Annotated in this window: 40 protein-coding genes and 1 pseudogene; 19 read left to right on the top strand and 22 right to left on the bottom strand. The window is 70.8% G+C overall.

The window, feature by feature from the left end; all coding sequences use genetic code 11:
• Positions 1-19: 19 nt before the first annotated feature.
• A complete protein-coding gene (locus ABZ622_RS29855; protein WP_360548390.1) occupies positions 20-616 on the top strand; it encodes a TetR family transcriptional regulator C-terminal domain-containing protein in 597 nt (198 codons plus the stop codon).
• Between the two features lie 46 nt (positions 617-662).
• On the opposite strand, the gene ABZ622_RS29850 is transcribed toward ABZ622_RS29855, so the two are convergent.
• A complete protein-coding gene (locus ABZ622_RS29850) occupies positions 663-980 on the bottom strand; it encodes a hypothetical protein (protein ID WP_360548388.1) in 318 nt (105 codons plus the stop codon).
• Positions 981-1,339: 359 nt separating this feature from the next.
• Between ABZ622_RS29850 and ABZ622_RS29845 the strand changes: the two genes are divergently transcribed.
• The 4 genes from ABZ622_RS29845 to ABZ622_RS29830 all read left to right on the top strand — a co-directional run bounded on the left by ABZ622_RS29845 (position 1,340) and on the right by ABZ622_RS29830 (position 5,879).
• A complete protein-coding gene (locus ABZ622_RS29845) occupies positions 1,340-2,737 on the top strand; it encodes an APC family permease (RefSeq protein WP_360548386.1) in 1,398 nt (465 codons plus the stop codon).
• A 190-nt stretch (positions 2,738-2,927) separates the two neighbouring features.
• A complete protein-coding gene (locus ABZ622_RS29840) occupies positions 2,928-4,046 on the top strand; it encodes an NAD(+)/NADH kinase (RefSeq protein WP_360548384.1) in 1,119 nt (372 codons plus the stop codon).
• Positions 4,047-4,102: 56 nt separating this feature from the next.
• Positions 4,103-4,756 (top strand): HD domain-containing protein, encoded by a 654-nt coding sequence (locus ABZ622_RS29835; protein WP_360548382.1) that lies wholly within the window; start codon positions 4,103-4,105, stop codon positions 4,754-4,756.
• Between the two features lie 250 nt (positions 4,757-5,006).
• Positions 5,007-5,879 (top strand): DMT family transporter, encoded by an 873-nt coding sequence (locus ABZ622_RS29830; RefSeq protein ID WP_360548380.1) that lies wholly within the window; start codon positions 5,007-5,009, stop codon positions 5,877-5,879.
• Positions 5,880-5,907: 28 nt separating this feature from the next.
• On the opposite strand, the gene ABZ622_RS29825 is transcribed toward ABZ622_RS29830, so the two are convergent.
• A complete protein-coding gene (locus ABZ622_RS29825; RefSeq protein ID WP_360548378.1) occupies positions 5,908-6,924 on the bottom strand; it encodes a LacI family DNA-binding transcriptional regulator in 1,017 nt (338 codons plus the stop codon).
• A 224-nt stretch (positions 6,925-7,148) separates the two neighbouring features.
• Here ABZ622_RS29825 and ABZ622_RS29820 point away from each other — a divergent pair, with 224 nt between their 5' ends.
• Both ABZ622_RS29820 and ABZ622_RS29815 read left to right on the top strand, forming a co-directional pair.
• The gene (locus ABZ622_RS29820; RefSeq protein WP_360548376.1) at positions 7,149-10,502 is read left to right on the top strand and encodes a glycosyl hydrolase; all 3,354 of its coding nucleotides are present in this window, start codon (positions 7,149-7,151) and stop codon (positions 10,500-10,502) included.
• Positions 10,503-10,618: 116 nt separating this feature from the next.
• The gene (locus ABZ622_RS29815; RefSeq protein WP_360548374.1) at positions 10,619-12,307 is read left to right on the top strand and encodes a hypothetical protein; all 1,689 of its coding nucleotides are present in this window, start codon (positions 10,619-10,621) and stop codon (positions 12,305-12,307) included.
• A gap of 107 nt (positions 12,308-12,414) precedes the next feature.
• On the opposite strand, the gene ABZ622_RS29810 is transcribed toward ABZ622_RS29815, so the two are convergent.
• Complete coding sequence (locus tag ABZ622_RS29810) at positions 12,415-13,005, bottom strand: lytic polysaccharide monooxygenase auxiliary activity family 9 protein (RefSeq protein ID WP_360548372.1); 591 nt, start codon at positions 13,003-13,005, stop codon at positions 12,415-12,417.
• A 256-nt stretch (positions 13,006-13,261) separates the two neighbouring features.
• On the opposite strand from ABZ622_RS29810, the gene ABZ622_RS29805 reads away from it, so the two are divergent.
• The gene (locus ABZ622_RS29805) at positions 13,262-14,770 is read left to right on the top strand and encodes a glutamate synthase subunit beta (RefSeq protein WP_360548370.1); all 1,509 of its coding nucleotides are present in this window, start codon (positions 13,262-13,264) and stop codon (positions 14,768-14,770) included.
• A 103-nt stretch (positions 14,771-14,873) separates the two neighbouring features.
• Here the strand turns inward: ABZ622_RS29805 and aroQ are convergent, their stop codons facing one another.
• Entirely contained in the window at positions 14,874-15,500 is a 627-nt protein-coding gene (gene aroQ / locus ABZ622_RS29800; protein WP_360548368.1) for a gamma subclass chorismate mutase AroQ, read from the bottom strand.
• A 423-nt stretch (positions 15,501-15,923) separates the two neighbouring features.
• Between aroQ and ABZ622_RS29795 the strand changes: the two genes are divergently transcribed.
• The 6 genes from ABZ622_RS29795 to ABZ622_RS29770 all read left to right on the top strand — a co-directional run bounded on the left by ABZ622_RS29795 (position 15,924) and on the right by ABZ622_RS29770 (position 32,090).
• Positions 15,924-16,790, top strand: a complete 867-nt coding sequence (locus tag ABZ622_RS29795; RefSeq protein WP_360548471.1) for a sterol desaturase family protein — start codon at positions 15,924-15,926, stop codon at positions 16,788-16,790.
• Between the two features lie 50 nt (positions 16,791-16,840).
• Positions 16,841-26,341, top strand: coding sequence for an amino acid adenylation domain-containing protein (locus ABZ622_RS29790; RefSeq protein ID WP_360548366.1), 9,501 nt, complete (start codon positions 16,841-16,843; stop codon positions 26,339-26,341).
• Positions 26,331-28,013, top strand: coding sequence for an NAD(P)/FAD-dependent oxidoreductase (locus ABZ622_RS29785; RefSeq protein WP_360548364.1), 1,683 nt, complete (start codon positions 26,331-26,333; stop codon positions 28,011-28,013). The genes ABZ622_RS29790 and ABZ622_RS29785 overlap by 11 nt, the downstream gene beginning before the upstream one ends.
• A 20-nt stretch (positions 28,014-28,033) precedes the next feature.
• Positions 28,034-29,758 (top strand): NAD(P)/FAD-dependent oxidoreductase, encoded by a 1,725-nt coding sequence (locus tag ABZ622_RS29780; protein ID WP_360548362.1) that lies wholly within the window; start codon positions 28,034-28,036, stop codon positions 29,756-29,758.
• Entirely contained in the window at positions 29,755-30,810 is a 1,056-nt protein-coding gene (locus tag ABZ622_RS29775; protein ID WP_360548360.1) for an NADP-dependent oxidoreductase, read from the top strand. Before ABZ622_RS29780 ends, ABZ622_RS29775 begins: the two co-directional genes overlap by 4 nt.
• A 77-nt stretch (positions 30,811-30,887) precedes the next feature.
• On the top strand, positions 30,888-32,090 hold the full coding sequence (locus tag ABZ622_RS29770) for a cytochrome P450 (protein WP_360548359.1): 1,203 nt from the start codon (positions 30,888-30,890) through the stop codon (positions 32,088-32,090).
• A 24-nt stretch (positions 32,091-32,114) separates the two neighbouring features.
• Here the strand turns inward: ABZ622_RS29770 and ABZ622_RS29765 are convergent, their stop codons facing one another.
• The 6 genes from ABZ622_RS29765 to ABZ622_RS29740 all read right to left on the bottom strand — a co-directional run bounded on the left by ABZ622_RS29765 (position 32,115) and on the right by ABZ622_RS29740 (position 39,189).
• A complete protein-coding gene (locus ABZ622_RS29765; protein ID WP_360548357.1) occupies positions 32,115-32,969 on the bottom strand; it encodes an NmrA/HSCARG family protein in 855 nt (284 codons plus the stop codon).
• Between the two features lie 124 nt (positions 32,970-33,093).
• Complete coding sequence (locus ABZ622_RS29760) at positions 33,094-34,968, bottom strand: serine/threonine-protein kinase (RefSeq protein WP_360548355.1); 1,875 nt, start codon at positions 34,966-34,968, stop codon at positions 33,094-33,096.
• Positions 34,969-35,053: 85 nt separating this feature from the next.
• The gene (locus tag ABZ622_RS29755; protein WP_360548353.1) at positions 35,054-36,304 is read right to left on the bottom strand and encodes an MFS transporter; all 1,251 of its coding nucleotides are present in this window, start codon (positions 36,302-36,304) and stop codon (positions 35,054-35,056) included.
• A gap of 48 nt (positions 36,305-36,352) precedes the next feature.
• Positions 36,353-36,814: a hypothetical protein gene (locus ABZ622_RS29750; protein WP_360548351.1), complete on the bottom strand. Its 462-nt coding sequence runs from the start codon at positions 36,812-36,814 to the stop codon at positions 36,353-36,355.
• 218 nt (positions 36,815-37,032) lie between these two features.
• Positions 37,033-38,484 carry an FAD-dependent oxidoreductase gene (locus ABZ622_RS29745; RefSeq protein WP_360548349.1) on the bottom strand — a complete coding sequence of 484 codons (1,452 nt, stop codon included), beginning with the start codon at positions 38,482-38,484 and terminating at the stop codon, positions 37,033-37,035.
• Between the two features lie 99 nt (positions 38,485-38,583).
• On the bottom strand, positions 38,584-39,189 hold the full coding sequence (locus ABZ622_RS29740) for a TetR/AcrR family transcriptional regulator (RefSeq protein ID WP_360548347.1): 606 nt from the start codon (positions 39,187-39,189) through the stop codon (positions 38,584-38,586).
• Between the two features lie 183 nt (positions 39,190-39,372).
• Here ABZ622_RS29740 and ABZ622_RS29735 point away from each other — a divergent pair, with 183 nt between their 5' ends.
• Both ABZ622_RS29735 and ABZ622_RS29730 read left to right on the top strand, forming a co-directional pair.
• Positions 39,373-40,788: a cytosine permease gene (locus ABZ622_RS29735; RefSeq protein WP_360548345.1), complete on the top strand. Its 1,416-nt coding sequence runs from the start codon at positions 39,373-39,375 to the stop codon at positions 40,786-40,788.
• 114 nt (positions 40,789-40,902) lie between these two features.
• Complete coding sequence (locus ABZ622_RS29730) at positions 40,903-42,555, top strand: amidohydrolase (RefSeq protein WP_360548343.1); 1,653 nt, start codon at positions 40,903-40,905, stop codon at positions 42,553-42,555.
• Positions 42,556-42,684: 129 nt separating this feature from the next.
• On the opposite strand, the gene ABZ622_RS29725 is transcribed toward ABZ622_RS29730, so the two are convergent.
• The 5 genes from ABZ622_RS29725 to ABZ622_RS29705 all read right to left on the bottom strand — a co-directional run bounded on the left by ABZ622_RS29725 (position 42,685) and on the right by ABZ622_RS29705 (position 49,209).
• Positions 42,685-44,757 carry a right-handed parallel beta-helix repeat-containing protein gene (locus ABZ622_RS29725; RefSeq protein WP_360548341.1) on the bottom strand — a complete coding sequence of 691 codons (2,073 nt, stop codon included), beginning with the start codon at positions 44,755-44,757 and terminating at the stop codon, positions 42,685-42,687.
• A gap of 42 nt (positions 44,758-44,799) precedes the next feature.
• Positions 44,800-45,666, bottom strand: a complete 867-nt coding sequence (locus tag ABZ622_RS29720) for a carbohydrate ABC transporter permease (RefSeq protein ID WP_124720240.1) — start codon at positions 45,664-45,666, stop codon at positions 44,800-44,802.
• Positions 45,663-46,622, bottom strand: a complete 960-nt coding sequence (locus tag ABZ622_RS29715) for a sugar ABC transporter permease (RefSeq protein WP_360548338.1) — start codon at positions 46,620-46,622, stop codon at positions 45,663-45,665. The genes ABZ622_RS29720 and ABZ622_RS29715 overlap by 4 nt, the downstream gene beginning before the upstream one ends.
• 4 nt (positions 46,623-46,626) lie before the next feature.
• Positions 46,627-47,889: an ABC transporter substrate-binding protein gene (locus ABZ622_RS29710; RefSeq protein WP_360548336.1), complete on the bottom strand. Its 1,263-nt coding sequence runs from the start codon at positions 47,887-47,889 to the stop codon at positions 46,627-46,629.
• 69 nt (positions 47,890-47,958) lie between these two features.
• Complete coding sequence (locus tag ABZ622_RS29705) at positions 47,959-49,209, bottom strand: Gfo/Idh/MocA family oxidoreductase (protein WP_360548334.1); 1,251 nt, start codon at positions 49,207-49,209, stop codon at positions 47,959-47,961.
• Between the two features lie 79 nt (positions 49,210-49,288).
• Here ABZ622_RS29705 and ABZ622_RS29700 point away from each other — a divergent pair, with 79 nt between their 5' ends.
• A complete protein-coding gene (locus tag ABZ622_RS29700) occupies positions 49,289-50,440 on the top strand; it encodes an ROK family transcriptional regulator (RefSeq protein ID WP_360548332.1) in 1,152 nt (383 codons plus the stop codon).
• A 150-nt stretch (positions 50,441-50,590) separates the two neighbouring features.
• Here the strand turns inward: ABZ622_RS29700 and ABZ622_RS29695 are convergent, their stop codons facing one another.
• The 4 genes from ABZ622_RS29695 to ABZ622_RS29680 form a co-directional block, all read right to left on the bottom strand.
• The gene (locus tag ABZ622_RS29695) at positions 50,591-52,072 is read right to left on the bottom strand and encodes an amidase family protein (protein ID WP_360548330.1); all 1,482 of its coding nucleotides are present in this window, start codon (positions 52,070-52,072) and stop codon (positions 50,591-50,593) included.
• A 95-nt stretch (positions 52,073-52,167) separates the two neighbouring features.
• The gene (locus tag ABZ622_RS29690; RefSeq protein WP_360548328.1) at positions 52,168-52,767 is read right to left on the bottom strand and encodes a GNAT family N-acetyltransferase; all 600 of its coding nucleotides are present in this window, start codon (positions 52,765-52,767) and stop codon (positions 52,168-52,170) included.
• Between the two features lie 131 nt (positions 52,768-52,898).
• Complete coding sequence (locus tag ABZ622_RS29685) at positions 52,899-53,555, bottom strand: class I SAM-dependent methyltransferase (protein WP_360548326.1); 657 nt, start codon at positions 53,553-53,555, stop codon at positions 52,899-52,901.
• Positions 53,556-53,700: 145 nt separating this feature from the next.
• Positions 53,701-54,639 (bottom strand): RNA polymerase sigma-70 factor, encoded by a 939-nt coding sequence (locus tag ABZ622_RS29680; RefSeq protein WP_360548324.1) that lies wholly within the window; start codon positions 54,637-54,639, stop codon positions 53,701-53,703.
• 174 nt (positions 54,640-54,813) lie between these two features.
• Here ABZ622_RS29680 and ABZ622_RS29675 point away from each other — a divergent pair, with 174 nt between their 5' ends.
• Entirely contained in the window at positions 54,814-55,299 is a 486-nt protein-coding gene (locus ABZ622_RS29675; protein ID WP_360548322.1) for a carboxymuconolactone decarboxylase family protein, read from the top strand.
• Between the two features lie 145 nt (positions 55,300-55,444).
• Here ABZ622_RS29675 and ABZ622_RS29670 read toward each other — a convergent pair whose 3' ends face one another.
• The 3 genes and pseudogenes from ABZ622_RS29670 to ABZ622_RS29660 all read right to left on the bottom strand — a co-directional run bounded on the left by ABZ622_RS29670 (position 55,445) and on the right by ABZ622_RS29660 (position 57,327).
• Entirely contained in the window at positions 55,445-56,890 is a 1,446-nt protein-coding gene (locus ABZ622_RS29670; protein ID WP_360548320.1) for a glyceraldehyde-3-phosphate dehydrogenase, read from the bottom strand.
• Between the two features lie 101 nt (positions 56,891-56,991).
• Positions 56,992-57,112: pseudogene (locus tag ABZ622_RS29665) on the bottom strand (MFS transporter); the annotation flags it as partial.
• On the bottom strand, positions 57,094-57,327 hold the full coding sequence (locus tag ABZ622_RS29660; RefSeq protein WP_360548480.1) for a hypothetical protein: 234 nt from the start codon (positions 57,325-57,327) through the stop codon (positions 57,094-57,096). The gene ABZ622_RS29660 and the pseudogene ABZ622_RS29665, both read right to left, overlap by 19 nt.
• On the opposite strand from ABZ622_RS29660, the gene ABZ622_RS29655 reads away from it, so the two are divergent.
• Positions 57,308-57,436, top strand: coding sequence for a hypothetical protein (locus tag ABZ622_RS29655; RefSeq protein WP_360548478.1), 129 nt, complete (start codon positions 57,308-57,310; stop codon positions 57,434-57,436). The two genes, ABZ622_RS29660 and ABZ622_RS29655, sit on opposite strands and share 20 nt — an antisense overlap.
• The last annotated feature ends 235 nt before the right edge of the window (positions 57,437-57,671 follow it).

The following is a 57,671-nucleotide window of genomic DNA, read 5'->3' as shown; positions in this document are numbered from 1 at the left end:
ACAGGTGTAGAAAGAGGTGGTGACCACAGACCGACGTACCGCCCTCGCCGATGCCGCCATCCATGTGCTGGCCGAAGAGGGGATGCGGGGCCTGACCCACCGGGCCGTGGACCGGGCGGCCGCCCTGCCGCCGGGCACCACCTCGGCGTACTTCCGCACCCGTCAGGCGCTGCTCACCGCGCTCGTCCGGCGGCTCGTGGCACTGGACCAGGCGGAATTGCAGGCGGCCGGCGAGCAGGCGCAGGTGCCGCGCGCCGCCGCCGAACTGACGGAAGGACTCGCCGGCTTCGTCGAACGGCGGCTGACCGGTGAGGGGCGGCAGCGGTCGCTCGCCCGCTACGCCTGCGCGGTCGAGAGCGTGCGCCACCCGGAACTGCGCGAGATTCTCGTACCGCGGCAGAACGCGGCCCGTGACGCGGTGCGGGCGTTCCTGCGCGCAGAGGGCGTCGCCGACGCCGACGGCCGCACGCTCACACTGCTGGCCTGCGTGGACGGACTCGTCTTCGACCGGCTGGTGGGCGGTGGGGGAGTGGTGCCCAGGGACGAGATCGCGGGGCTGGTCGCCGCGGCGCTCCGCGGCTCCGGCGGGAAAGCCGGTGCCATCGCCGCCGGGTGACCCCGCAGCGGGGATGCCGGTGCCGCCGCCGGGCGACTCCGCCGCTTCACTCCGGGGCGGGTTGTGCCGCCTGCCGCGGCTCGGAGCGGGGCAGTACGGGCACGGTCGCCGCCGCCCCGTCCCGGACCGACCGCACCACCGCGTCGTGCAGTCGACGGCTGTCCTCCTCCGAACAGCACGAGACCGGACTGCCCGACATGGTGAACCAGTCGATCGCACCGGTGTACTGCACAGTGACCTGGGCCGTGTCGTCCGCCCAAGTCGTGTGAACGGTCAGGTCCCCGGACAGCACACCGACCTCGTCCGTGAGCACGCCACCGCGCCCCGAGAACACACCGCAAGTCGTCCACGACGCCCAAGCCATGACTCCAGGCTGGCACCAACACCGCCGATCCGCGACCCGCAGGCCCGGCGCCCGGACTGCACCCCGCCCGCCCAGGACACCGCTCCCCCTTCCGGATGCTGGAAATGGGGGAAACTTTCCAACGGGCCGGGCTGCGGTTCCCGCACTCCCGATCTCCGGGCATTGACGCGCTGTTAGCGCCCAAATCGTCGGATCGGCCCCTCGGAACAACGAATTCCGAAGGTGAACACCTCTTGACCTGCGGAACACGTCAGGATTGCATGTCGCGCTGGGAGCGCCGAAACCACTCACCACGTCCTCGTCTGGAGGCGATACCGCTCCCGTGCTCGGACACCGCACCTGTTGATCGGAACCGCACGATGACCGAAACGCTCAGCGCTCCCCAGGCGCTCGCACCAGCGACCGGCCCCACTCCACAGAAGCTCAAGCGTTCCATCGGCGTCGTGGGCGGAACACTGCTCACGCTGTCCTGCGTGACGCCCGCCTCGACCCTCTTCGTGGTCGTCCCGGACCTGTTCTCCAGCCTCGGCACGTACACCGCCCTCACCATCGCCATCGGCTCGCTGCTCTGCATCGCGGTCGCCTTCTGCTACTCGGAGCTGGGCACGCTCATTCCCAGTGCCGGCGGTGAGTACGCCATGGTGTCGACGATGGCTGGGCGGCTCGCCGGGTGGCTCGTCTTCGTGCTCTCGCTGCTGGTCGTGATGATCGTGCCCCCGGTCATTGCCATGGGTACGGCCGACTACCTCGCCCCCATCGTGCACATCCCGGCCTCCGTCGCGGGCGCCGGCGTGATGGTGCTCGCCACCCTCGCCGGTCTGCTGGACCTGCGCGCCAACGCGTGGATCACCGGCATCTTCCTCGTCCTCGAAGTGATCGCGGCGGCCGTCGTCGCCGTGCTCGGCTTCGCCCACTCCGAGCGCGGCGCCTCGGCTCTGGTGCACGGCACGGTCGCCCCGTCGGGCGGCGGGAGCTCGACCGTCACCGCGATGATGGTGGTCTCCGGGCTCGCCATCGCCCTCTTCATCACCCGGGGTTTCTCCACCGCCGTCTATCTCTCGGAGGAGCTGGAGAACCCGCGGCGCAACGTGGCCCGCACCGTGCTCGCCACCCTCGCCATCTCCACCGCGGTCATCCTCGTCCCGGTCATCGCCATCACACTCGGCGCCCCCGACCTGGCGGCCCTGACCTCGGGCGACCTCAACACCATGGTCGCCACCTGGTCCAACTCGGCGGTCGGGACCTTCGTCAGCCTCTGCGTCGCCCTCGCGATCATCAACGCCGGCATCGTGATGGTCATCCAGAACTCGCGGGTGCTGTTCGCCTCCGCCCGTGACAAGGCCTGGCCCGGACCGGTCAACAACGCCCTGACCCGCCTCGGCCGGTTCGGCTCCCCGTGGGTCGCCACCCTGGTCGTCGGCGTCCCCGGCGCGGCGCTCTGCTTCGTCAACCTCGACACCCTGTACGGCGTCACCGGTGTCTCCGTCACCGCGATGTACCTGCTGGTCGCCGTCGCCGCGCTGCTCTGCCGCCGCGGCGCCCACCGCCGGGCGCCGGCCTGGCGCATGCCGCTGTGGCCCGCGATCCCGGTGCTGCTGATCGCGGTGCTGGCGTACATCCTCACCCAGCAGGAGACCGAGTACCTGCTGTGGACCGGGGGGATCACCGCGGTCGCCACGCTCTACTGGGCGTTCTACCTGCGGCCCCGCAAGGAGACCCGCTGGCTGGTCAGCATTCCGGAGGACGCGCAGTCCTGACCCGGACGCGTTCCGTGCCGTGTACGGCCCGTCGGCGGTGACCGTCCGCGGGCGGGCCGGACACATGTTCTTCCGCGCCCGGTCGCCCGACCGGCCGCCGCTTCGGCCCGACGACGGGCGGACCCGCCCCCGGCTCCCGCACAGTGGGGTGAGGGCAGTCCGCCGTCGGAACACGGGGAGTCGGAGCGCGATGAGTGTGGAACGGGTCGGAGTCGTCGTACACCAGGGCCGCCCCGAGGCTGTCGTCGCGGCGGGCGTCGTACGCGACTGGTGTGTCCGCGAAGGCGTCCCGTGCACCGACATCGACGTGTGGCGCGACGACGAACGCAGGCGCGGCGGGCGCGAGGAGGCCGATGTCGCGGGCAACCCCGATCTCATCGTGACGCTCGGCGGCGACGGGACGTTCCTGCGCGGCGCCCGGATCGCCGCCAAGAACGACGGCGCCGTCCTCGGGATCGACCTGGGCCGCGTCGGCTTCCTCACCGAGGTCCCGGCGAAGGACGTGGTCCGGGCGCTCGACGCCGTCCACCGGGGCCGTGCGGCGGTCGAGGAACGCATGACCCTGACCATGCGGGCCTCCCGCGTACTCGAAGTGCCCAAGGACATCGACGCCCTGATGGGCTACGGACGACGCCCGATGCTGCCGCCCCCGCACGTGGACCCCGACGCGGAGGCCGCGGCGGAGGACTGGGGCGTGGCACTGGACGTCACCGCGCTCAACGACGTCGTCGTGGAGAAGCTCGCCCGCGACCGGCAGGTGAGCCTCGGGGTGTACATCGGCGGCCGGCTCCTCGCCTCGTACTCGGCCGACGCGGTCATCATGGCCACCCCCACCGGCTCGACCGCCTACAGCTTCGCCGCGGGCGGACCGGTGGTCTCGCCACGCATGGACGCCGTCCTGTTCACACCCGTGGCGGCACACATGACCTTCGACCGCACCGTGGTCGCCGCGGCCGACGAACCGATCGCCGTCCGGGTCCTGCCGCACTCGGGGCAGGGCGCGGTGACCATCGACGGCCAGCTGCGCGGCGTGCTCGACGCCGGGGACTGGGTTGGGGTATACGCGGCACCGCGCCGCCTCCGGGTCATCAGGCTCGGCCCGCACGACTTCTACGGACGGCTGCGCACCCGCCTCCGCCTCACCGACGCCCCGGCCACGGCGGCCGACGGGGCGAGCGCGCCCCTCTTCCGCCCCGACGGACCGGTCCCGCACGACCTGGCCCACCTCCACCTCACCCCGGCGGACCGGGACGAGGCCGACGGCGCCCGACCGGGCGGGACCCGGGTGCCACCCGGATCCCGCCCGTGAACCCGGGCCGCAGGGCCGAAGCCCCACGCCGAAGCCCCCACGACGAAGGAGCTCCCATGCCCGGCAGCGCCGATCCTTCCGCCCGCACCGCAGTGGTGATTCCCGATACCGAACTGGCCTCCGCCGCAACCCAGCTGGTCCGGGACACCACCGACGACCTGATCTACCACCACTCCCGCCGCGTCTACTGCTTCGGCGTCCTCCAGGGACGCAACGGCGGGCTCGGCTTCGACCCGGAACTGCTCTACGTCGCGGCCATGTTCCACGATCTCGGCCTCAGCGAGGAGTACCGGGCCAGCGGCCGCCGGTTCGAGGTGGACGGCGCCGACGAGGCACGGCGGTTCCTGCGGAGCCACGGGGTGCCCGAGGACGGCGTCCGCCGGGTCTGGACGGCGATCGCGCTCCACACGACGCCGGGCATCCCCTCGTTCATGGAGCCCGAGGTCGCACTTCTGACGGCCGGTGTCGAGTACGACGTACTGGGCATCGGGTACCACGACATCAGCGACGCGGACCGGGCGGCGATCGTCGCCCTCCACCCCCGCCCCGACTTCAAGCGCCGCATCCTCAAGGCCTTCACCGAAGGCATCGAACCCAAGCCGGACACCACTTTCGGCAATGTGAAGGCCGACGTCCTGGAGCGATATGTGTCCGGGTTCGAGCGGGGCAACTTCGTGGACACCATCCTGGACTCCGCCTGGCCGGAGTGAGGTTCGGCGCTCGCCCGCCGTGACGGGGAGGAGCAGGCCCGCCCTCGCGGTACCCCGGCAGTAGCCCTGGTGGAGCAGGCGCCCGTCGTTATAGTTGGCGCCTACAGGAAAGTGACTGCGCGGAGGTGCCCGGTGCGCCACGGGCCGGTCCAGCGGCCCCGAAGGACACCTCGGTCACGCGGACGGTCCGGCGGCCGAACGGCTCCGCGCCCGCTGCCCGTTCCTCCACCGTCCACGGAAAGGGCGTGCGATGCCGGCCGTCCTCGTACTGCTGCTCGCCGGAACCTGGCTGCTCTCCGGCGCCCTGGTCACCGGGACCGATCCGCTGATCGTCGCAGTGGGCCGCACCGCAGTGTGCTGCCTGGTCCTCACCGCCGTCGCCGCCGCCACCGCGGAAGGCCGGGCCGACCTGCGCCGGGCCGCCGCCGGGCCGGGCACCGTATGGCTGCTGGGTCTGCTCGGCTTCGCCGGGTACGCGGCGGGAACCCTCCTCGCCATCCCGCGCATCGGGACCTCGCTCACCAATCTCGTCGTCGCGCTGATGCCCTGTGCCTCGGTCGCCGTGGGTGCGTTGTTCTTCGGCGAGCGCTCCGGCCCGCGCAAGGTCGCCGGGGCGGTGCTCGCCTGCGCCGCGGCCGTCGGATACGCGGCACTCGGTGCGGACGCGGGCGACGCCGACGGGGTGGGGCTGCTGCTCGTGGCGGCGGCGACCGTGGCCTTCGCCGGGTACGGATTCCTGTACCGGCAGCGGCTGTCGGGGCTGCCGCCGCTCGCCGTGCTGCCCGTACTGCTCGCGGCCGCCACCTGCCTGCTGCTCCCGATGGCGCTGCCCGCGCTGATCTCCCACCCCCCGACCCCCGCCGCGATCGGCGGCACGGTCGTGCTCGGCGCGGCCGTGTACGCACCCGCCTACCTCGTGCAGCACCGGCTCATCCTGTCGCGCGGGCCGGTCTTCACGGCCGCCGTGCAACTGGCCGTTCCCTTCACCGTGCGCCTGGGCGACTGGGCACTCGGCACCGCGTCCGCCCCGTCCATGGCGGAGCTGCTGCTCCTCGCCGCGTGCTGCGGGGGCATCGCCCTCGTCACCGTCCAGCCGGCCGCCCGGCTCGCCGCCGCCGACTGACCGCGGGGCCGGCGCCGGGCGGACCGGCTCAGTGCTGCGACTGTGGTCCGGCCGTCGTCGCGCCGACCACCAGCGTGCACGGATGGGCGTGCGTCCCGGGGGCTTCGCGCCCGTCGGCCACCTGAGCGGCGGCCGCGGCGCCCAACGCGGCCAACCCGGTGTCCACAGTGGTCAGATGGCGGGTGCTCTGACCGCTGATCACGTACTCCCAGTTGTCCACACCGACCAGCGCGACATCGTCCGGGACACGCCTTCCCGACTGCCGTAGCACGGACTCGGCGCCCAGCGCTATCTGGTCGTTGCCGCAGAACACGGCGTCGAACCGGGCGCCGGACCCGATCAGCCTGCGACAGGCGGTGACCCCCCAGGCCCGGCTCCAGTCGCCCCGGAGCGTGTCGGCCGCGGGCGGCAGCCCGGCATCGGCGAGCGTGGCCAGCAGCCCCTGCTCGCGCCCCGACGTGGCGGTGTCGGCCACCTCGCCGGTGATGTGCGCGATGCGCCGCCTGCCCAGCGACAGCAGGTGCTCGCCCGCCAGCCTCCCGGCCATCCGGCTGTCGGGGACGTAACAGGAGTCGCCCTCCCGGTCGGTGAGCCCGTAGGCGTAGGCGACCGGGACGGAGAACTCGGCCGTGACGGAGCGCAATTCGGTCCGGAGGCCGTCACCGAGCACCAGCAGCCCGTCCACGCGCCGGGCCAGCATTCTGCGGACGCTCTCGGCCATCGTGTCCGGGTCGAAGCCGGTGTCGTAGAGCAGACACGCCTGCTCCCGGCTGCCCAGGTGGGTGACCGCCCCGACCAGCACCGGCTCGGTGAACGCGCCCCGGGCATTCTGGGCGAGAATGCCGATCGTCCGGCTCCGCCCCAACGCGAAGGACTGGGCCAGGGCGTTGGGACGGAAGTCGAGTCTGCGCGCGGCCTCCGCGATGCGCGATCTGGTCGCCGTCGAGACCCGGCCGCCGCCGTTCAACGCCCTTGATGCCGTGGAGAGCGACACCCCGGCGACCGCCGCGACATCGCTCAGTGTGACCCTGCCCCGTTCCGTCATGGCCTCAGCCTAGCCGCGATGCGCAACTGCTTGTGCAATTCCGTTGGTTCCTGTGTGAACCCTTGACAGGCTTTGTTCGCGGGACCAGTCTGTGCCGCGCTTGAGCAAGCGGTTGCGCAACGGCCCGGAGCTGCCTCGGGGCCAGTGCGGCAAGGCACTCCGCAGTGACCGCGCGCAGTACTCCGCGCGGCACCCCGCGCCCGATGATCAGGGAGTTTCACGCCATGCGACATCGACCACGCAGACGCCTGCCCCGAGCGGCGGTGGCCTTCGCCACGCTGCTCGGCCTCCTGGCCTTCGGCCCGGCCGCCGCCTCCGCGGAGCGAGCCGGAGCCGTCGCGGACGGCGACAACTCGGCAACCGCCGTGCTCGGAAGCACGCTTGAGGCCCGGAACGTCACCGTCGATGCGTCCCCCGGCAGCGACGAGGCGAGCGCCAACGCCAACACGTACGGCGGCCGGGACTGCTGGGAGATCGGCCCCGGCCGCCCCAGTCAGTACCTGTACGTCACCCTGGACGCCCGCCTCAAACACGAGGGGGTGAACCACGCGGCCGTCGACATCGACTACTTCGACGCGCCGGGAACCAAGTTCGCGCTGGTCTACGACGCGGGCGCGAACCCGTGGCGCACCTCACGGATCGTGCGGACGACCGGCACCAACACCTGGAAGACCGCGCACTTCTACATCCCGGACGGGGCGTTCGCCGGCGGCCAGTACGGGCGGGACATGCGCATTGCCACCTGGGCGCAGGACATGGGGTCCAGCGAGAAGCCGGTCTGCTTCGCCCGTTACGCCTTCGAGCCGTCCCCGGTCGACACCGATGACGTGCAGGTCGATGTGACGACCCCCGGCAACCTCTTCGACCCGGGCGAGCGGGCCACCTTCGGGGTCCTGTCCGCCCGCGACCGCTCCGTGCCCTGGAGCGTCCGCGACTACCGGGGCCGCACCGTGCGGCAGGGGGCCGCCGCCATCGACCCCGCAACCCGCCAAGGCTCCGTGGACGCAGGTGAACTGCCCCTGGGCTACTACACGTTGACACTTCGCGGGACCGCCGCGGACGGGGCCCCGGTCGCCCGCACCGCCGGTTTCGCGGTGCAGCACCCCGGGCCCGACCCGAAGCGCACCACCGACTCCTTCTTCGGCGTCAACCACCACCACCGCTCCGCCCCCGGCGACGCCTGGGACGACAGCACCAGGCTCGCCGCCCGCGCCGGGGCCGACGCACTGCGCGTCGACTCCGTCTACTGGAGCAGCATCGAGCACCCCAAGGGCGAGTACCAGTGGCCCGAGGCCAGTGAACGCGTCACCGCGGACTTCGGCGCGCGCGGCCAGAACGGCCTGATGCTGCTGGGCTTCGGCAACTCCGACTACGGCAACATCCCGAGCACCGACGAGGCGTACCAGGCGTTCGGGAAGTACGCCGGGCAGGTCGCGGAGAAGGCCGGCGGCCGGATCGAATCGCTGGAGGTCTGGAACGAGTACTACGGCGGCTTCTCCAACGGGGTGTGCTCGCAGAGCGCGAAGTGCTACGCCAAGATGTTGGCTGCCGCGTACTCGGGGGTAAAGGCGGCCGACCCGAAGATCACCGTGGTCGGTGCCTCGTCGTTCAAGGTGCCACTGGACTGGTTCGAGGAGCTGTTCAAGCTCGGCGGGCTCAAGCACATGGACGCGATCTCCATCCACCCCTACCGCGCCCCGGGCGACCCCGAGGGCGTCGAGCTCGACATCGCGGGCCTCAAGAAGCTGATGCGTCAGTACAACGACGGCAGGGAACTGCCCATCTGGATCACCGAGCAGGGCTGGACCTCCGCCGACCGGGACGGCATCGGCGTCGACGAGCAGACCCAGGCACAGGCCACCGCGCGCGCCCTGCTCGCGGCCAAGGCCGCGGGTGTCGCCCGCTACTACTGGTACGACCTGATCAACGACGGCAACGGTCCGAGCAACGGGGAACACAACTTCGGACTGCTGCGCAAGACGGGCCCGGAGGCCAACGGCCTCAACCCGAAGCCCGCCTACCTCGCCTACTCCACCACTGCCCGCGAACTCACCGAGGCAAGGTTCACCGGCCGGCTGCACACCGGCGACCCGGGCCTGCACGCCTACACCTTCCGGTCCGCGGCCGGCTCACCCGGCGGCGGCGCCGTGACCACGGCCATGTGGAGCAGCGACCGCACCGGCAAGCCGGTCCGGGTGCGGACCGGGAAGCCCGTCACCGTGGTGGACATGCTCGGCGGTGAGCGGGTCCTGGAGCCGGTGGACGGCTGGGTGCACCTCACGGCCACCGGCGCCCCGGTCTATCTGCGGGCCGCGGCGGACAAGGTCGAGGAGTCGCCGCTGCTGTCGCTGTCCGCACCCCAGGACATCGCGGCCGGCACGGAGATTCCGGTGACCGCCACACTCGACAACCGGGCCACCGGGCACGGGGCGTCCGTCCGCAGGCGCACCGCGGTCTTCGAGGTCGAGGGCGAGCGGGTCACCGTCTCCGCGGCCCCCGGCCGACGGGCGAGTGCCGTGCTGAAGATTCCGGCCGGTGACACGCCGGGCAACCGCGGTGCGGCCGCAGCGGTCACGCTGGACGGGAAGCGGGCCGGTGCGGTCGCGACCGGCACGCGGGTGACGGCGGAACCGGTGACGGTCGACGTGTCCCCGGAGATGTCGGTGAAGGGCGCCACCCGCACCGACCGGCTCGCGGTGACCGTCACCAACCACTCGCCGGACACACCGGCCGGGGTGACCGGCATCGACTGGTCCTTCGGAGACCTCACCGGAACGATCGCGGGCCGGGGCCTCGGCGGCGGTACGGTCCCGCCGCTGGCCACCCGCACCTTCCGCACCGCCGTCGAAGGAGCAGCCGCCTACGTCGTCAAGCCCGTCGGCGTGACCGCCAGACTCGCGGACGGACGCACCGCACGGGACAGCGACTCCTTCGGCTTCAGCCCGATCGCCAGGGCCACCCCGCACCTGGTGAACGGCAGACTCACCGGCCTGGGCAACGTCCCGAAGGTGGACCTCTCCGAGGTCGGCTCGTACAGCGGCATCGAACCCGGCGTCGCCGACGGCGACATGTGGGCGACCTGGGACGACAAGAACCTCTACGTATCCGCGGTCGTCCGGGAGAAGGACCACCGGACGGCACAGAAGGTGGCCTGGCTGCCCGCCGGTGACAGCATCGGCATCGGGGTGCAGCCGGGCAGACCGGGGGAGGGGCTCGGGCGTTGGGGCGCCGACTGGTACATGCTCTACGCCGGTGACACCGTGACCGAGGGGCCGGGTGTCTTCGTCGAATCCCTGCCGAAGGACTACCCGGTGGGGCCGGTGGCGGGCACAGATGTCCGAGTGGCCCGCGACGAGGAGGCCGGCACCACGACCTACCTGGTCGCCGTGCCGTGGAAGCGGATCGCCCCGCTGTCGCCCGCGGATCCCGCGTTCTCGCTGACCCTGACGGTCAACAAGAACGACGGTGTGCAGCGGGACAACTACCGCTCGCTCGGTCTCGACGGATGGCAGACCTGGGGCGACGGGCTCAACAACTGGAAGCTGGTGCGCTATCAGCAGGTGCAGCTGACCCGCTGACCCCCGGGCCCACCGAACCGCCACCGGGCTGGTGGGCGCCGCGAGACCCGGCGCCCACCGGCCCGTCGTTCCTGACGAGCATCACACCGACCCTCAGCAGCGAGAGGCGAACCACCATGACCCAGACCGTCCCCGGCACCGGCGATCCCGCCGGCACCCGGCGCCCGCGTAGCATCCGGCCGGGCCCGAGACGTCGCTCGGCCTTCGCCCGTGTGCCGGCGCTCGCTCTCGCGCCGGCCCTGGCACTGACCCTGATCGTGGCGATCCCCCCGTCCGCCCCGGCCGCGGCGCACACCCTGTCCGTCACCTCCCCGAGCCTGATCTTCCAACAGGGGCGGGGCGCGGTGGAGTTCGGATCATCCGCGGCCTCGGTGTCCTGGGCGATCACCGACGAACAGGGCGTCCGGGTGCGCGGCGGCACCAGCTGGCTCTCCGGAGGGAAAGCCAGCATCCCCGTGGCCGACCTCGCCCCCGGCTACTTCGAACTCACCCTGCACGCGGGCGCCGCCCCCGACCCGACCGACCTGCGCACCTCGTTCGCCGTCATCGAACCCGTCCCGGACAGCGCGGTCGGCCCTTCCTCACCGTTCGGCGCCGCCGTGCACATCGGACGGGCGGGCTGGGGTCTGAACGTGCTGGACGAGGCACGGAAGACGGGCATCGCCCACATCCGCGAGGACGCCTGGTGGAACCGGTTCGAGACCACGAAGGGCAGCTACACCTTCCCGGCCGACTTCACCAACACGATGACCCACGCCCGCGAACTGGGCATCACCCCGATGATCATCGCGAACGGCGCCAACTCCCTGTACGACAACGGCCGGACGCCGAGCACCCCGGAGGGCATCGCCGCCTTCGGGAAATTCGCGGCCGCGGTGGTCGAGCACTACGGCCTGAGCAACGTCGAGGTGCTGAACGAGTACAACGCGGGCACCTTCAACAACAGCGCCTGCGGGCGGACCGCCGCCTGCTATCTGGAGGTGCTCAAAGGGGTCCACCAGGCCGTGAAGGCCGCGGACCCGGGCGCCGAGGTCGTCGGCCCGTCGACCATCGGCATCGCCAACTGCACCCCCGCGGACGGCAGTAAGTGCTTCGCGCCGGACCTGATCGACCGCGGCGGCCTGAAGGCGATGGACGCCTACAGCGTCCACCCCTACCACTTCCCCGGCGGGCCGGAGTGGCTGGGCAGCACCGGCGACACCATCGCCGGACTGCGGCAGCGGATTCGCGCCGCCAACGGTGGCCAGGACAAGCCGATCGTCCTCAGCGAGATGGGCTGGCCCACCGACACCGGCCACGGCACCACCGAACGCCAGCAGGCCGACAACCTGATCCGGCTGTACGCCACCGGCCTGGCCAACGGTGTGACCCGGGTCTACTGGTACGACCTGGTCAACGACGGCAGCGACCCCACCTCGACGGAAAACAACTTCGGGATGCTCCGGCAGCCCGTGACCCCCACCACCGGGAACCCGGTCTCGGTCACCGCCAACGCCCCGAAGCCGGCCGCGGTCGCCCAGGCGGTGGTGGCCCGGATGCTCGGCGGCAAGACATACGCCGGTGACGACGCGGTGGCCGCACCGGCCCACTCCGTACGCTTCACCGGCGGCGGCACGACCCGTGTGGTGTGGGCGACCACCGCCCGCGACCTCACGGTCTCGGCGACCGGCCCGGTCACCCTGGTCGACTCCTGGGGCCGGCGTTCCGTGAGGCAACCGACGGACGGACGCCTCACGTTGGAGGCCGGCCCGTCCCCGGTGTTCATCGAGGGCCCCGTCACCGGTGTCGGAGCGGCGACGCCGTAGCGGTTCCGGACCGGAGAACCGTTCGACGTGCAGGTGCCGGGCACGCTGCGTGCCCGGCACCCGCCGTACGGACCGAACCCCCGCCGGCTCGTGGCGGCGGCCCTGCGTCAGAAGGTGACGTCCGAGCAGGCGTAGAACGCGTTGCCGGTGTCGGCGATCGTCCAGACGCCGAGGATCAGATGCTTGCCCGACTTCTGCGGCAGGACTCCGGCGTGGGTCACGGTGGACCCCGGCAGGCGGCCGCCGAAGGGCACGGTCAGGAACGGCTGCGGATCCAGGTCGGCCCTGGTGAGGGGCTTGGCGGGGTCGTAGCCGTCCTTGGTGATGTAGTAGCGGAAGTCGGTCGTGGCGTGCCGGGCCTCGATGCGCCAGCGGAAGGTGTAGCTCTGGCCGCCGGTGACCTTCGTCGCGGGCCAGGCACCGCCACGCGGGTCGTCGAGCTCGGAGAACCGGCCGTTGCCACCGGCGCAGATGGTGCCGTCGACCGGGCCGCGGGCGGGGAAGCCCTTCGGACCCTCCACGCTCGGCGGCTCCCACTGGATCTGGCCGCAGTTGCGCACGGTGCCGTTGCCGCAGAGCTGCTGACGGCTGACGGGAGCGTCGGTGTAGCCGTGGCTCTGGGCGCTGCCGGTGGTGACGAGGAGGGAGGCTCCGGCGATCCCGAGGCCGAGTACCAACGAGGTGATCCTTCTGCGCATGCTTCGCTCCTGAGGGAGGTGTGGGGGCGCTGCGTGACGAGTGGGGAGGACGCGCTCCACCCCACTAGGTCTAGACCAACTTCGAGATTAGTCAGGGTGATTGATCATGTCCATACCATTGGCGAGCCGCAGGGTGGCCGGCCGGTGACGGCCCCGGCCGGGCCGGACGGGCCGTCGGCACGCTGGGCCGTGCGGCAAAGCGGGCGTAGGCTGACAAAAACGCCTGTGCACCGCGAGTGAGCGATGGAGGCGGCCCATGAACGACCCACATGGCTTCCTCAAGTTCCCCCGACGACCCGTCCCGGGACGCCCCGTCCAGGAACGGCTGAGCGACTGGAACGAGGTCTACGCGGGACAGGCGCGACTCCCCCTGGTGTCGGAGCAGGCCGGGCGCTGCATGGACTGCGGCATCCCGTTCTGCCACAGCGGCTGCCCACTGGGAAACCTCATCCCCGAGTGGAACACGTACGCCAAACGGGAGGACTGGCAGGCTGCTGCCGAGCGGCTGCACGCGACGAACAACTTCCCGGAATTCACCGGGCGCCTGTGCCCGGCCCCGTGCGAGGACGCCTGTGTGCTGACCATCAACGCCGACCCCGTGACCATAAAGAACGTCGAGCAGGCCATCGCCGACCAGATCTGGGAACGCGGATACGCGGCACCGCGGCCGCCCGAGCGGCTCAGCGGCAGGACCGTCGCCGTCGTCGGCTCCGGTCCGGCCGGTCTGGCCGCGGCGCAGCAGCTCACCAGGACCGGCCACACCGTCGCCGTCTACGAACGCGCCGACCGCATCGGCGGACTGCTGCGCTACGGCATCCCCGAGTTCAAGATGGAGAAACGCCACCTGGACCGCCGCATCGAGCAGATGCGGGCGGAGGGCACCAAATTCCGCACGGGAGTGGAGATCGGCAGTGACCTCGATGCCGCCGAGCTCATGGAGCGGCACGACGCGGTCGTCATCGCCGTGGGCGCGCGCGGCCGACGGGAGCTGCCCGTGCCGGGCCGAAAGCTGCACGGCATCCACCAGGCCATGGACTATCTGACCCTGGCCAACCGGGTCACCCAGGGCGACTGCGACGCCCCGGCCGTCACCGCCGAGGGCAAGCACGTGGTGATCATCGGGGGAGGCGACACCGGCTCGGACTGCATGGGCACCGCACTGCGCCAGGGGGCCGCCTCAGTGGTGCAGTTGGACATCAATCCCGAGCCCGGCGCCGACCGGCCCGACAGCGAACCCTGGCCCGTCCACCCGAAGATCTACCGGATCTCCCATGCCCATGAGGAGGCCCGGGGCCGCAAGGGCACGGACCCGCGGGTCTTCGCCTCTGCCACCCTCCGCTTCGAGGGCGACCGGACCGGGCGGGTACACGAGTTGCGTCTCGCGGAAGTGGAGCCGGAGGCCAGAAGGCCGCTTCCGGGCACCGAACGAGGCATCCCGGCAGATCTGGTGCTGCTCGCACTCGGCTTCTACGGCCCCGAGCACGACACGGGGCTGACGCGGCAGCTCGGACTCACCCTGGATGGCCGGGGCAACTTCGCCCGGAACGCCGGCTTCGGGGCCGAGACGGCGGATCCGTCGGGGCGTGCGGCCCGACGCCGGACGGGCGGGATCTTCATCGCCGGTGACGCGGGGCGCGGTCAGTCCCTCGTGGTGTGGGCCATCGCGGAAGGACGGTCCGCCGCCGCCGCGACGGACCGCTACCTGAGCGGCTCCACAGTGCTCCCGGCGCCGGTCGCACCGCAGGACCGGCCCCTGGTGGCTTGACCCGCCGACCGCGCACCCGCTGCGTGAACGGGCTGTGCGGGCCGGCGGTCCTGGAACTGGGGGCGCGTTCAACATTCACGCGCCGTGTACTTCAAGCCGATTATTACCCGGCATTCTGCCGACGGCTCCCACAGACGGACTGCAAGGAACCGGCCAGAGCGGTCGAGTGCAGCTCGTCGAGATTCCTCTCGCGACCCACACGTCCCGCCGAGACGGCCAGCGCCACCCGGCACAGTGGAGCGGCCCGCCGGTAGGGGGCCATGCCGGCGACCGCCCGGACGAGCGCCTCGTTGAGTCGGTCGATCTCCTTGCGGACGTCATCGAGGCGGGGGCGCCCGGCCGGTGCCTCGGACGGGTGGTCGCGCCACAGCCGGTGCAGCCCGCGCTGCACCGCCTTGTTCGCCTCGATCTGGTCGCGGAAGACCAGCCTGGTCAGCCGTGGGTCCGCGCCGAGCTCCCCGGCCCGCTCGGCCGCGGAATCCAGCACCTGCCGCTCCCTGTCGGGGTCGTCGACCGGGCTGCCGGTGCCCCGCTTGGCCGCGGCGACCAGGCCGCCGGTGGCGAGGCGCCGGGCGGAGAGCTCGGCGACGGAGCGCGGCGGAGGCCCCTGGGCCGTCCCGCCGGGTAGCGCGGCGGCCGTGGCGGGCGGGCCCGCGGCACACACTCCGGTGAGCAGCGCGGCCGCGATTGCGGCGGTCATCGAGCGGCGCGAGGACGAAGGGAGACGCACGAAAACTCCTCGAATTGATATTACTAATAATTCATATTCATGGTGGATCGAGTGGTCCAGGCCTCACCGGAAATTCTCGTCAGGGGTGTCACCGGGGGGTCGCGTGCGGCTTGAATTCGACGGTTGAGGTCGCCGGGTGGGGAAAAATTAGTAGAGCGGGCCGGCCCGGAGACGGTTCTTGGGTCCGCGGGGTCCACGAAGCGACCCCTCACACTCCAGCACATATTTCCTCGCGTGTGACAGGTGACGACCGGTGCGCCGGTCCCGTGTGCCCGCGCGTAGTAAGTGTCAACTCTTTCCTGGTCCGTGCACTGTGCTGCGCTGGTTCCTTTCGTGAAGGTGCTGTGAGTGGAAAACTGTGAACCGCTGCCCGGCGGTGATCCGGAGGTGGATTCCGGCCGGGCCGCAGGGAGAAGCGCCCCGGTGCCCGTCACGCGCGCGGTTCTGTGCGTGGCGGCGTACCCGTTCCTGCTGGCGGGCACGGTCTCGGTGGGTGCCGCGGCGCTCAGTCTGGACTGGGACCCGGAGCGTGTGAGTCCGCTCTTCCTGCTCAGTGTCATTTCCTATCTCACCGTGCTCGAACGGCTGATTCCGCACCGCCGGTCCTGGCATCCGAACGCCGGTGAATGGCGCTGGTACGGGGTCTATTTCCTGCTGACGATGGCGGCCGGCGCATTCGCGCAGTATCTTGTCTCCGTCGTCGTCTCCGAGGTATCGACGCGCGAATCGGACCTGAATCTCTGGGCGGAAATACCGGCCGCCCTGCTGACCGGTTCGCTGGCCAGTTATATGGTGCACAGGCTCGGTCACACCAATGCGATATTGTGGCGGCTGCACGGCGTGCATCATGTGCCGGAAAAAGTCAATGTCGCCAATAACAGCGTCAGCCACGTCCTCGATATCGTTCTCGCGCAGGGAATCGTTCAGCTGGCTCTTTCGCTGGTCGGTTTCTCCCGTGATTCCGTGTTCGTCGTGGGCCTTTTTGTGGCCGCCCAGGGCTATTTCGTCCACGCCAACATCGACGTGCGCATCGGCCGGCTCAACCATGTGCTCGCCAGCCCCGAGCAGCACCGGCTGCACCACAGCACCGATGTGTCCGAGGCGGGCCACTACGGCTCGGACCTGTCGATCTGGGACCACGCCTTCGACAGCTACACCTGGCGCCCCGGCCGCGAACCGGTCGCGGTCGGGCTCGGCGATCCCGCGTCCTTTCCCCGTACAGGGGAGATCGTCGCCAGCCATCTCCACCCCTTGCGCCGTGCGAAGGGGCCCGGGACCGGTTCTGCCTGAACTGCCCTTCCATGCCGGTCCGCGGCGTCACGACTTGAGGAGTTACAGCCTTGCCCGACGTGAACAGTGCCTCTGTGAGCGACAAAGTAGCGATCATCGGCATGGGTTGCCGACTGCCCGGCGGTGCGTCGGACCACCGCGCGTACTGGCAGAACCTTATGGAGGGCAAGGACTGCATCACACCGACACCGGCCGATCGCTATGACGTCGGCAGTCTCGGCAGCAGACACAAGGAGAAACCGGGCCGCCTGATCGGCGGCCGTGGTGGCTATATCGACGGCTTCGACGAATTCGACCCCGCCTTCTTCGGCATCAGCCCGCGCGAGGCCGACCAGATGGATCCCCAGCAACGAAAGCTGCTCGAAGTCGCATGGGAGGCCCTGGAGGACGGCGGGCAGCGGCCCGCGGAACTCGCCGGCAGCAATACCGCCGTGTTTGTCGGCGCGTTCACGCTGGACTACAAGATCCTGCAATTCTCCGACCTGGGCTTCTCCACGCTCGCCGCCCACACCGCCACCGGCACCATGATGACGATGGTCTCGAACCGTCTCTCGTACTGCTTCGACTTCCGCGGACCGAGTCTGTCGCTCGACACCGCGTGCAGTTCCTCCCTGGTGGCGGTGCACCTCGCCTGCCAGAGCCTCAACAACCGGGAGACCGACCTCGCACTGGCCGGTGGCGTCCTGCTGCACATGGCGCCGCAGTACACCATCGCCGAGACCAAGGGCGGATTCCTGTCGCCCGACGGCCGTTCACGCGCGTTCGACGCCACGGCCAACGGCTACGTACGGGCCGAGGGCGTCGGCCTGGTCGCGCTCAAGCGGCTGGACGACGCGCTGCGCGACGGCGACCCCATCCACGCGGTGATCCTCGGCGCGGGGGTCAACCAGGACGGCCGGACCAACGGCATCACCGTGCCCAACGCGGACGCCCAGGTCTCCCTCATCCGGCGTGTCTGCGGCGAGGCAGGCATCACCCCCGGCGACCTCCAGTACGTGGAGGCGCACGGCACCTCCACGCCCGTGGGCGACCCCATCGAGGCCAACGCCCTGAGCCGGGCCCTGTCCGAGGGACGCCGACCGGACGCCCCCTGCTACGTGGGCTCCGTCAAGACGAACATCGGGCACACCGAAGCGGCGGCGGGTATCGCCGGCCTGATCAAGACCGTGCTCTGCCTCAAGCACCGCCTCATCCCGCCCCACATCAACCTGGAGCAGCTGAACAGCGCCATCGACCAGGGGGCATCCCCGTACCGCATCCCGACCGAGCCGACCCGATGGCCCGCACACGAGGGGCCCGCACGGGCCGGGGTGAACTCGTTCGGGTTCGGTGGCACCAACGCGCACGTCGTGCTGGAGCAGGCACCCGACCGGAGCGCCCCGCCGGTCCCGCCCGGCGAACGGGCCTGGAATCTCCTCCCGTTGACCGCCCGCACCCCGGAAGCCCTGCCGGAGGTAGCGGCCGGCATCCGCGGCGAGCTGGCAGGGACGAACGGGCCCGAGGTGTCACTGCCCGACCTCGGCTACACACTGGCCCACCGCCGCCAGCACTTGGAGTCGCGGCTCTCCGTCGTGTACTCCTCACGGGCCGGACTGGACGAGGCACTCGACGCCTTCCTGCGCGGCGAACCACATACCGGGGTCGTCCACGGCAAGCAGCTCGAAGCCGAACAACGCGGCCTGGTCTGGGTCTTCACCGGCATGGGCCCGCAGTGGTGGGGCATGGGCCGCCAACTGCTCGACACCGACCAGGTGTTCCGGGACGCGGTCACTCGTTGCGACCAGGTCGTCCGCTCGATCGCCGGCTGGTCCCTGATCGAGGAGATGAAGGCCGACGAAGCCGGGTCGCACATGGGTGAGACCTGGCTCGCCCAGCCGGCCAACTTCGCCGTCCAGGTGGGACTCGCGGCCATGTGGCGCCACTACGGCGTGCGGCCCGACGCGATCGTCGGTCACAGCACCGGAGAGGTCGCCGCCTTCTACGAGGCAGGGGTCTACTCCCTGGAGGACGCGGTGAAGGTGGTCATGCACCGCAGCCGCCTCCAGCAGAAACTGACCGGCACCGGCACCATGCTCGCCGTGAGCCTGCCCGAGGACGAGGCACAGGCCCGGGTGGCCGCGTTCGGCGACCGGGTCTCCGTGGCCGCGGTCAACAGCCCCTCGGCGGTCACCCTGGCCGGCGACCGCGACGCACTGGCCGAACTGGCGGACCAGCTGCACGCCGAGCAGATTTTCGCCAAGTTCCTCACGGTGCAGGTTCCTTACCACAGTGCCGGCATGGAGGCGATCAAGGACGAACTCCTGGCCTCGCTGGACGATCTCGCCCCCAGGGCGGCGACGGTTCCGCTCTACCTGACCGGGCAGGAAGGCACGGCGCACGGCAGCGAGCTGGACGCGAACTACTGGTGGAAGAACGTCCGCCACCGGGTCCGCTTCCGCTCGGCCGTGGACCGGCTGGCCGCCGACGGATACGGACTGTTCCTGGAGATCGGTCCGCACCCGGTGCTCGGCCACTCGATCCGCGAGTGCCTCGGCGACCGGGGCGCGGCCGTGCGGACCCTGCCGTCGATCCGCCGCCAGGAGAACGAAGCGGAACGCTTCGCCGCCTCACTGGCGGAGCTGCACAACCTCGGCGTCGCCATCGACTGGGACACCCTGCACCCGGCGGGCACACCGGTGGTCCTGCCCCGCTATCCGTGGCGGCGCGACCGTTACTGGACGGAGCCCGCGCCCGTGGCCCAGGTCCGTCTCGGCCACGCCGACCACCCGCTGCTGGGCCGTCGCACCGCGGACACCGAACCGACCTGGGACGCCGCGCTCGACACCGAGCGGCTGCCCTACCTCGACGACCACCGCATCCAGTCCACCGTCGTCTTCCCGGCAGCGGGATACCTGGAGATGGCCACGCAGGCCGTCCGCTCCCTCACCGGCGGCACTCACGTCGTGCTGACGGACATCGAGTTCCGCAAGGCGCTGTTCCTTCCCGAGGGCGAGGACCGGGCCGTCCGGCTGACCCTCTCCTCACAGAACGCGGCGTTCACGATCGCGTCCAAAGGGCAGGACGAGGGCGCCCGCGCCGTGCACGCCTGCGGAGTCGTACGCTCGGGGCAGCCACGACCGGCGGGGCCCCTCGCCGACACCGAGGCCCTCCGGTCCCGCGCCCGGCGCCGGCTGGACGGCGAGGACTGCTACGCGGAGCTCGCCGCCCTCGGCTACCACTACGGGCCCGCGTTCCGCGCCATCGACGAGGTGTGGATCGGCTCCGGAGAGGTGCTCGCCCGGCTCCGCCCACCCACGGTGATCGGTGACGACGCGGCCGGGCACCACATCCACCCCGTACTGCTCGACGCCTGCTTCCAGTCGCTGCTGACGACACAGCTGCTCGACGCCGAAGGCACGGGTGCGGCCGGACCGGAGCGGCAGACCACCGGGATCCGTCTGCCCCTGTCGATCGAGGAACTGCGCCTCGCCCCGGTGGGCGACCGGCCGATCTGGGTGCACGCCACGGTGACCCGCGACGGCGCGGACGAACTCGTCGGGGACATGGCCGTATACGCGGACAGCGGCGAACCCCTCGGGGGCATCAACGGCTTCCGCGCGGCCGACGTGGAGAAAGCGTCCACCACGGTCGGGCTCGGCACGATCGACTCCTGGCTCGCCGAGACCGTCTGGACCGACAGCCCCGTCGACCCCACCACCGACGAGGCCGGTCCCGGAACGGCGACCGGCGCCGAAGGCCCGCACGCCGGGTCCACCGGCGGCGACTGGCTGGTCTTCGCCGACAGCCGGGGCGTCGGCGACGCCCTGAGCGCCCTGCTCACCGCGCGGGGCGAGCGCTGCCACCTGGTGCGTCCCGGCGACGCGTACAGAAGAGGGGGCGAAGAGGGCGAGTTCACCGTGGACCCGGGGTCCGCCCCCGACCTGGAACGGCTCTTCGCCGACCTGAACGAGGACAGGGACGGCACACACCGCGGCGGCGAAGGCGGTGCGGGGCCCGTCGGGTCCATCGTGCATCTGTGGAACCTCGATCTGCCTCGGCTCGCCGAGACCTCACCGCAGGACCTCGCCCGGCACAGCGGCACCGGGGCCTACTCACTGATCGCGCTCGCCCGGACACTGCTCCGCCGCGGGACGGCCGGCCGGCTGCACATCGTGACCCGTGGCGCCCAGCACGTCGAGCCCGGCGAGGCCGTCGAGCCGCTGGGAGCGCCCGCGTGGGGAGTGGGCCGGGTGCTCAGGCACCAGGAGCTGACCTCCCACCCCGGCAAGCTGATCGACCTGGACCCCCGCACGCCGGGCGACGAGGACTGCCGGGCCGAGGCCCACGCGCTGCTGCGTGAGCTCCTGACCGACGACGAGGAAGAGATCGCGTTCCGTGGCACGGACCGCCGCACCAGCCGCATCCGGCGGGCCGAACAGCTGACGTACCCCCTCCCGCTGCAACTGCGCACCGACGCGAACTACCTGGTCACCGGCGCCTTCGGAGCGCTCGGCCGGCTGCTGTGCCGGACGCTCGTCCGGCGTGGGGCGCGCAGCCTGATCCTGATCGGACGCACCACGCTGCCGGAGCGTTCCGCCTGGCGGGAGCTCGACCCCGGCACCGCCGCCGGCCGTGCCACCGCCTTCGTCAAGGAACTGGAGGCGCTCGGGGCACGAGTCGTCCTGGCACCGCTCGACATCACCGACGAAACCGCCTTCACCACCTGGCTGGGCGCTCACCGGCGCACCGATCCACTCCCGATCCGCGGCGTGTTCCACCTCGCGGGTCAGGTCCGCGACACCCTCGTCGAGGACATGGACCACCGGACGTTCTCCGAGGCCCACGACCCCAAGGCCATCGGCGCCCACCTGCTGCACCGCCACCTCCGGGACGAACCGCTGGACCACTTCGTCCTGTTCGCCTCGATCGCTTCACTGCTCACCACGGCCGGCCAGACCAACTACGCCGCGGGCAACGCGTTCCTGGACGCGCTGGCCCAGCACCGCCGGGCACTCGGGCTGCCGGGACTGAGCGTGGACTGGGGCCCCTGGGCCACCGGCATGATCGAGGAGCTGGGGCTCGTCGACCACTACCTCCACAACCGAGGGATGAGCTCGCTCGCGCCGGACGTGGGCATGGCCGTGCTGGAACGCGTCATCGGCCAGGACCGAGCCCAGCTGCTCGTCGCCACGGTCGTCGACTGGCCGGTGTTCCAGGCCTGGTACGCCGCGCCGCCCCGGCTGGTCGCCGAACTGGCGGCGGCCGCCCCCACCAAGGCGGCCACCGGGCCGGGCGAGGGCATCCTCGATGCCTTCCGCAACGCCGGCACGGCGCAGCGCCTGGCCCTGGTGACCGGGCGGTTCATCGAGCTGACCGCCTCGGTACTGCGGACCGGCCCCGACCGGATCGACCCGCAGGCCGGGCTCAACGCGCTGGGACTCGACTCGCTCCTGGCGATGGAACTGCGCGCCCGGATCAGCTCCGAGCTCGGCGTCGCCCCGCCCGTCGTGGCACTGCTGAGCGGTACCCCGGTCGCCGAGCTGATCACACAGCTCCACGACGCCCTGGCCGAGCTGGTCGCCCACGAGGCCGGTGGCGCCGACACAGCCGAGGTGGAGGTGTACGAGGACGAACTCAGCCACCCGCTGACGCAGAACCAGAAGGCCCTGTGGTTCCTCAGGCAGCTCAACCCCGAGGGCTACGCGTACAACATCGGCGGCGCCGTCGAGGTCCGGGTCGCACTCGATCCCGGCCTCATGTTCGAGGCCGTGCGCTGCATGGTGGCCCGACACCCCGCGCTGCGCACCAACTTCCGCACGATCGACGGCGTACCGCTGCAACAGGTGTCGCCGGAGGCGAGCGCGGACGTCGCCCTGTTCGACGTGCAGGACCAGGAGTGGGAGGACATCCACGGCACGATCGTGGCCGAGTACCGCCGGCCGTACGACCTGGAGAACGACCCGCTCTTCCGCTTCCGCCTCTTCAAGCGCGCCCCCGACCGCTGGGTGATCATGAAGGCGGTGCACCACATCGTCTCCGACGCGATCTCGACGTTCACCTTCATCGAGGAGCTCCTGGCGGTGTACGAGGGGCTGCGCCAGGGCCAGGCCCCCTCGCTGCCGCCCGTCACCGCCCGCTACCTGGACTTCCTCAACGCGCAGAACCGCTTCCTGGCCGGACCCGCGGCGCCGCGCATGCTCGACTACTGGCGCTCCCACCTGCCGGCCGAGGTGCCGACGCTGGAACTGCCCGTCGACAAGCCCCGCCCCGCCGTGCAGACACACAACGGCGCCTCCGAGTTCTTCGTCCTGGACACCGAGCTGAGCGCCCGGGTGCACGCCCTGGCCCGCGAGCACGACGTGACCCCGTTCATGGTGCTGCTGAGCGCCTACTACGTGCTGCTGCAGCGCTACTCGGGCCAGGACCAGGTCATCGTGGGCAGCCCGGTGACCGGCCGGACCGAGCAGGATTTCGCCTCCGTCTACGGCTACTTCGTCAACCCGCTCCCGCTGCACGCGGATCTGTCCGGCGACCCCTCGGTGGCCCAGCTGCTGCAAGAGGTCCGCACCACGGTACTGGGCGGCCTGGACAACCAGGAGTACCCGTTCGTCCTGCTGGTCGACAAGCTGGGCCTCCAGCACGACCCCAGCCGCTCCGCGGTGTTCCAGGCCATGTTCATCCTGCTCACCCACAAGGTCGCCACCGAGAAGTACGGCTACCGGCTCCAGTACATCGAACTCCCCGAAGAGGAGGGGCAGTTCGATGTGACGCTGTCGGTCTACGAGGACGAGGCGGAGCGCCGCTTCCACTGCGTCCTGAAGTACAACACCGACCTCTTCCTGCCGGAGACCATGCGGCGGATGGCATCGCACTACACCGCACTGCTCGACAGCATGACCCGCGCCCCGGCGGACCGGCCCACCTCCCGGCTGGAGATGCTGGGCGCCCAGGAGCGCGAGCGGCTGGTCGCCGAGTGGAGCGGCGCCGGGCGCACCGCGCTGCCCCCGGCGGAGGGCGAGAGCGGGGCGGACGGCTTCCGCCCGGTGCACCGGCTGATCAGTGACACCGCCGCCCGCCGCCCGGACGCCGTGGCCGTCACGGTCCCGGCGCTCCAGGGGCCGGCCCACCGGCTGACGTACGGGGAACTGGACCGCAGGTCGGGCGAGCTGGCCCGGCGGCTGCGCGGGCTCGGGGCCGGTGCCGGGTCGGTGGTGGCGCTCTGCCTGGACAAGTCACCCGAACTCGTCGTCGCGCTCCTCGCCGTCCTCAAGGCCGGCGGGGCCTACCTCCCGATCCCGGCCGACCACCCGGCCGACCGCGCCGCCCACACCGTACGGGCCGCGCGCGCCACCCTCGTCGTCGTCGCGGACGACGCCTGCCGGGACCGGATGGCGGGGCTGCCGGTGCGGGCACTCACCCTGCGGGAGCTGCACGAGGCGGACCCGGACGCGGCTCCCGGACCGGACGGCCGGAACGCGAGCGGGCCCGACGCCGAGGAGCAGGCCGGTCCCGACTCGACCGCCTACATCATCCACACCTCCGGCTCGACCGGCCTCCCCAAGGCCGTGCGGGTCAGCCACCGCAACCTCGTCTCGGCCTACGCGGCCTGGCTCCAGGAATACCGGCTGGACCGCGACGTGCGGGTGCACCTCCAGATGGCCGCCCCGTCGTTCGACGTCTTCACCGGTGACGTGGTTCGGGCGCTGTGCTCGGGCGGCAGTCTGGTGCTGGTCGACCGCGATCTGCTCTTCGACACCGAACGCCTGTACACCACGATGCGCAAGGAGCGCGTCGACTGCGCGGAGTTCGTACCCGCCGTCGTGCGCGGCCTCATGGACCACTGCGAACGCTGGGGCCGACGACTGGACTTCATGCGTCTGCTGGTCGTCGGGTCCGACGTCTGGAAGGCCGGGGAGTACCGCAGGCTGCACGACCTGTGCGGGCCGGGCACCCGGCTGATCAACTCCTACGGGGTCACCGAGGCGACCATCGACAGCGCCTTCTTCGAGGGACCCGTCGACGACCTGGAACCCGGCCGGACGGTGCCGATCGGACGGCCCCTGGGCAACAGCACGCTCCATGTGCTCGACCGGCACGGCGAACCGGTGCCGCCCGGTGTGCCCGGCGAGCTGTGGATCGGTGGCGAAGGCGTCGCACTCGGCTACGCGGGCGACCCCGTGCTGACCGACGGGCGCTTCGTCACCCGGACCCTGAGCCGTGAGCCGGGCGCCGCCCCCGTACGCCTCTACCGCAGCGGCGATGCGGCACGCTGGGACGCGGACGGCCGGGTCCATCTGCTCGGCCGGGTCGACGACCAGGTCAAGCTCCGGGGCCACCGCATCGAGATCGGCGAGATCGAGGCACACCTCGCTCAGCGGCCCGAGCTGGCCCGGACGGTCGTCACGGTACGCCCCGACGCCCGGGGCGAGGACGTGCTCGTCGCCTACTGCGTACCGGCCCAGGGGGCCACACCGGACGGGCGGGCGCTGCGCCGGCACCTCGGGGACCGGCTGCCCGCGTACATGGTTCCGGCACACTTCGTCGTACTGCCGCAGCTGCCGCTGACCACCAACGGCAAGGTCGACCTGGCCTCCCTGCCGGTGCCCCGGCTCGACGCGGACGACGAGCCCGAGGAGACACCGCGCACCCCCTTCGAGCTGAGCATGGCCCGGCACTGGGAAGAACTCCTCGGACTGGAACGGGTCGGCCTGGCGCAGGAGTTCTTCGAGGCCGGCGGCAGCTCCATCAAACTGATCGAGCTGATCCACCGGCTCCGCAAGGAATTCGGCGTCGGCATCCCAGTCAGCCTGCTGTACCGGGTCACGACCCTGCACGGGATGGCCACGACGCTGGAGCGCCTGGCCACCGGATCCGTCTCCGACGACCTGCCCTGCCTCAGCTTCAACAGCGAACGGGAACCGACCCTGTTCTGCTTCCCGCCGGCGGGTGGCCACGGACTCGTCTACCGGGGATTCGCCGCCACACTGCCCGAGTACCGGCTGATCGCCTTCAACTACGTCCCGGGCACGGACAAGGTGGTCCGCTACGCCGACCTCGTCGAATCCCAGCGGCCCGAAGGCAAATGCCTGCTGCTCGGCTACTCGCTCGGCGGCAACCTCGCCTTCGAGGTGGCCAAGGAACTCGAAAGCCGGGGCCGCGACGTCGCCCATGTGATCGTGCTGGACTCGCACCGCATCGTCGAGGCGTACGAACCCGGCCCCGAACACATCGAGTTCTTCGAGACGGAACTGGCCGAGCACCTGCGTAAACACACCGGATCGGATGCCGTGGCCCGCGAGACCCTCGACCACGCCGCTGAGTACCTGGCCTTCTGCGGGCGCACCCCGAACCTCGGAACGGTGTCCGCGATCGTCAGCGTGATCACCGACGAGGAGAAGACGGCACTCTACGCCGCCGGCGCGTCCGGCACCTGGCACGCCAGCTCGACCACGGACAATGCCGTGCTGCGCGGCTCCGGGATCCACGCCGACATGCTCGACCCCAAGCACGCGGCCCGCAACGCCGAGCTGGTGCGCGGCATCCTCCAGGAGGGCGGCGCCGATGTCCGATGAGGCGGAGGACGAGTGGAGCGTCCCCGGCCGGGAGAAGGACGGCAGCCCCCGGGTCATCGTGATCGGCGCGGGCGTCGCGGGAATGTCCACCGGGTGCTACGCGCAGATGAACGGGATGCGCTCGCGCATCTTCGAGAAGCACGTGCTGCCCGGCGGCTGCTGCACGGCCTGGTCGCGCGACGGCTACATCTTCGACTACTGCATCGAATGGCTGATCGGCACGGCCACCGGCAACGACGCCAACCAGGTGTGGCGCGAACTGGGCGCGCTCGACGGCAAGACCATCACCAACTTCGACATGTTCAACCGGGTCGTCGACGAGGCCGGCCGGTCGGTGACCTTTTACAACGACCCGGACCGGCTGGAACAGCACCTGCTGGGCATCTCGCCCGACGACGCCCGGCTGATCCGCTCCTTCTGCCGCGATCTGCGCCGGTTCACCGAGATCGAGCTGTATCCGTTCCTGACCGCCCCGGCATTGCGCACCGTACGGGAGAGAGCGGCGCTGCTGCGCACCGTCCTGCCCGCGTTCCGGCTGTTCTGGCGCACGGCGGCCACGCCGATGCACGAGTTCGCCGACCGGTTCCAGGACCCGTTGCTCCGCAGGGCGTTCCGCAACATCTTCTTCCAGGACCCGGAGGGCTTCCCGCTCCTCCCGTACCTGTTCAACATGGCGGGAGCCCACCATCGGAACGCCGGATTCCCGCAAGGAGGTTCGCTCGGCCTGGCCCGGTCGATCGAGGAACGCTACACCGGGCTCGGCGGCGAGATCAGCTACCGGGCCCGGGCCGAACGGATCCTGGTCGAGGACGGCCGCGCCGTCGGGATCGAACTGCGCAACGGCAAGCGGTACTATGCCGACCACGTCGTCTCGGCCTGCGACGGCCACACCACGATCCACGGCCTGTTGCAGGGCCGGTACTCCGGACCGCGGATCGACAAGCTCTACGACGAACTGCTGAACCGCCCCGGCACCCTGTTCCCCGCGGTGGTCTCCGCCTTCGTCGGCATCCGGGGAGAACTGGGCGCCGACCGGGCCCACAGCACCACGTACCTGCTCGACCCGCAGGACGCCGAGCAACTGCCCGGCGCATTGCAGAGCAGCGTGGTGGTGCAGATGCGCTCCGACTACTCGGACGGATTCGCCCCGCCCGGAAGATCGGTCATCCACTGCACCTACTTCAGCGACTTCGCGTACTGGAAGGCGCTGCGCGCCGCCGACCGCAAGGAGTACCGCGCGAAGAAGCGCCAAGTGGCCGATTTCGTCCGGGGGTTCCTGGAACGCCGGCTGCCGGGTCTGGGCGAGCGCATCGAGCTGGTCGATGTCGCCTCCCCGGCGACGACCCGGCGCTACACCGGCAACCACGACGGTTCCATCCTGGCCTGGAAGGCGTTCTCCGAGGCCGACGACATCGCGGCCAAGCTGGTCGGCAAGGACCGCATGCGCCTGCCGGGCCTGCGCGGATTCTCGATGGCCGGGCAGTGGGTCGGCATGGGCGGCCTGATCCGCGCTGCGTCCACCGGACGCTTCGTCGTCCAGTACCTCTGCGACGAGCTCGGGCGCGGGTTCACGGCGTCCGAGAGCCGGGGCACCGAACCCTGGCATCCGGGAAAGCTGGGCCGGCTGCCCCAGCTCGACAACTGGTCCATGCGTGGTGACACCCGCACATGAGTACCGAGGAGAACAGGTTCATGCCGCGTTCCGAACGAGAGTCGATGATCATCATCGGCGCAGGGCTGGGCGGTCTGTCCACCGGGTGCTATGCCCAGATGAACGGCTACCGGTCCCAGGTCCTGGAGATGCATGAACTGCCCGGCGGCTGCTGCACTGCCTGGGACCGGGGCGACTTCAGGCTGGACCCCTGCGTCAGCTGGCTCCTGGGCAGCGGCCCCGGCAACGAGATGCACCAGATCTGGCTGGAGCTCGGTGCGCTGCAGGGCAAGGAGATCCGGCACTTCGACGTGTTCAACGTCGTACGAGGCCGGTGCGGCCGGGCGGTGTACTTCTACTCCGACCCCGACCGGCTCCAGGCCCACCTGACGGAGCTCTCGCCCGCCGACGCGCCCCTGATCAGGGACTTCTGCAAGCAACTGCGCGCCTTCCGCAAGGCCCTCGCCGTCTATCCCTTTCTCCGACCGGTCGGACTGATGCCGGCGATGGAACGCTGGCGCATGCTGGCCTCCTTCGTCCCGTACTTCAACGTCGTGCGCAAGTCCATCGGCGTACTGATGACCGACTACTCGGCGAGGTTCAAGGACCCGCTGCTGCGCGAGGCGTTCAACTTTATCCTCTACGAGAAGCATCCGGCCTTCCCCGTACTGCCGTTCCACTTCCAGCTCGCCTCGCACGCCAACCTCTCCGCGGGCGTCCCCGAAGGGGGCTCGCTCGGGCTGGCCGAGTCGATCGAGCGGCGATACCGCAGGCTCGGCGGCGAAGTGACCTACAACGCCAAGGTCGAGGAAGTACTCGTCGAGGACGACCGCGCGGTCGGGGTGCGGCTCAGCGACGGACGTGAACTGCGCGCCGACATCGTCGTCTCGGCCTGCGACGGACGCACCACCATGATGGAGCTGCTGAAGGGCCGCTACCTCAACGAGGCGTACCGGCGCCTGTACACCCGCACCATCCGGGAACCCGGCATGGTGTTCCCCGGCTACTTCACGCTCTTCCTGGGCCTGCGCCGGGACTTCCCCGACGCCGACCCCTGCACCACCTATCTGCTCGACGAGACGGAAGCGGCCGGACTCACCGGCATCCGCCACCCCAGCGTCAACGTCCAGTTCCGCAGCCGGCACTACCCCGAACTCTCCCCACCCGGGACGAGCGTCGCGTACGTCACCTATTTCTGCGACATCGCCCCTTGGCGAGCCCTGGACGAAGGCCCGGAACAGGCCACCCGCAGCCGGGGCGGGCAGGAACTGCACACGCTTCCGGTACGCCACGGCCGCGGGTACTACGCGGCCAAGCGCCGGGCCCGCGAGACGCTCGTCGCGTTCCTGGAGCGGCAGCACCCCGGCATCGCCGACGCGATCGCCGTCCGGGATGCGTCCAGCCCGCTCACCCAGGTCCGCTACACGGGCAACTACGACGGGACGGTCCTGGGCTGGCAGCCGTTCGTGGAGAGCGGAGAGACGCTGGAGAAGCTCATCAAGCGGCACGGCCCGGGCCTGCCGGGGCTGCGGAACTTCTACCAGTCCGGCGTGTGGGCGACCACCGGCGGCCTGATCCGCGCGGCGGCGGCCGGCCGGCACGTCATGCAGTTCATCTGCCGCGACGACGGCCGCGCGTTCACCGCGTCCATCGACGAGAGCGGCCCGTCACCGACCCATCGGGTCATCGAGGTAGGGCCCCGGCCGGTGCCGCGGCCCGTTCCGAAGGGCCGCCCGGCCCCCGTCGAGAGTGAGGCAGCGCGATGAGAGCCACGAAATGGGTGGTACGCGAGCACATCGAGGGCGTCCCCGATGTCGAGCGGGTCTACGGACAGGTCGAGGAGGAGATCGACACCGAACTCGCCCCGGACGAGATGCTGCTGAGGACGCGCTACGTATCGGTGGACCCCTACCTCCAGGGCATCGCGCTGGACACCCCGCTCGGTGGGCACATGGGCGCCGACTCGATCATGGAAGTGCTGGAGGCCGGGCCGCTCGCCGCCCATCGCCCCGGTGACCTGGTGCAGGGGTTCGGCGGCTGGCGCACCCATCTCGTCAGCAACGGCGCTGCCACCCCCTGGCAGACCGGCACGTTCCCGATGGTCTTCCCGGCCTTCCGCCGTCTGGACCCCGACTGGTACGACGAGGCGCTGCCACTGCCCACCGCACTCGGCGTCATGGGCGGCCCCGGCATGACCGCCTGGGGAACCCTGACCAAGTTCATGTCGATCCGCCCGGGGGACACCGTCGTGATCAGCGGCGCCTCCGGCTCCGTCGGCTCACTGGTCGGCCAGTTGGCCAAGCGCGCGGGCGCCCGGGTGGTGGGCACCACATCGACGCCGGAGAAGGCGGACTACCTCGACGAGCTGGGATTCGACGCGGTCGTCGTCTACCGCCACGGCGACAGCAGCGAGGCCGTGCGGGACGCGCTGCTGTGGGCCGCGCCGGACGGCGTCGACAAGTACTTCGACAATCTGGGCGGCACCGTCACCGACGCCGTGTTCTCCATGCTCAACATCGAAAGCCAGGTAGCGGTGTGCTGGCAGTGGGCCACCCAGGTGGGCCGCGACTTCACGGGACCGCGACTGCTGCCCTACATCATGTTCCCGCGCGCCCACATCCGGGGCATCTTCTCGCTGGAATGGTTCACCGAACAGAACTGGCGCGCGCTCCACGACGAGCTCGGCGGCCTGGTCCGACGGGGCGAGGTGCGCTGCGGACACACCCTCCATCAGGGCTTCGAGAACATCCCGGACGCCTACCGGAGCCTCTACCGGGATCCCGGGACCAACCGGGGCAAGGTACTGGTCGAACTCTGAGCCCGGCCCCGCGCAACACCCGTAACAACCCGCCCGAGCACAGCGGTTCGCCGCACCCGCGCAAGCCTGGAGGCCCCGTGTCCTGCCCCGCCGACGCCCACGTCCGCCCCGGGCCGCCCCTGCCCCCGCTGCACCGGCTGGACTTCGAGCCACCCGGCCCGCCCAGGCCCGTCGCTTTACCCGACGGGACCACGGCCTGGCTGGTGAGCCGTTACGCCGATGTGCGCATGGTCCTGACCGACAGCCGGTTCGGACGCGCCGGGCTCCACGCGCCGGACTCCCCGTCCCTGTCGGGCGAATCCGGCCTGGTGAGCAGCCTCGACCTGATCTTCAACCAGGACGGCGAGGACCATCTGCGGCTGCGCCGCACCATGCGGCGCGCGTTCACGCCCCGGACCGTCGCCCGCTGGCGGCCCTGGATCGCCAAAATCGTCGAACAGTGCCTGGACGAACTCGCGGACTGCGCACGCCCGGCGGACCTGGTGGCCGGTTTCACCCTCCCGCTCCCGGTGGCCGTGATCAGCAGACTGATGGGCCTGGACACCGAAGCCCAGGAGCGGCTGCGTCACTGGAGCCAGTACGCCTTCTCCGACGGCTCCCACCCCGAAGAGGAAATGGCGTCCGCGCTGAAGGAGTTCGCCGCTTTCGGAGCCGAGCTGCTGGCCGGGCGGCGCAGGGCGCCGGGCGACGATCTGCCCAGCGTGCTGGTCCGGACGGCCGACGAGGAGGGCGGCATCCCCGAGGAGCAGCTCGTCGACTTCGTATGCGGGTTGGTCGTGGGCGGCCATGACAGCACGATGACGATGCTCAGCAATTCGCTGCTCTATCTGCTCGGCGAGCGCCCGGAGGTCTGGCCCCGTCTCGGGGCGGACGAAGCGGCCGCCGGCGCACTGGCGGATCGTCTCCTGCACCTGATTCCGCTCGGCGACGACCGGGGGACCGCACGTTTCGCCGTCACCGACACGGAGGTCGGCGGCGTGACGATCCCGGCGGGCTCGGTGGTTCTCGCCGACTGCGGCGCGGCCAACCGCGACCCCGAGATGTTTCCGCCCCGGCCGCTGGACGACCTCTTCGCACCCTTGGCGGCACCCACCCTGGCGTTCGGGGCGGGCGCACATTACTGCCTGGGCGCCTGGCTGGCGAGGCTGGAACTCCAACTGGCCCTGCACCGGCTCGCCGCACGCCTTCCCGGCCTGCGCCTGGCCCGGCCCGCCGAAGAAGTCGAATGGCATCTGGGCACCACCTCCCGCAGCCCGCGGCGGATCGATGTCACCTGGTAGCGGTGCCCACCCGCGGTACGGGGGTCAGCCGCGGGGCCGCGGCCAGTCCTGGGCCTGCGCCCACGTGGCGTAGGAGGTCCAGGGGACGGCGGGGAACTGTGTCCGCAGCGCCGCCATGTCCACCTGGTAGCCGCCGTTCACAAAAAAGCTGTACATGGCGAACATGTCGGGGTCGGCGGTGCGCAGGTTCTCCAGCGAGGACTGGCGGAACGCGACCGTGCCACCCGCGGCCCGCCCGATCTCCTCGGCCATCCGGACCGGTGTGGGATCGTCGCCCGCCACCTCGACGCGTCTGCCGGTCCAGCGGTCCGGATCGGCGACGACCGCGGCCACGACCCGCCCCAGGTCCCGCCGTGCCACCTGCTGGAGGGGAGCGTCGCCGGGCATCGGCATGGTGAGGAGGCCGGCGGCCACCTCCTCCCGGGAGCCCAGGGCATTGTCGTAGAAGTACGTCGGTGCCACCACCGTCGCCGGCAGTCCCGAGCGGGCCAGCAACTCCTCGGTCCTGGCCTTGGTCTCGAAGTGCGGGACACCGGTGTCCCGGTCCGCACTGGCGACCGAGGCCAGCACCAGGTGGGGGAGCGCGACATCGGCGGCCGCCCGGACGATGGCCGCCCCCTGGGCCACCTCGGCTTCCAGTCCGTCCTGGAACGGTGTGGTGACGGCGAAAGCGGCCTCCGCGCCCCGGAAGGCATCGGCGAGCGAGGCCGCGTCGAACAGATCGCCCGGCACGACCTCGGCTCCGGCCGCCGCCAGCGCCCGGGCCCGCCCGCTGCCGGGATCACGCACCACGGCCCGTACGGCACGGCCCGCCTCCAGCAGGGCGGCGACCACCGCGCCACCCTGACCACCGGTCGCGCCGAGCACCGCTGTCGGCATGAGTCCTCCCTGCGTGGGGTCTCCCTGATCGAGCGACATGGGTCCATGCTCGCCCCGGGGCGGCCGGCCGTGCCACCGGGAGGAACCCGGCGGCACGGAGGCGATGAGCCGGACGACGGAGGGCTCAGTTGCCGGAGCTGGAACTTGAGCCGGAGCCGGCGGCGTTGCGCCATACGGTGAGGTCCAGCGTCAGGTACTTGCTGGGCGACTCCTCGCCCGAGAGCCCCTGGATCGTCACGAGGCCCATGTGGCCCGTACCCGTCGTGACACAGATCTGCCTGCCCTTGGAGACCGTGTTGAGGTAGATGGTCTCGGTGAACCGGGTGTCCGCGCGGCAGGCCTCCAGGGATCCCTCCTGCCCGGGATCGAGCAGCACCAGGCTGCCGCCCGTGGTTTCCGCGTCGAGATATCCGCCGGTGTCGTAGGAGAGTTCGTACCCACCGTCCTCGCCCTGCTGGGGCCGGACATCGTCGTCCCCGAGCGTCAGGTGGTAGCCGGCGGTCAGGTTGATGCCCTTGTAGTCGACGGGCTCCGCCTGGGGCTTGGTGCTCGGCTTGGAGCCGGCCTCCTTGCCATCGTTGTGGTTCCCGGTCGTGTCGCTCGTCTGCCTGCCGCCCGTGGAGCCGCTCGCCTCCTCCTTCTGACCGTTGTTCTTGAGCAGGAAGTACAGCGTGCCGCCGGCCACGACACCGAGGACCAGCGCGGCGGCGATGGCGATGACCGCACGCCGCTTTCCGGAACCCTCCGGGCGCTGGGGCGCCTGGGGCGCGGGGCCGCCTGGGTACGGCTGCGACTGCGTCGGCATCTGGGTCGGGGCATACGCGTGGGCGTGCGCCTGGGGGTGCGTCTGGGCCGGCCCGTGTCCCTGGGACGGATGGGGCACCTGGTACGGGGGCTGCGGCGAGACGGGCGACGGCTGCGCCGTCTGGGTGGGCTGGTGCGCCACGGGCGGACCGAAGCCCGGCGGCGGGGTGGCCGGGGCCACCGGAGCGGTGGGCGAGTAGCCCGCGGGCGCGGTGGGAGCGTAGGCCGCGGGTGGGGCGGCTGCCGGGGGCGGCGGGGTCTGGACCGGGGCCGGGGCCGCCGTGCGTACCGTGATGTCGGCGGAGACCGGGGCGGGCAGCCAGTCCTCGGGGCGGCGCAGCACCGTCTCCGCGTTCGCGGACTGGCAGAGCGCGATGACCTCGGCGATCGAGGGCCTGGCGGCCGGGTCCTTGGCGAGGCACCGGCTGACCAGCTCCATCAGCCGTTCCGGGACGCCACTGAGGTCGGGCTCCTCGTGGACGATCCGGTACAGGACGCCGTGCGAGGTCCCCTCGCCGAACGCCGGTGACCCGGTCGCCGCGTACGCCGCCACCTGGCCCAGCGCGAAGACGTCGGTGGCCGGGGTCACCTTGTGCCCGGCCGCCTGTTCCGGCGCCATGAAGGAGGGTGTGCCGATGGTGACACCGCTGCCGGTGAGCGAGGTCGCGTCGGCCGCGTGGGCGATGCCGAAGTCGATGACGCGCGGGCCGTCGGCGGCGAGCAGCACGTTGGACGGCTTGAGGTCACGGTGGACGATGCCGGCGCCGTGGATGACGTGCAGTGCCTCGGCCATGCCCGCGATCAGCAGCACCACTGTCTCGACCGGCAGCGCCCCGTGCGCGACGACCGCGTCGGCGAGCGAGGGACCCGGCACGTACGCGGTGGCCAGCCACGGGTGGGCGGCGTCGGTGGCGGCGTCGATCACCGGCGCGGTGAACAGGCCCTGCACGCGCTGCGCCGACTTGACCTCCTGGGCGAACCGGCGGCGGAATTCGGCGTCCTCGCCGAACTCGGGCCGGATCACCTTGATGGCCACCGGCCGCCCGCCGGGTGTGTACGACAGGTACACCTTGCCCATACCGCCCGCGCCGAGCTTGGCGGCGAGCCGGTATCCGGCGATGGTGGTCGGGTCGTCTCCCTCAAGCGGTTGGAAGACCTGGGAGGCCCTTCCCGGGTCCGGCTGCTGACCACTCATCACTAACGTCTCCCACGCAGAACGTCGATATCGAAACGGCACCTTATACAAGTCCGGGCCATCGGCGCCCGTTCCGGCCAGGTACTCAGGACCGGGAGGACGTCGTGGACGGTGGGCCCGGTTGCAGATCCGGCTCACGGGGCAGTCTGCGGGCCGCGTAGGTGCCCGCGCCCGCCGCCAGCAATATCACGCAGCCCGCGAAGATCAGGCCCGCCTGGCGCAGCCCGAGCCAGGTCGCCAGGGCGCCGACGCCGACCACCGGCACGGAGATCCCGCCGTAGGCGACGACGAAGAAGGCCGAGATGGTGCCGCCGCGATGCTGTGCCGGGGCCGCCCCACTGATCAGGGTGAGCGCGGCACGGAAGGCCAGCCCCTGTCCGGTGCCGCCGCACAGTGCGCCGAGGACGAGCAGCGGCAGGGACTCGGCGATCAGTGACGAGGCCACCAGCAGCAGGCCGACGACGAGGATGCCGCAGCCGACCGGGAGCGCGAGGCGGGCGCCGATCCGCCGGGACAGGGACTGCCCGGCGGTCGAGGCGAGGAACACGGAGAAGACCACGGCGCCCGAGACCGCAGAATTGTGCACACCCAGCGTGTGCGAGGCGAAGCTCGGTGCGACCGCGGTGAACAGGCCGAGAAGCGCGAAACCGGCGAAGGCCGCCAGCGAGGCGGGCAGGAAGACCCCCTTCACCTCGGCGGGCACGGACAGCCCCTGCGGCCTCAGGCGCGGCCGGCGCTTCGGCTCGGCGACGGTCTCCGGCAGGAACCAGGTGATCCCGCAGGCCAGGGCCACCAGACCCAGATGGACCCAGAACGGCAGGGTCAGCGGCCAGGGTGTGTACTGCGCGAGGATCCCGGAGAGCAGTGGGCCGCAGCCCAGACCGCCCATGTTCGCCGCGGTGGCGGCGAACCCGGCACGCGCCTTCTGCCCGGGCGCCGCCAGCTCGATCACGGCCGCCGTCGCCGCGCCGCTCAGCAGACCGGCGGCGCAGCCGGACAGCAGCCGCCCCGCGAAGAGCAGCGGCAGACCGCCTTCCAGCAGGAAACACCCGGCACTCGCCGCCGACAGCCCGAGGGCGCACAGGAGCACGGGTCTTCGGCCGGTCTCGTCGGAGTAGTTCCCCGCCACCAGCAGGACCGTGATGACGGCGACGGCATAGACGGCGAAGACGACCGTCACCATCAGCTCGGAGAACCCGAGCTGCTCCTGGTAGAGGCCGTACAGCGGGGTGGGGAGAGTGGTCCCGGCCATCCCGATGGCGAATACCAGGGCGGCGGCCACGTAGCCAGGCCGCCATCTGCCGGCGGCGTCCCGTGTGCATTCGCGAGCACTCACGCACATCACCTCGTGGCCGGTGCTCCGGCGCGGCCGCGTCCGGGAGGGTCAGTCCCAGAGCTCGTGCGTCGCGACCCGCTCGGTGTATGCCGGCCTGCCGTCGGTGTAGACGAGCTGCATCCGGGTGAACTGCCGCAGACCGGGATCGGCCTTCCAGGTCTCCGGGCGGTCCAGCCGGACGATGACGGGGTAGGTGTGGAACTTGCCTGCCGCGCAGTAGGGATCGCAGTCGTTCACCGCGTCAAGGGCCCTGCCCACGGCGGCTGTCGACCCCCAGTGGGACCAGTGGATGTCGATGAGGCGGTTGTTGCCGTCCCCGCAGGCGAGCAGGAAGTCGCCTGGGCGCACCTGTGGGTTGGAGAAACAGTCGACGGCCACCACGCGGGCCGGTGAGCGGGACTCCGCGGTTGCGGGCGCTGACGCGGAAGCGGATGCCGGTACGGGGATCGCCGCCGCGAGTGCCGTGGCGGCGCACAGCATGATCGCTGTCCTGAAATTGCGTGTGTGCATATCGGCTCCTCGGCCGCCTCATGTCGGGCCCGCGCCGATCGGTGCGGTCGTCGGTCGTGGCGCCCTTCTTCCAGCCGTCGTCCTGAAACGACAATATGGCCACACCCAGTGATGCACCACCCGTACGGGCTACAACAGTGCAAAAATGGTACGAAAGGTGCTCGGCCTGCTTCTGGGTTCTCGGTGTGCTTCTGAAGCCGGTGTGCTTCCGGAGCTCGTCACCGACCGGGAGGGGTGGTGTGCGGAGTGGCGGACAGGGGCTCCGAGCACCCCGCGGCCGACTCCCACTGCGCACGGCTGGGGCCCTCGAACCGGGGTGTGAAATCCGGGTGTTGGTCCAGCCAGTGCGCCAGCCGCGTGCGTACCTCCTCGGTGCCGTACGCCTGATCGGCGGTGAGCAGGAGGTGGCGGACCTTCGCGCGTGCGCGCATGACCAGCGGGTCGTCGAACGCGCAGGCGGCCAGGGCGGCCCGCTCGCGGGCGGGGGCGGTGGGGGACTCCGCCGATATCCGTGCAGGATCACCGAGTTGAGCGGCATTGGCCCGGTCCGCGGCGACCTGGGCGTCGAACCGCAGACGCAGGGTCCGTGCCAGCCATCGGTGGTATTCACCGGAGAACGCGGCCGGCTCCGCGGCGGCCGCCGCGTGCCGGGCCACCCACTGCGCCCCCTCCAGTGCCATGGCCACTCCCTGCCCCATCGTGGGGTTGGTGTACGCGACCGAGTCCCCGACACCGACGAGGCCGGTGACCACGGGCCCGTCGGCGTCGGCCAGTGCGGTCCAGCGATTGTGCAGGCCCCCCATCGCGAGCACCCCGGAGACCGCCTCGGGCTCAAGCCCCAGCCAGGCGGCGATGGCGGGGAACGTGCGCCCGACCCTCTCGAACACCGCGGGGTCGCGCAGCGCCGCTCGGGTGGGGTCGGAGGTGGACACCGTCAGGGACGCCGCGAAGATGCCGTTGTCGGACGGGAACACCCCGCCGACGGCGAAGGCCGAGGACGAGCCCGCCTTGACGCGCCCGGGATCGCGCGGTCCGTCGGGACGCAGCCGGTACCAGCGGCAGAAATACGCGATTCCGACGCGGTGGTTCTCCACGACGGTGTCCCGGCAGCCCGCCGCGGCGAGCCAGCGGGGCACCGGGGACCGGCGGCCCGCGGCGTCCAGCACCAGATCCGCATCGTGCGTCCGTGGCCCGGACCGCACCCCCGTGACCAGTGGGATGTCGCCGCGCCGGTCGACGAGGAGCCCGTCGACGGGTTCCCCGAGCCGCACGTCGACGCCCGGCTCACGATCCACCGCGTCGTGCAGAGCGGCCTCCAGCACGATGCGCCGGGTCTGGATCGTCACCAGATCCTCGTCCCCGGGACGGGCGGGTCCGCGCTCGTCGAACCAGTCGAGTTCGTTGCGTTCCCGGGCGCCCATGCGCAGCATCGCGTCGTACACGTCCGGAACCTTCGCGCGCAGTACGGTGCGGACCGGTGCGAGGAGCCCGTGCGGCTGGACCGCGTGCGGCACACCGGGGCGGTGCCAGTCGAAGAAGTCCCGGTCGAGATCCGGTCCGGGCCGACGGCCGTCCCGCTCGAACAAGGTCACCGGGTGACCCCGGCGCCCCAGGAACAACGCTGCGGCCAGGCCGCCGATCCCGCCACCGACAATCGCAACCCGCGTCAATGTGGTCCCCTCCACGCCGTGTTGCGAAGCAACCGTATCCCAGAACCAGGGGGCCGCTCGCCGCCGATGGCCGGGGGGAGGCGCGGAGCGCGGGCGGAATCAGCCCTGCTCCACCAGCCGTTCGGCGGCCGACAGCGCCATGCGCAGCGCGCTCGTCCGGTCCGCTCCGCGCTGACCGAGAACCACCCGCGTACTCAACCCGTCCAGCAGGGCCAGGAGTTCGGAAGCGCGGGCCGCGGTGTCGAGGTCTTCGGCGAAGCGGCCCTGCCGCACGCCCTTGACGAGGATCGATTCGAGGTCCTCCTGCCAGCCGCGGTCGATCTCGGCCTGGGCCTGCCGCAGCGGCTCGTTCGACGCGGTGCGCGCCCACAGCTCGATCCACAGGGTCCAGCGCGGATCGCGCGGCCCACGGGGGAGGTACAGCTCGACGAACTGGCTCAGCTTGCGTACGGCGCCGGCCCGGCCGGCCAGCAGCGCCCGGCGCTCCTCGGCGAGCGCGCTCTCGCTCCAGCCCAGCACTTCCAGGAGCAGCCGGTCCTTGCTGCCGAAGTAGTACAGGATGTGGCCGCCGCTGGTGCCGAGGCGTCTGGCGAGTGCCGACATGGTGAGTGCGGCGAGGCCGTCCTCGGCGATGGCCGCCATCGCCTCCTCCAGCATGCGTTCCCGGGCCAGGTGCCCGTCCCGCCGTCGCGCCGTCGCTGCCACGCCGCCCCTCCTCTTCCGTGAACTCCGGGACGACCTTACGGGACACCTTCCGGGCCACCGATTTCGGCGGAGCTCTTGACGGGCCGCCGGAAACACATCTTGAATGCCGTTCTAACTTTTAGAACGGCATTCAAAGTACTTGTTCCGGTGCTCCGGATCACGCACGGATGAGGGGCAGGCCGCATGACGCAGCAGGAGACGACCGCGAGGGCGCCCGGCGGGACGATGGCCACCGACCAGGTCTTCCAGGTCGAGACCAACGGCATCGAACCGGTCCCCGACGAGGACCGCCACGGCGGCGCGAAGGACCTGTTCTGGCTCTGGTTCGGCTCCAACCTCACCTTCACCTACGTCATCAACGGCGCCCTGGCCGTCGCCTTCGGGCTGTCCTTCTGGCAGGCCACCGGGGTCGTCGTCCTCGGCGGACTGGCGTTCTTCGCCATCAGCGCCGCCGGACTGAGCGGCGTACGTACCGGCACCGCCACTCTGGTGATCTCCCGCGCCCCCTTCGGCGTACGCGGCAACTGGCCCCCAGGCATGCTCAACTGGGTGGTCAGCATCGGCTACACCATCCTCAACACGGTCGTCGGAACGCTCGCCCTGGAAGCGTTCTTCGCCGATCTGGGATGGGTGTCCGGCCACACCGGGCGGGCCCTCGCCCTGCTGATCACCCTCGCGCTGACCTTCGTCGTCGCCCTCTGGGGCCACGCCACCGTCCAGTTCGCCGAGCGGTGGATCGCGTACGTCCTGGCCGTCGGATTCGCCGTGCTCCTGGTGTTCCTGCTGCCGGGCGCCGACACCGGCGGGGCGGCGGTCCGCCCCGGCGCCTCCGGGTGGAGTCTCGCCTTCGTCGTGATGCTGGCCGGGCCGTTCTCGTACGTCCCGATGCCCGCCGACTACACGCGCTACCTGCCGAGGACGACCTCCATGCGGTCGCTCACCTGGTACGGCGCCCTCGGCGGCTTCGTCTCCTCGGTCGCGCTGGGCGTGGCCGGGGTGGCCGCCGCCACGCAGACGGACATGACCGACGCCGTGGCGGGCACGGAGAAGCTGCTGCCGGGCTGGTTCCAGCCGCTCTTCCTCGCCCTGGTGCTCGGCGGCTCCGTCACCAACTCGATCGTCACGCTCTACTCGTCGAGCCTGAACCTCCAGGTGCTCGGCGTCCCGTGGAGCCGCTCCAAGGCCATCATCATCAGCGCGGCGGTCACCGCGGCCGGGTCCCTGTGCGCGCTCTTCCTCACCGACTTCACCAGCTCACTGCTGTCCTTCCTCTCTCTGCTGATCATCGTGTTCGCCCCCTGGGGCGGTGTGTTCCTCACCGACATGATCATGCGCCGCTGCCGCTACGACGCAACGGCACTGCACGCCGGTCCGGACGGCGCCTACTGGTACCGGTCCGGCTACCACCCCGCCGGTATGACCGCACTGCTCGTCGGCATGGTCTTCGCCGCGCTCACCTGTGATTCCGAGCTGTGGACCGGCCCGTTGGTCGCACCGCTGGGCGGCGCCGACCTGACCCTGCTCGGCTCCGTCGTCTCGGGACTCGTCTACTGGGCGCTCGCCCGTCGGACCGTCGCACCGCACACCGCCCTCTCCTGACTCGACCTGATCCAACCCGACCTGCCTCTGACCCGACCCGCCCCTGACCCGGCCCGCCGGGTCACGGCACCGCCCGCACCACCGCACCGACAGCACCACAAGGAGTCACCTCACATGGCCAGCCCCGCACACCCCGCCCACCTCGTCCTGCGCAACGCCCGCATCCACACCGTCGACCCGGCGTTCCCCGAGGCACAGGCCATGGCCGTGGTCGACGGCCGCATCGCCTGGCTCGGCTCCGACGAGGACGCGCGCGGGTGGACGGGGCCCGACACCCAAGTGATCGACGCCGAGGGCAAGCTGGTGCTCCCGGGCTTCGTCGACGCCCACAACCATGTCCGGCTCGGCTCGGACGACGCCTGCGTCCAGCTCTCCGGCGCCACCACCCTCGACGAGGTCCACGCCCGCATTCGTACCTGGCACACCGCCAACCCCGACGCCGAGTGGATCGAGGCGGAAGCCTTCGACTACTCGGCCATCCCGGACGGCCGGATGCCCACCGCCGCCGACCTCGACCCGGCCACCGGCGACGTGCCGGCCTTCGTGCTCAGCTACGACGTCCACACCGCCTGGGTCAACACCGCGGGCCTGCGCGCTCTCGGTATCGACCGCGACCACACCCAGCTGCCCTTCGGCGCGGCCGTCACCGACCCGGTCACCGGCGAACCCACCGGATTCATCAAGGACTTCGCGGTGAAGGGCCTCTCCCGCGACGGACACCGCGCCCTCCGGCAACTGGACCTCCCGTGGGCCTCCGCGGACCGGCAGTACGGGCGGCTGGCCAAGTCGCTGGACGACGCCATCCGCTTCGGCATCACCACGGTGGTCGAACCCCAGAACTCGCTCGACGACCTCCAGCTCTTCGACCGCGCCCGCGCCGAGGGCCGGCTCAAGTCCCGGATCGTCGCCGCCCTCTTCCACCCGCGCGGCACCACGGACGCCGACCTGGACGACTTCGCCACCGCCGCCCACCGCTACGACGACGACCGGATCCGGGTCGGGCCGCTCAAGCTCTACATCGACGACGTGGTGGAGCCGCGGACCGCGGCCCTGCTGGAGCCCTACGCGGGCTGCGGCCGGCACCGGGGCGACACCTTCTACCCGCCGGAGGAGTTCGCCGAGCTGCTGACGAAGCTGGACGCCCGCGGCTTCCAGTGCTTCGTCCACGCGACCGGCGACCGGGGCATCCGCTCCGTGCTGGACGCCGTCGAGCGGGCCCGCACGGTCAACGGGGAGCGGGACGCCCGCCACCAGGTCGTCCACGTCGAGTGCCTGGACCCCGACGACACCCCGCGGTTCGCCGCCCTCGGCGTGGTCGCGTGCATGCAGCCCCGCCACTGCGCGCCGGAGGTCGCCGGACCCGGCAAGGACTGGGCGGAGAACGTCGGGGCCGAGCGCTGGCACAAGGCGTGGCCGATGCGCAGCCTGCACAACGCAGGGGCCGTGCTCGCGCTCTCCAGCGACTGGAACGTGGCCGAGATGGACCCGATGGTCGGCATCCACACCGCGGTCACCCGTCGCCCGCTGGGCGGGGGCGAGCCGTGGATGCCGCAGGAGACCATCAGCGTGGAGACCGCGGTCCACGGTTACACGATGGGATCGGCGTACGCCAACTTCCTAGAGCACGAGCGGGGTTCGCTGACCGTCGGCAAGGCCGCCGACTTCGTGGTCCTCTCCCGCGACATCCTGCGTGCCGCGCCTCAGGACATTCCCGGCACCGTGGCGGAGACCGTCGTGGTCGCAGGTGTGGTCGAGCACACCGCGTGAGCGGACCCGGCGGCCTCCCGGAGTACCACGCGTCCGCGTGACCGGGAGGCCGCCGGCGTTCTTGCCTTTCACGGTGCGTGGTGGGGCGGTCCGCGCGGCGGTCAGGTGCCGCCCGGACCGCCCCACCGGTCAGGCGGCCTGGATCTCGTAGAGAGCGAAGTTGCCCCACTGGAGGTGGGCGTCACGGACCGTCAGACGCAGCCGCTCGGTCGTGACCCGCTGGGGCAGGGTGATCGTGCGCTGCTCGACGGTCGACGTGTTGCCCGACCAGGTCAGTTGCTGCCCGGCGACCCGGGTCACCCAGGCCGAGCCGTTCCAGGTCTGCACGTCGAGCTGCCTGATGCCCTGGCCGGTGGCGAAGGCGGTGTGCAGGGTGACGGTGCCGACGCTGGTGGGCTGCCGGAAGTCCACGTCGACGGTGCCCGGGAAGGCGACCCCGGAGGACACACTGCTCCACGCGGTCGAGGTGTCGCCGTCGGCCATCCGGTAGGGGTGGCTGTTGCCGAGCGTGGCGTACGAGGTGGTGACGACCGGCCGCGGCGGGGCCCCGGTGAACTGGTGGAAGCCCCGGTCGGGAGCGGTCGCCGGGACCGCGTTGCCGAAGTAGTCCTTGACGTCCTGCGTCACCGTCGCGCCGCGTCCCCTGGCGGGGGAGTCGGCCCGGAGCTTGTAGCCTGCCGGGTCGGTGCCGATGGAGACCAGCTTCGGGTCCGCCTTGATGGCGTTGATGTCGCCGGGCGGGGCTACGGGGGTGTCGGTGCCCCAGTAGAGGTTGGAGTCGTAGACCGTGTTGTTGGCGGTGTCGTAGCCGGCCGCGGTCCGGTTGTAGAAGATGTTGTTGCGGATGTCGATACCGTCGGCGTTGTTGTAGATGTGCACGATCTTGCCGAGCGGATAGTCGCCGGCCCCGGTGTACGGCGGGTGTACGGTCACGACCCGGCCGCTCGCGTAGACCGTGTTGTTGTAGATCGCGGTGCCCGACGTCTCGGTGGAGAGGCTGAAGACCTCGAAGCCGTCGTCCTTGCTCAGGTTGTACCGGACCACGGTGTCCTTGGTCGGCGCTCCCTTGAAGGAGACGGTGATGAAGAACCCGCCGTCGTTGTCGTGGCTGTAGTTGTACTGGACGACGCTGTGGTTGTTGTCGGCGTCCGCGTCGAAGCCGTGGCCGTCGGTGCCCGGCCCGTTGAAGCCGGAGCCCGACACCTCGTTGCGCTGCACGAGCAGATCGTCGTTGCCCTGCCACCAGATGCCGACGTTGCCGCCCTTGGTGTTGAGCCGGCCGGTGGCGGCCTTGTGGACGCGGTTGCCCTCGACGACGGCGCCCCTGGTGTGCATGGGGGTGATGCCGCCGGCCGTCACGTCGTGGACGTAGTTGTCACGGATCTTGACGTCGGTGCTCGGCGTCCAGGTGACGACCTCGCTGTCGGGGATGCCCGTCTCCACCGGGTACAGGCTCGTCATGCCGTTGCGCCGGGACCAGGTGGACCAGGTGATGATCCCGTACGAACGGATCTTGCTGACCTCGTTCTTCTCCAGCACCAGGTTGTCGAAGAACGTGGGCGTCGTGTTGCCGCGGATGGAGACCAGCAGCCCCGCCGAGCTGACCGTGCTGCCGCCCGGCCCGTCCACGTCATGGATGTTCAGATTGCGCAGGGTGATGTTGGACAGCTTGCCCGCGTCCTTGGCGAACAGGTTCACACCGGAGCGGGGCGTGGTGCTGTCGCTCCAGTTGGTCACCTCCAGTCCGTCGAGTGTGAAGTCGTGGACGTTGTTGAGTCTGACCGCGACATCGGTCGTGCCCGCGCCCTCGATCAGCGGCTTGGCGCCACTGCCGTACGAGCCGACGAACGCGGGACGGCCGGCGGTGCCCGCCCCCTGGACGTCGAGCCGGCCCTTCCACCGCTGACCGGCCTTGAACAGCAGCCGGTCACCGGCGCCCAGCGTCAACCGGCTCGCCTTGGCGAGCGACTTCCAGGCCGCCGCCTGGTTCTTGCCCGACCGGGCGTCGTCGCCGGCTTCGGCGTCCACGTAGTACGTGGTGCCCGCCGCGTGCGGGTGGGGCTTCGCCGGGGCAGCCGCCTGCGCGGGCCCCGCCGCCACCGCGGAGAGCGGCAGGGCGAGGGCCGTCAGGAGCGCCCCTATGAGGTGTCTCCGTGGAGTGGATGAGGTGCCTGGGATACGTGAGGTACGCAAAATACGCAACGCTCGGTCCTTCCGGGTGGATTGCCGGTCTCTGTATGCGCGTTACTTACCGATCCCCGCAGTCATGCCCTCGACGATGCGGCGGCCCAGCCAGAGGTAGAGCACGATCATGGGATAGACCAGGATCACGATTCCGGCGAACAGGGCGCCCCAGTCGGAGCTGTACTGCATGGAGCCATAGAGGCTGAGAAGGGCCGCGGGCAGCGTGCGCTCCTCAGGCGTGGGGGTGATCAACAGGGCGAGCAGGGTCTCGTTCCACAGGCCGATGACATTGAGGATCAGTACCGTCATCACGCCCGGCTTGGCCACCGGCAGCACCACCTGGACGAAGGCGCGCAGCGGACCCGCACCGTCCAGCTCGGCCGCCTCCTCGATCTCGTGGGGCAGCGAGCGCATGTAGCCGGTCAGCACGAACACGGCGAACGGCAGCGACAGCACCACCTGGAAGACCAGGAGCGTGATCCGGTTGTCCCACCAGCCGGTCACCCAGTCGATCATGAACGTGGAGACGGACAGCTTGATCACGATGATGGGGATCACGATCGTCTGCACCGGGATGCTCAGACCCATCGCGAAGTACCCGGTGAGCCGTCCGGCGGCGCGCCGGTCGGAGCGGGCCAGGACATACGCGGCGGGCGCCGACAACGCCACGATGAGCAGCGATCCGACCACCGTCAGAACGGTGCTGTTGAGCGCGGCGGCGGAGAAGCCGGCCGCCTTCCACGCCGCGGAGTAGTTGCCCCACTCGATGGTGTCCGGCAGTGCGAACGGCGAGAGCCAGACCTGCCCTGAGTCCTTGAGGGACTGGAGGCCGACCCAGGCCACCAGCGCGAGGTTGAAGACGACCCAGGCCCAGAGCGCGACGGTCGTCGCGCGCGGCACCAGAATGTCGCCGAACAGGCGCCTCATGACAGCTCCACACGTTCGCGGCGGGTGACACGCCGGGTCAATACGATGAGGATCGTCGTCACGATCAGGATGACGACGCCCATGGCGGCACCCGAACCCAGCTCGGGCACACCACCGCCGGCCACCGAGGCGTACTGCTGCACCGCCACGGTGCGTGCCTGGATCGGCGGGCTGGCCGGTGTGCCGGCCGTGGTGAAGGCGATCACGATCTCGAACACCTTCAGGCTGTTGACCACCCACAACACGGCCGAAACCGCGAACACGTCCCAGGTCAGCGGCAGTGTGATGTGCCGGAACTGCTCCCACTTCGTGGCGCCGATCAGCTTGGCGTCCTCATAGAGGTAGGGCGGGATGGAGTCGGCGGCCGACATCATCAGTGCCACGTAGAAGCCCGTGCTCGACCACACCAGCCCGGCGACGATGCACTTGAACACCATGTCCGGGCCCAGCCACGGCTGTGCTTCGATGCCGACCCAGCCCAGGATGGTGTTGACCGCGCCGTCGGGATTGAGCAGGAAGCCGATGGCCACACCGACCGCGATCACCGAGATGATCATCGGCAGGAAGATCACGGACCGGATGAAGGCCCGGCCCTTGACCTGCCGCAGCACCATCATGGACAGGAAGGTGAAGGCGAACACGAGGGCACCGCCGCCGAAGGCCAGCACGAAGGTGTTGACGAAGGCGGTACGGAAGGCCTCGCTGCGGGCCAGCTCCAGGTAGTTGCCGAGGCCGTGCCACGTCATCGGGGAGCCGGGCCCCGCCCACTTGTTGAAGCTGACCCAGAAGCCGAACAGCGACGGCAGGACGAAGAGCGCGGAGTAGGCGATCAGCGCGGGGAGCAGGAAGGGCCAGAAGGCCCGCTCGCGCGCCGGCCGTACCCGTTTGCCCTTGCCCGCCTTGCCCGCGGCGGGCGGTGCCACTGCCGCGGGCGGGGTGAGTGTTGCCGTCCCCATGGGCTCAGCCCTTGCTGGCGAGGTAGTCGGCGGCCTTCTTCTTGCCCGTCCTCACGAAGGTCGCGGCGTCGATCTTGCCGGAGAGCAGCTGGTCGTCCAGGGGCAGGAAGACGTTGTTCCACCAGTTCTTGTCCGCGGCCATGTCGTCGTAGGTGCGGTGGGTGAACTTCGCCTCGGCGACGTCCTTCTGTACACCCGCCAGGTAGCCGGGGGCGGGGACGTCCGGGCGCGCGGGGATGTTGTGCGCGTCGGTGGAGATCTTCGCCTCGTACTTCTTCTGCAGCGCGAAGGCGAGGAACTCCTTGGCCGCCTCGACGTTGTGGCCCTTGGCGTTGACGCCCCAGCCGAGCGTGCCGACCTCCACCGAGTTCTTGCCGCCGGCCGGCAGCTGGAACGAGGCGACCTCGGTCCCCTCGGCCAGCTTCGAGCCGGTCTCGGCGGCGAGCCAGGTGCCGTTGAGGTTCAGGTCGTACTTGCCCTGTGCCCAGGCGTCCTGCGCGGCGGGGTACTTGGTGGCCATGAAGTCCTTCTGGAAGTAGCCGCCGTCGGCGAGCTCTTCCACCTTCTTCGCGGCCGCGAGCACCGCCGGCCTGTCCCAGGCGGCCGGGTCCTTGCCCAGCGCGCTGAGGCTGCCGGCGCCCTCGGAGCGGACCAGGGCCGAGTAGAACCAGTACGCGTTGTAGAAGTTGACCGTGCCGTCCTGGCCCAGCGGGGTGCGGCCGTCCTTCTTCGCCTCGTCGAGATAGGCGATGAACTCCTTCCACGTCTTGGGGGCGAGCCCCGCGTGCTTGGACGCGTCGTACCAGACCGCGGTGGAGATCACGGTGTGGGCCATGAACCGAACATGGTCCTTGTCGGTCGACGCCTTCACCACCGATTCCGGCAGCACGTCCCGCACCCTCTTGCCCTCGCCCGGCACCTTCATGTCCAGGACGTCGTCGAGCGGTGAGGCGAGGTTCTGGGCGACGAAGGCGCCGACGCTGTCGGTGGAGGTGTCGAACAGGTCCGGGCCCTGGCCCGCGTTCATCTCGGTGGGGAGGGTGTCGGTGCCCTTGCGGCCCACGAACTTCAGGTCGACCTTGGTGCCGGTCGCCTTGGTGAAGTCGTCGGCTATCGACCTGATGAGCTTGCCCTGCGGCTCGTCGGCACCCCACGAGGAGGTGTAGACGAGTTCCTTCTCCGAGGCGGCGGAGCCGTTCTTCTTGCCGCAGGCGCCTACGCTCAGGGCGAGTGCTCCGACGGTGAGCATGACTGTCAACTTACGCACGGGGGTGTGCCTTTCGTGAGGGTGACCGGTGAGCGCGGGGGTCCGCGGGCGTGGCGCGACGGCCGGCGGTCAGTGCGGCAGGAGGGATACGACGGTGCCGGTGCGGCGAGCTTGCTCGGCCGCCCAGACGACCCGGTGCGTGGCCAGGCTCTCCGCACCGTCGGTGAGTACCAGGGAGGGATCGTTCTTGCCGATGGCATCGACGAAGGTGTCGAACAGGGCCGCGTCACCGCCGCCGTGCCCGGTGGCGGCCGTGGGATCGCCGTTCGCACCGGTGTCGATGACGGTGACCTCGTCGGTCACGAAGTCGTGCACGCGCAGGACGACTCCGTCCCCGTCGATGGAGCCGCGGGTGCCGAAGATCCGGGTCTTGCGGTGCTCCAGCGCCGCGAACGCGGTGACCGTGCAGGTGGCGGAGGTGCCGTCGGCGAACTCCATGGTCACGACCTGGGTGTCGACCACATCGTTGTCACAGGTGTACGCGCACCGGCCGTACGGGCCCTCGCGCAGCGCCGCGAGCACCCCTTCCTCCGTGTGGTCGGCCGTGACCGCGGACAGCGGCCAGAACTCCTTGTCAGCGTCACCCAGGCAGTCGAGGTAGATGCGCTTGGCCGAGTACGGGCAGGTGGACTCCACCGGGCACTCCACGCAGCGGTCCGCCGCACCGTCGGGCCGGTTCTCGGCGCGGAAGTGCACCAGATTGCCGAACGAGGAGACCCGCTCGGGCAGGGCGCCCTTGACATGGGTGATCCAGTCGAGGTCGTGGCAGGCCTTGGTCATCAGCAGCGGCCCCGACCCCTCCTCGCTGCGCCAGTTGCCCCGTACGAACGAGTGGGCCTGATGCCACCAGCCGACCTGTTCCAGGTGCTGGATGTTCATCACCTCGCCGATCCGGCCCTCGGCGATGAGCTCCCTGAGCCTGATCGTGTAGGGCGTGTAGCGCATGACGTGGCAGACGGCCAGCAGGACGTCGTTGCGGTCGGCGGCAGCGGCGATGGCGGCGGCCTCCTCCTCGCTCTGCGCCATCGGCTTCTCCAGGAGCAGGTGGTAGCCGAGATCGGCCGCCCGCACCGCGGGTTCCGTGTGCATGCTGTCCTGCGTCGAGATCACCGCCGCGTCGGCCAGCCGGTCCCGGGCGAGCAGATCCCGCCAGTCGGCGAAGACGTTCTCGGCCGGTACGTCGTGCGCGGCGGCCATGCTGCGCCTGCGCTCGGGATCGGGCTCGGCCACGGCCACAACACGCGCCATGCCGCTCTCCAGAGCACGCCGCGCATAGCTCATGCCACGCAGACCCGCCCCGATGATGGCGAGAGTGACCACAAATACCCCCTCGGACTTGCGACTTACTAATGCAACCTGTTTTTATTTCTCATGTACAGAGCCTGTCAAGGGAGTGACGGTGACAATTTCCGGAGGCGACACCTCGCGGCTGCGGCGCATCAACCTGGTCACGACGCTGCGCGCGCTGCGCGGCCAGGGCCCCCTCAGCCTCACCGAGGTCACCAGACGCACAGGTCTGTCCCGCCCGACCGTGGAGAGTTTGACGGAGGAACTGCTGGGCTCGGGATGGCTGAAGGAACTGCCGCCGCAGCCGGGCCACATGGGCCGGCCCGCCAGGCTGTTCAGTTTTCACTCGACCGGTGACTACGTGCTCGGCATCGACATCGGCTCGTACAGCATCCGGGCGGCCGTGGCCGACCTCGACGGCGCCGTCGTGGCGTCCCGCACCGAGCGGGTGAGCGCGGACGCCGGGCGTTCCGTGCGCCTGGCGGCCGTGCGCGCGACGGCCGTCGAGGCGCTGGCGTCGGCACAGGTCGGCTCCGCCCAGCTCGCCACCGTCTGCGTCGGCACCACCGGCGTGGTCAGCCACGACGGCCGGGTCAAGCGCTGCGTCGGCCTGCCGGAATGGGACGGTCTGGACCTCGCGGGCGAGCTGGGCGCCGACTTCGACTGTCCGGTCCTGGTGGAGAACGACTGCAATCTCGCCGCGCTCACGGAGGGCTGGATCGGCGAGGCCCGGGGCGTCGACGACGTGGCCTTCGTGCTGTCCGGGGTGCGCACCGGGGCCGGTCTGCTGATCGGCGGCCGGGTGCACCGGGGCCGCGGGGGAGCGGCCGGCGAGATCGGTGCCCTGCCCCTGCTGGGCTGGCACCGGGCCACCTCGCATCTGACCGGCTATCCGAAGATGCCGGCGGACATCCTGCCTCAGGAGGCCGCCGAGTACGTCTTCGCCCAGGCCCGCACCGGCGAGCCGGCCGCCCGCTGGGCCGTGGAGCAGTACGCCCACGACCTGGCCGAGGGCATCGCCGCCCTGGTCCTGGCCCTGGACCCGGAGCTCGTCGTGATCGGCGGCGGGGTGTCCCGCTCCGGTGACGTACTGCTGGAGCCGCTGCGGCGGCACCTCGACCCGCTGTGCCTGGAACCCCCGGCGCTGGCGGTCTCCACCCTCTCCGACCAGGCCGTGGTGCTGGGCGCGGTCCGGCTCGCCCTCGACCACGTGGACGCCCGGCTGTACGACGTCGACACGATGCTGCCCGAACCGTCGTCCTGAAGTCCCGCCCCCGGGCACGGCGTTCCCGCGCTCTTAACAAGAGACTCTGCATATGTGGGGCGGGGTGTCCTCAGGGGGGCGGGCAACGGGCCCGGTGGAAGGAACCGGCGGAAAGGTCCCTCGGACTCCCGCCACGCAACGGCCCGGCGCTCAGAGCGCTGGTTCGAGGTGTGCCCAGGGCCGTTCGGTCTCGATCCGGGTGGCGAGGGCCAGCAGCATTCCCTCGCCGCCCAGCGGACCCACGAACTGGACGCCCAGCGGCAGGCCGTCGGGGGTGCGGTAGGTGGGGACGCTCATCGCGGGCCGGCCGGTGATGTTGGCCAGCTGGGTGTACGGGGTCGCCGCGAGGTTGGCGATCACCGCGCTCTCCCACGCCTTGGTGCCGGCCAGGGTGCCCAGCAGCCTCAGTCGCATCAGGACCCGGGCCACCGCACGCACCGGCTTGGGCGTGTCCAGCTCGCCGATCCGGACGGCGGGCCGGGCCAGCGTCGGGGTGAGGAGCAGATCGTAGCGGCTGTGGAACGCGGCGAGCTGCCGGCTGTACGCGTTCCATCGGTCGTGGGCGGCGTAGTAGGCGGGAGCCTTCAGGGCGCGCCCTGCGACGGCCAGCAGATGGGTGTCGAGTTCGAACGCCTCCGGCCCGGCACCGGTCGCCCGGCGGATCTCGTCCACGGTGTGGGCGAGTTGGGTCGTCCACATCGCCAGGAAGTCGAAGGCGAGCTGCCGCTGGTCGATCTCCGGCTCGGCCGGCTCGACGTCGTGGCCGAGATGGCGGAGCAGCTCCGCGGCATCCTCGACCGCGGCGACCGCCTGCGGGTCGACCTCGGTGTCGATGGGGGAGCGGGTGGTGAATCCGATCCGCAATTTCCGGGGCCTGCGGGCGAGTTCGGTGTACGGCAGCTCGGGGCGGGCGTGCAGGAACGGTCCGGCCGGGTCGGCACGAGAGGTCAGCACGTCCAGCATGGCCGCGCTGTCGCGGACGCTGCGCGATACGACACCGTCGGTGGCGGCGCCGTGGAGGTGCTCGGCGGCGGCCGGACCGGCCGGGACGAGTCCGCGCCCCGGCTTCAGGCCGAACAGGCCGCAGCACGCGGCCGGAATGCGGATCGATCCACCGCCGTCGTTGGCACCGGCCACCGGCACGATGCCCGCCGCCACAGCCGCCGCCGACCCGCCGGACGAACCGCCCGGCGTGCGGCCGAGGTCCCAGGGGTTGCGGGTGGGCCCGTTCGCCTCCGGCTCGGTAACACCCTTCGCGCCGAACTCCGGTGTGTTGGTCTTGCCGAAGATCACCAGTCCGGCGCCCAGCCAGCGGTCGACCACCTCGCTGTGCCGCTCGACGGGATGGTGCCGAAGAGCCCGGTTGCCACTGCCGGTCGGCAGCCCGGCGTAGTCCTGCGACAGGTCCTTGATCAGGAACGGAACTCCGGCGAACGGCCCGCTCAGCGACTCCCTCGCCCGGGCGCGGGCGATCTCGTGCATCGGCCGCACGATCGCGTTGAGCTTGCCGTCCACGGCCTCCGCGCGGGAAATGGCGACATCGAGCAGCTCGTCGGGTGAGACCTCTCCCCGGGCGACCAACTCGGCCAGGCCCACCGCGTCATGGGCTCTGTACTCGGTGTACCGCATCATCAAGACCTCCATGCCTTTCGCCGTCGGCGCCCGACTCCGGGCGCGTGCTTCTGCCTCTCACCCCGTGCCGTGGTCCGCGTGACGTGCGGACGCTCTCACAGCGCGTCCTGGGCGTCACCCCTGATGCGGGCGTGCAGATGCTGGTCGTGCCATCCGTCCGCGTGCAGCAGTGCGCCACGCATGACGCCTTCGAAGGCGTACCCGGCCTTGAGCGCCACCCGGCAGGAGGCCGGGTTGGCCACCGAGTGGCACAGCCGCAGGCGGTGCAGTCCCAGGTCCTCCAGGGCCCACCGGCCGACGCGTCGCACGGCCTCGACCGCGGCCCCACCGCCACGGGCGGCCGGGAGGAGCCAGTAGATGATCTCGGCGCTGCCGCCCGCCGGATCGATGCCGTTCAGTCCGATGAGCCCCGTGGCCTCGCCGCCCGGCCGGGCGATCGCCCAGATCGCCCCGGTCTCGGCCCGCCAGCGCCCGTGCATGCGCTCGATCCGCTCGCGGGCGTCCCGCTGCGACTCCACGACAAGAAGGTTCCACTGACGAATCGCCGGATCCCGGCCGGCGGCGACCAGCGCTTCGGCGTCGTCCCGGCTCCAGGGCCGCAACTCCAGGCCGTTGGGCAGGCCGAGTACCGGTTGGGCGTCCTGGGCCATCCGACCTGCGGGAACGACCGGGGATACAGGCGTACTGGAGATCATCCGGGCATCGTGCCACAGGCCCTCGGACGCGCGATGTCCGGTGGGTGCCACAACTCCGGGGCGAATGCGCCGGATCGCCGCCCCAGGCGGCTTCAACAGGCTCCATGGCCGGACCGTGGCGCGCCGACTGCTCAGCGCTGGTGCCAGACGAGCGTGTAGCGCCAGAACAGCCGCCGGCACAGCCGTACGCCGGGCAGTGCGTGGCGGGCGTCGCGCACGATGTCCGCGAAGGCCATGGTCGCCGGTCGGGTCGGGGCAGTCATCGATGTCGGGCGCGGTGACTCGCGGCCCTTGTTCTTGATCAACGCCATGGCGATATTCGACGGGACGGCGACGGCGTCGATCAGACGGTCGCTCCGGGACCGCGGGCGGTAGAGACCGACGACGACCAGGGTTCCGCCGGGCGCCAGGTGCTGTCGGAAGCGCGCGAGGGCGTCGCTGAACGGCAGGTGATGGATGGTGGCGACACAGGTGATGACGTCGTAGGGGCCAGGGGGCATTTCGTTCAGTGCGTCTCCGACGGTGAACGTCACCGGGGCCGCCGGGGCCGTGAGCTCCCGCGCGCGAGCGACAATGGTGGGGTCGACGTCGATGCCGTGCACCGCTCCGGCACGCGAGGCCAGGAGCCTGGCAAGGTCACCGCTGCCGGATCCGACGTCCAGGGCGCTGCCGAAGCGTCTCGGGAGCCGGCGCAGGATCTGCCGGTGGTAGTGGGCGTTGTGGTCCCAGGGGTGGGCGGCATGGAACTGTTCAAGTGCTCGAAGGACGCGGGGCAGCAGTGCAGTCATGGCGTGAGTCCATCAGAGGCCGGTCGTCCGCGATACCCCCATCGGGGAGCCGTGGGCGATGACGCATGGCCGGCCGACGGGATCGTCGTCGCCGACGGCCGGCAGACCCTGATCCGCCCGGCACGGCCGTGGGGCCGTCCCGCGATCAGCGGCGCAGGGTGGTCTCCCGCTCCATGTGCGACAGCTTCTCGGGGTTGCGCACGGCGTAGACCGCGGAGACCAGGCCGTCGGTGATGCGCATCGTCATGACGGTGTCGACTGCGCCGCCGAGCCGGACGATCAGCGCCGGGTGGGCGTTGACCTGCGCGGGCAGCAGCGAGACATCGGGGACCCTGCCCAGCCCGGTGGCCAGCAGCCGGGCCACCTTGTCGGCCCCCAGGACGGGGCGCAGGACGGCCTGCTTGACTCCGCCGCCGTCGCCGAGCAGGACGACGTCCGGCGCGAGGATGTCGAGCAGGCCCTGCAGATCGCCCGTCCCGGTCGCCCGCCGGAACGCATCGAGCGCGTCCCGGGTCTCGGCCGGGGAAACGACCCCACGCGGCCGTCGCGCGGAGACGTGGGCCCTTGCCCGGTGGGCGATCTGGCGGACCGCGGCCGGGCTCTTGTCGACGGCCTCGGCGATCTCGTCGTACTCGACGTCGAACACCTCGCGCAGTACGAACACCGCCCGCTCGGTCGGCGCGAGGGTCTCCAGCACGAGCAGCATCGCCGTCGAGACGCTGTCCGCAAGCTCGACGTCCTCGGCCACATCGGGCGCGGTGAGCAGTGGTTCGGGCAGCCAGGAGCCGACGTAGGACTCCTTGCGGCGGCCGAGCGTACGCAGCCGGCTCAGCGCCTGGCGTGTGGTGATCCGGACCAGGAACGCGCGCTGGTTCTGCACAGCGCCGAGATCGACGCCCGACCACCGCAGCCAGGTCTCCTGCAGCACGTCCTCCGCGTCGGCGGCCGAGCCGAGCATTTCGTAGGCGACGGTGAACAGCAGACTGCGGTGGGCGATGAACGCCCCGGTGGCGGGATCCGTGTGCACGCCGTCCGTGACCTGCCCGGCCGTGTCCACTGTGCGTCCGCTGTGCTCGCTCTTCACCGGCTGCTCCTGCCTCTTCGCTCTCGACGGTGCCACGCGCACAAGACGCCGGTGCGCGCCGTTCTGTGACACCGGCGAGCAGTGGCACACGTCACACGGCGGGGCCTGTCACAACAGGTGGGGCGGCGGCGTCTCGTGTTCGTCGAGTGCAACACCACGAGTGAGGACGAAGCCATGGACGCCCGATTCAACCTGTTCGAGAACGAGATCGCCGCCAAGTTCGCCAAGCGGTTCGCCAACGCCGGCCTGGTGATCCAGCAGTCGTCGCTCCCGCATTCCACCCAGGAGCTGGTGTCGCTGCGCGCCAGCCAGATCAACGGCTGCGGCTGGTGCATCGACATGCACACCAAGGAGGCCGCGGCGGCCGGGGAGACCGCGGTCCGGCTCAACCTGGTCGCGGCCTGGCGCGAGTCCACCGTGTTCACCGAGGCCGAACGGGCCGCGCTGGCGCTCGCCGAAGAGGGCACCCGGCTCGCGGACGCCCAGGAAGGCGTGTCCGACGAGACCTGGGCCGAGGTGCGCAAGCACTACGACGACGACCAGGTCGCCGCGTTGGTCGTCCTGGTCGCCCTGATCAACGCGGCCAACCGGCTCGCCGTGATCGTGCACCAGAAAGGTGGCTCCTACGAGGCCGGAATGTTCGCCGCCTCATTCGGCTGACCGGCGGACGGAGGCAGGGGAGGAGTCCTGCCTCCGTGTGCCCGAGCAGTGTGAAGGGCGCCCGATGAGCAACTGCTCATCGGGCGCCCTTCACGGTGCGACCGGGACTGCGGTCCCTCTGGAACCGGGCAGTGATCCGTCGGGATCAGACCGCCGGGGCCGGGTAGGTCGGGTACTCCACGCCGGAGACGTGCTGCACGACCCGGATGACCTGGCACGAGTAGCCGAACTCGTTGTCGTACCAGAGGTAGAGGATCGCGTTGTCGCCGTCGACCTTGGTGGCGCCCGCATCGACGATCGAGGCGTGGCGCGAGCCCATGAAGTCGCTCGACACCGCGTCGGGTGCGGTGGTGAAGTCGATCTGGCGCTTGAGCGGCGAGGTCAGCGACACATTGCGGAGGTAGTCGAGAACCTCCTCGCGGTTGGTCTCGCGCCCGAGCCGCAGGCTGAGGATCGCGATCGAGACGTCCGGCACCGGAACCCGGATCGAGCTGCCGGTGATCGGCGCCTTGAGCTCGGGCAGCGCCTTGGCGACGGCAGACGCGGCGCCGGTCTCGGTGATGACCATGTTCAGCGGCGCGGAACGGCCCCGGCGGTCGGCCTTGTGGTAGTTGTCCAGCAGGTTCTGGTCGTTGGTGAACGAGTGGACGGTCTCCACGTGGCCACGCAGGACGCCGTACTCGTCCGCCATCGCCTTCAGCGGCGGCACGATCGCGTTGGTGGTGCAGGACGCGCAGGACAGGATCTGGTCGTCCGGCTTGATCGTGTCGTGGTTGACGCCGTGCACGATGTTGGGGACGTCGCCCTTGCCCGGCGCGGTCAGGACGACCTTGTCGATACCGGGGCGCAGGTGCTTCGACAGGCCCTCGCGGTCGCGCCACTTGCCGGTGTTGTCGATGAGGATGGCGTCCTTGATGCCGTACGCCGTGTAGTCGACCTCGGACGGATCGTTGGCGTAGATCACCTTGATCTCGTTGCCGTTGGCGACGATGGTGCTCTTCGCCTCGTCGACGGTGATCGTGCCCTGGAACTGGCCGTGGATCGAGTCGCGGCGCAGCAGCGAGGCACGCTTGACGATGTCCTGGTCACCGCCCTGACGGACGACGATGGCGCGGAGCCGCAGCCCGTTGCCGGAGCCGGCCTTCTCGATCAGCAGACGGGCGACGAGACGGCCGATGCGGCCGAATCCGTACAGGACGACATCGCGTCCGTCGCCGCGCTCGATCTTGTTGGCACCCGTGGCACCGGCGACGGCCTCGGCGGTGAACTCCTCGACCGGGAGACCGCGGCCGTCGGCCGCGTAGGTCGCGGCGAGCATGCCGATGTCGATCTGCGAAGGGCCGAGGTCGAGCGTGGTGAGGGCCTGGAGGAACGGCAGCGTGTCGGTGACCGAGAGTTCCTCACCGGCGATCTGGCGGGCGAATCGGTGGGTCTTCAGGATGCTGACCACCGACTTGTTCACCAAGGAGCGGCTGTGGAGCAGGACCGTTACGTCCCGCTCCCGGTGCAGTTTTCCGATGACCGGGATCATCGACTCCGCGATCTCCTCGCGGTTCTTCCAGCTGGTGAACGAGTCGTCATTGACAGTCACAGGTTTATCTTTCGAGCTAGGCGGCGCTCATATGGTAACCCCACGCTACTTTGATCATTCAAACGGGCCGCCGGGGACGGGGGTCGTCGGGCCGTTCTGCGTACGGTGCCGGCCGGGACGCCGGCATAGAGGACGAGGAGCGCGGTCGTGCCCGCGGCCGAGCCGCCGCCCGTGCGCTGCCGGGCGTAGAGAGATGAACGTGCTCAGGCCGACGAAGGCGATCGGGGATCGGTGTCGGCGGGAGGGCCGAGCAGATGCAGGGCCAGGTGCCCATGGGTGCGACGGGCGTGGGCGCAGTCGGCGGTCGCTCGGATCGCCCGGGTGCCGGGGCTGAACCAGGTGCCCGCGCCGGTGGTGACCGCGAGGGCGCCGGAGCCCACGTGGACGACCTGGTGGATGTCGTGGTGGTGTGCGCCGATGCGTGCCCCGGGAGCCATCGCCGGTGTGTGGGTGCGTGCCTCGGGGGAGTGGCGGATGTCCGGCCTGCACGTGGACGCCGGCGGACGGACGCCCGCCGAAACCCTCGAAGTGGCGCTGTGGGTGTGATGCCACCCATAGGGGCCACGTCACATCCTAGGCCGGGTAGTAGGTGCGGGGCCCGTCCGAACAGCACAGAAACTGCCCAGAGTGGTCCATTTCGGACATTGCTCCGTATTAGGGTAGTACGTCACATCATTGACCCCCGCCCCGGCCGCCGCTAACCATGGATCCCGTCGCCGGACAACGCGACCGGCCCGGACGGACACCCGCCGGACCACCAGGGGCCCCCGCCCCGCCCGCC

The organism is Streptomyces sp. NPDC007164 (genome assembly GCF_040634135.1).
Lineage (GTDB): Bacteria > Actinomycetota > Actinomycetes > Streptomycetales > Streptomycetaceae > Streptomyces > Streptomyces sanglieri.
Note: the sequence above shows the minus strand (reverse complement) of the source record. Positions and strands in the feature narration are given on the sequence as shown.

Excerpts from the sequence above, each read along its gene's own strand:
- ABZ622_RS29720 (WP_124720240.1), bottom strand. The coding sequence starts at position 45,666 with ATGAGGCGCCTGTTCGGCGACATTCTGGTGCCGCGCGCGACGACCGTC.
- ABZ622_RS29655 (WP_360548478.1), top strand. The coding sequence starts at position 57,308 with ATGCGTGCCCCGGGAGCCATCGCCGGTGTGTGGGTGCGTGCCTCGGGG.
- ABZ622_RS29840 (WP_360548384.1), top strand. The coding sequence starts at position 2,928 with ATGAGTGTGGAACGGGTCGGAGTCGTCGTACACCAGGGCCGCCCCGAG.
- ABZ622_RS29660 (WP_360548480.1), bottom strand. The coding sequence starts at position 57,327 with ATGGCTCCCGGGGCACGCATCGGCGCACACCACCACGACATCCACCAG.
- ABZ622_RS29825 (WP_360548378.1), bottom strand. The coding sequence starts at position 6,924 with ATGACGGAACGGGGCAGGGTCACACTGAGCGATGTCGCGGCGGTCGCC.
- ABZ622_RS29690 (WP_360548328.1), bottom strand. The coding sequence starts at position 52,767 with ATGATCTCCAGTACGCCTGTATCCCCGGTCGTTCCCGCAGGTCGGATG.
- ABZ622_RS29850 (WP_360548388.1), bottom strand. The coding sequence starts at position 980 with ATGGCTTGGGCGTCGTGGACGACTTGCGGTGTGTTCTCGGGGCGCGGT.
- ABZ622_RS29815 (WP_360548374.1), top strand. The coding sequence starts at position 10,619 with ATGACCCAGACCGTCCCCGGCACCGGCGATCCCGCCGGCACCCGGCGC.
- ABZ622_RS29810 (WP_360548372.1), bottom strand. The coding sequence starts at position 13,005 with ATGCGCAGAAGGATCACCTCGTTGGTACTCGGCCTCGGGATCGCCGGA.
- ABZ622_RS29780 (WP_360548362.1), top strand. The coding sequence starts at position 28,034 with ATGCCGCGTTCCGAACGAGAGTCGATGATCATCATCGGCGCAGGGCTG.
- ABZ622_RS29750 (WP_360548351.1), bottom strand. The coding sequence starts at position 36,814 with ATGCACACACGCAATTTCAGGACAGCGATCATGCTGTGCGCCGCCACG.
- ABZ622_RS29695 (WP_360548330.1), bottom strand. The coding sequence starts at position 52,072 with ATGATGCGGTACACCGAGTACAGAGCCCATGACGCGGTGGGCCTGGCC.
- ABZ622_RS29685 (WP_360548326.1), bottom strand. The coding sequence starts at position 53,555 with ATGACTGCACTGCTGCCCCGCGTCCTTCGAGCACTTGAACAGTTCCAT.
- ABZ622_RS29765 (WP_360548357.1), bottom strand. The coding sequence starts at position 32,969 with ATGCCGACAGCGGTGCTCGGCGCGACCGGTGGTCAGGGTGGCGCGGTG.
- ABZ622_RS29835 (WP_360548382.1), top strand. The coding sequence starts at position 4,103 with ATGCCCGGCAGCGCCGATCCTTCCGCCCGCACCGCAGTGGTGATTCCC.
- ABZ622_RS29775 (WP_360548360.1), top strand. The coding sequence starts at position 29,755 with ATGAGAGCCACGAAATGGGTGGTACGCGAGCACATCGAGGGCGTCCCC.
- ABZ622_RS29830 (WP_360548380.1), top strand. The coding sequence starts at position 5,007 with ATGCCGGCCGTCCTCGTACTGCTGCTCGCCGGAACCTGGCTGCTCTCC.
- ABZ622_RS29715 (WP_360548338.1), bottom strand. The coding sequence starts at position 46,622 with ATGGGGACGGCAACACTCACCCCGCCCGCGGCAGTGGCACCGCCCGCC.
- ABZ622_RS29760 (WP_360548355.1), bottom strand. The coding sequence starts at position 34,968 with ATGAGTGGTCAGCAGCCGGACCCGGGAAGGGCCTCCCAGGTCTTCCAA.
- ABZ622_RS29735 (WP_360548345.1), top strand. The coding sequence starts at position 39,373 with ATGACGCAGCAGGAGACGACCGCGAGGGCGCCCGGCGGGACGATGGCC.
- ABZ622_RS29845 (WP_360548386.1), top strand. The coding sequence starts at position 1,340 with ATGACCGAAACGCTCAGCGCTCCCCAGGCGCTCGCACCAGCGACCGGC.
- ABZ622_RS29730 (WP_360548343.1), top strand. The coding sequence starts at position 40,903 with ATGGCCAGCCCCGCACACCCCGCCCACCTCGTCCTGCGCAACGCCCGC.
- ABZ622_RS29820 (WP_360548376.1), top strand. The coding sequence starts at position 7,149 with ATGCGACATCGACCACGCAGACGCCTGCCCCGAGCGGCGGTGGCCTTC.
- ABZ622_RS29675 (WP_360548322.1), top strand. The coding sequence starts at position 54,814 with ATGGACGCCCGATTCAACCTGTTCGAGAACGAGATCGCCGCCAAGTTC.
- ABZ622_RS29785 (WP_360548364.1), top strand. The coding sequence starts at position 26,331 with ATGTCCGATGAGGCGGAGGACGAGTGGAGCGTCCCCGGCCGGGAGAAG.
- ABZ622_RS29805 (WP_360548370.1), top strand. The coding sequence starts at position 13,262 with ATGAACGACCCACATGGCTTCCTCAAGTTCCCCCGACGACCCGTCCCG.